The following is a 46076-nucleotide window of genomic DNA, read 5'->3' as shown; positions in this document are numbered from 1 at the left end:
ACATTCCGAACCCGGAAGCTAAGCCTCACAGCGCCGATGGTACTGCAGGGGGGACCCTGTGGGAGAGTAGGACGCCGCCGAACAATCATTCAAGAGAAGCCCCTCATCCTCAGGATGGGGGGCTTCTCTGTTGTATGGTCAGTCCGCACCGTTTTCGTACCGTACAGGGAGGCCCCCTCGTGGAGGTCCAGGAGACGCGCGTTCAGACCGACCGCGTCCTCACCATTCCCAACCTGCTGAGCATGGGCCGGCTGGTGGGCGTTCCGATCTTCCTGTGGCTGATTCTCTGGCCGGTGTTCGGGGGGCCGAACAACGACGGTTGGGCGATCGCCATCCTGATGTTGAGCGGGATCAGCGACTACCTGGACGGGAAGCTGGCCCGGCGGTGGGGGCAGATCAGCCGGCTCGGGCAGATCCTCGATCCGGCCGCGGACCGGCTGTACGTGCTGTCGACGCTGGTAGGGCTGACCTGGCGGGAGATCCTGCCCTGGTGGGTCACGGCGATCCTGCTGGCGCGTGAGGTGTTCCTGGGGGCGCTGTTGCCGGTGTTGAGCAAGCACGGGTACGGGCCGCTCCAGGTGAGCTTCCTGGGGAAGGCGGCGACCTTCAACCTGATGTACGCCTTCCCGCTCCTGCTCCTGGGCAGTGGTGACAGCTGGCTGGCGGACACGGCCGCGGTGGTGAGTTGGGCGTTCATCTGGTGGGGCACGGTGCTCTACTGGTGGGCCGGCATCCTGTACGCCGTTCAGGTGCGGCAGCTGGTCAAGGCGGATCGGGCCGTCGCGGCCTGATCGCGGAGAAGTGCGGTGCTCCGGAGGGGCGTGGGACGAGACGAGTCCCACGCCCCTCCGGTGCGTCGAGGGGGACTCAACGGGTAGAGATGCCTGCGGAACGGTTTGATGGAAGCCCGTGCAGGGGTTTTCCAGAGCCGCGAAGGAGGACGCACCCGAATGAAAGCCGTTGTGATGGCAGGGGGCGAGGGAACTCGCCTTCGCCCGATGACCTCGAGCATGCCCAAACCACTGCTGCCGGTGGCGAACCGCCCGATCATGGAGCACGTGCTGAGGCTGCTCAAGCGACACGGCCTCTCGGACACCGTCGTCACCGTGCAGTTCCTCGCCTCCCTGGTGAAGAACTACTTCGGGGACGGTGAAGAACTGGGTATGCACCTCACCTATGCCAATGAGGAGATCCCGCTCGGTACCGCGGGAAGCGTGAAGAACGCGGAGGACGCCCTCCGGGACGATTCGTTCCTGGTGATCTCCGGTGACGCGCTGACCGACTTCAACCTCACCGATCTGATCGAGTTCCACCGGAGCAAGGGCGCGCTGGTGACGGTCTGCCTGACCCGGGTGCCGAACCCGTTGGAATTCGGGATCACCATCACCGACGAGGAGGGCCGGGTCGAGCGGTTCCTGGAGAAGCCGACCTGGGGGCAGGTCTTCTCGGACACCGTGAACACCGGGATCTACGTCATGGAGCCGGAGGTCTTCGACTACGTGGCGGCCGGCGAGGTGGTGGACTGGTCGAGCGACGTCTTCCCGCAGTTGCTCAAGGAGGGCAAGCCGGTCTACGGCTACGTCGCCGAGGGCTACTGGGAGGACGTGGGCACCCACGAGAGCTACGGCAAGGCCCAGGCGGACGTCCTGGAGGGGAAGGTCGACGTCGAGCTGGACGGCTTCGAGATCTCTCCGGGGGTCTGGATCGCCGAGGGGGCCGAGGTGGACCCGGAGGCGGTGCTGCGCGGGCCGCTGTACATCGGGGACTACGCCAAGGTCGAGGCCGGCGTGGAGCTGCGGGAGCACACCGTCCTGGGCTCCAACGTGGTCGTGAAGCGGGGCGCGTTCCTGCACAAGGCGGTGATCCACGACAACGTCTACATCGGGCCGCAGTCCAACCTGCGCGGGTGCGTGGTGGGCAAGAACACCGACGTGATGCGGGCGGCCCGGATCGAGGACGGGGCGGTGATCGGGGACGAGTGCCTGATCGGCGAGGAGTCGATCATCTCGGGCAACGTCCGGGTCTACCCGTTCAAGACCGTCGAGGCCGGTGCCTTCGTCAACACCTCGGTGATCTGGGAGTCCCGCGGGCAGGAGCACCTCTTCGGGGTGCGCGGCGTCTCCGGGATCCTCAACGTGGAGATCACCCCGGAGCTGGCCGTCCGGCTGGCCGGGGCGTACGCCACCACGCTGAAGAAGGGCGCCACCGTCACCATCGCGCGTGACCACTCGCGCGGGGCCCGGGCACTCAAACGGGCGATGATCTCTGCCCTGCAGACCAGCGCGATCGACGTCCGCGACCTGGAGAACGTGCCGATGCCGGTGGCCCGGCAGCACACCGCCCGCGGTGGTGCCGGCGGGATCTTCCTGCGGACCTCGCCCGGGGTGCCGGACTCGCTGGACATCCTGTTCTTCGACGAGCGCGGGGCCGACCTGTCGCAGGCCGGGCAGCGCAAGCTCGACCGGGTGTACGCGCGCCAGGAGTACCGGCGGGCCTTCCCGGGCGAGATCGGGGACCTGCAGCACCCGGCCAGCGTCTTCGACTCGTACGCGGGGAACCTGCTGCGGGCGGTGGACACCCGTGGGGTCCGGGAGGCCGGGCTGAAGGTGGTGGTGGACGCCGCGCACGGCAGTGCCGGGCTGGTGCTGCCCTCGATCCTGGGGCGGCTCGGGGTGGAGGCGCTCACCGTCAGCGGCGGCCTGGACGAGGCGCGGCCGACGGAGGACGCGGAGGAGCGGCGGGCCGGGCTGGCCAGGCTCGGTGAGCTGGTGGCCTCCTCGCGGGCGGCCTTCGGGGTGCGGTTCGACCCCGTCGGCGAGCGGGTCTCCTTCGTGGACGAGCTGGGCCGGGTGATCGAGGACGACCGGGCGTTGCTGGTGCTGCTCGACCTGGTCGCGGCCGAGCGGCGCAGCGGGCAGGTGGCGCTGCCGGTGACCACCACGCGGATCGCCGAACAGGTGGCGGCGTACCACGGCACCCAGGTGATCTGGACGACCACCTCGCCGGACGACCTGGCCAAGGCGGCCGCGGCGGACTCGACGGTCTTCGGCGGGGACGGGCGCGGCGGCTTCGTGGTGCCGGAGTTCAGCGGCGTGCTGGACGGGGCCGCGGCCTTCGTGCGCCTGGTCGGCCTGGTGGCGCGGACCCAGTTGACGCTGAGTCAGATCGACGCGCGGATCCCGCAGGCGCACATCCAGCGGCGGGACATCGCCACGCCGTGGGCGGCCAAGGGCATGGTGATGCGCTCGGTGGTGGAGGCGGCGGGCAACCGGCGGCTGGACACCACCGACGGCGTGCGGGTGGTCGAGGCGGACGGGCGCTGGACGCTGGTGCTGCCGGACCCGGCCGAGGCCGTCACCCACCTGTGGGCGGAGGGCCCGGACGACGCGGCGACGCAGCAGCTGCTCGACGAGTGGGCGGCCGTGGTGGACGGCGCGGGGAGGTAGCCGGGGCGGAACGACCGGGGCGGGCGGTGCGAACCGCCCGCCCCGGGACGTTCCGGTCACGATCGGGTGACCGATCGGGCAGTTCACGGCGGGGGGTGTGCGTTCACCCGGTCGGCGACATGGGACGATGTCTCGCATGCCAGCATCGCCGAGGCCGAACGACCGGGACGGACGCTACGCGCGCCCGGACGCCTCGATGTCCCTGCTGACCAGCGTGATGGACCACGGGCTGGACGAGGGCTACGCCGAGGCCGCCAAGGCACGCGAGGGCCAGGGCCCGAGCCGGATGCCGACCGCGGTGAAGGGCAAGCTGGTGCTGGCCCTCGGGCTGGCGCTGGCCACCACCGTGGTGACCGTCGGGGCGGTGAACACCCAGCAGGCGGCGCCGACCCTGGCCCGTGAGCGGGACGCCCTGGTGCAGCGGGTGCAGGACGCCACCGGCTCGGCCGACCACATGCAGCAGCAGATCCAGGACCTGCGCGGCAAGGTGGAGAAGGCCCAGGGCCAGGCGCTGCAGAGCGACAGCGGCGCGGCGCTGGCCGACCTGGCGGCCCGGGCGGGCACCGCCGAGGTGGTCGGCCCCGGCTTCAGGCTGGTGCTGGAGGACGCCTCGGGCACGGGTGCCGGCGGCAACGTCTCCGACCCGCGTCAGGCCGAGGGCTTCTCGAACACCGGCCGGCTCCGGGACCGCGACCTCCAACTGGTCGTCAACGGCGTCTGGCGGGCCGGGGCGGAGGCCGTCTCGATCAACGGCCAGCGGCTCACCGAGCTCTCCGCGATCCGGGCCGCCGGCGACGCGGTGCTGGTCGACAACCGTCCGCTGGTGCCGCCGTACACGGTGCTGGCGATCGGTGACGGGGCGAAGTTCGGCCAGGCCTTCCAGGACGGCGAGGCCGGGCGCTACCTGAAGATCATTCAGGACAGCTACGGCATCAAGTCCACGCTCACCGTGCAGAAGAAGCTGACGGTGCCGGGCGCGCTCGGCATCACGCTGCGGTACGCGCAGCCCGACACCTCAGGAGCAGCTACCCCGTGATTGCCGTGCTGGGTCTCGTGATCGGCGTGATCGCCGGTCTGATCGTGCAGCCCGAGGTGCCCGACGCCGTGGTGCCGTACCTGCCGATCGCGGTGGTGGCGGCGCTGGACGCGGTGTTCGGCGGCGTCCGGGCGATGCTGGACGGGATCTTCGACGACAAGGTCTTCGTGGTCTCCTTCCTCTCCAACGTGGTGGTGGCCGCGCTGATCGTGTACCTGGGCGACCAGCTCGGGGTGGGGTCGCAGCTCTCCACCGGTGTGGTGGTCGTGCTCGGCATCCGGATCTTCTCCAACGCCGCCGCGATCCGCCGGCACGTGTTCCGGGCCTGAGAGGGGGAGTCGTGGCAGCGGAGGAGAAGAAGCCGGAGCCGGCCCCGGAGGAGCCGGAGCGGCACGACACGCCCGAGCCGACGCCGGAGCCGGAGGCCGTCCGGGAGCCCGAGCCGACACCGGAGCCCCAGCCCGAGCCCGAGGTCTGGCCCGAGCCGGACGTCGTGCCGGAGCCGGCGGCGGTGGCGGAGCCGGTGGACGAGAACACCCCGCGCCGGCGGCTGCGGACCGCGCTCTGGCCGCCGCGCCTGTCGCGCGGTCAGCTCGTGGTGGCCACGCTGCTGTTGGTGCTGGGCTTCGCGCTGGCGGTGCAGGTGCGCTCGACCAACGACCACAGCCAGCTGCGCGGTGCCCGTCAGGAGGACCTGGTCCGCATCCTCGACGAACTGGACAGCCGTCAGCAGCGTCTCCAGCAGGAGAAGACGCAGCTGGAGCAGTCTCTGGCGCAGTTGGAGAACAGCTCCAACCAGGCCAAGGAGGCCCAGGAGCAGACCAGGAAGAAGGCGACGGAGCTCGGGGTGCTGGCAGGTACGGTCCGCGCGACCGGCCCGGGGATCGTGCTGACGATCGATGATCCCCAGCGGCAGGTGAAGGCCGATATGCTGCTGGACACCCTGCAGGAACTCCGAGCCGCAGGGGCGGAGGCGATTCAGATCAACGACGTGCGAGTGGTGGCCGGCAGCTACTTCACCGACAGCGGTGAGGACCGCGTGCAGGTGGACGGCAAGGTCCTGTCCGCCCCGTACCGGTTCACCGTGGTGGGGAACCCGCAGGACCTCACGCCCGCGCTGAACATCCCCGGTGGGGTGGTGCGCAGCCTGGAGAAGCAGAAGGCGCGCGCCACGATCACCCAGGAGCAGAAGGTCGTCGTCGACGCGCTGGCCGCTCCGACGGTCCCTCAGTACGCCAAGCCGGCGGCGAAGTGACGGCCCGACCGACCTACGGTCCGTCAGTTCCGCACCGCCCCCGGTGCGGGCGCGGGCATCCCGGTCGGGGAGACTGGGGCCGAGCGCCCGTCCGATTCCGGCCGTCACCGCGGCCGGCCGCCTGTCCGAACCGCACACCCTGCCCCGCGGGCGGGTCTGTCACACGCAAGGGGATTCGCCCGTGAGTCTGTTCTCGAAGCTGTTCGGCCGCAACAAGAACCGCGCTGCGGCGGTCGAGCAGCCGACCGCCCGCCACCGGGCGGACGAGTCCTCCGTGCCGGGGATGCGTCCCTCGCCGGAGTCGGCGGAGTACGCCGAGCGTCCGCTGTTCCGGGACGGCGGGCAGAATCCGGCGGGTTACGGCGCGTCGGCCGACCAGTCCGGCACTCCGCGCATAGGTTTCCAGTCTGGACCCTCAACCTCTGGTGGAGGGTTCGCCCCGAACGACCCCTATGCCGGTCAGACCCTGCCGGGTGTGGACCTCCAGGAGGCTGTGAACATGGCTGCCGGTCCGAGTCCGTGTCCCCGGTGCGGGAACCGGAACCCCGCCACGGCGCGGTTCTGCTCCAACTGCGGCAACCAGCTGCGAGGCGGCGCTCCGGAGCACTCGGCCGAGGTCACCTCGACCATCTCGATCCACGGCCTGGAGTCCTACGACCCCAACACCACGACCGGCACCGGCGCCACCCCGGCGCTCAACGCCGACGTGCTGGCCGCGATCGACGCGCTGCCGCCGCACTCGGCGCTGCTGATCGTGCAGCGCGGCCCGAACTCGGGCAGCCGCTTCCTGCTGGACAAGGACGTCACCACCGCGGGCCGTCACCCCGAGGGCGACATCTTCCTGGACGACGTCACGGTCTCGCGGCGGCACGTGGAGTTCCGGCGCCGTCCGGGCGGCTTCAGCGTCGCCGACGTGGGCAGCCTGAACGGCACCTACGTCAACCGGGAGCGGATCGACGAGGTCCAGCTGGGCAACGGCGACGAGGTGCAGATCGGCAAGTACCGCCTGGTCTTCTTCGCCAGCCAGCAGCGGGGGTACTGAGACCGCAAGGCCGTTGTCCGGGGGGACTGGATCCGACGTCGGCAGGAGCCCGTGTGACCACCCCTTCCACCACCGAGTCCTCGCCCGTCCCGGGTTCGCGCCGAGCGGGCGAGGCCAGGCGGCGCGGCGACGAACTGCTCAGCATCGGCGCGGTGCTGGCGTTCCTGCGGGACGACTTCCCCGAGGTCACCATCTCGAAGATCCGCTTCCTGGAGGCGGAGGGGCTGGTGGAGCCCCAGCGGACGCCCTCGGGCTACCGCAAGTTCAGCTCCGCGGACCTGGAGCGGCTGGCGTACGTGCTGCGGATGCAGCGCGACCACTACCTGCCGCTGCGGGTGATCCGCGAGCACCTGGACGCGATCGAGCGCGGCGAGGCGCCGCCGGCCCTGCCCGCGCCCGACAACCGGCCGGGCCCGGTGGAGGAGGCGGACCGCGAACTGGTGGCGGTGTCGGCCGGCGGCGGGGTCCGGCTCGGCCGGGCCGAGCTGCTGGCGGCCGCCGAGGCGGGCGAGGGCGAGCTGGCGGAGTGGGAGTCGTACGGGCTGATCGCTCCGGGGCCGGACGGCGGCTACGACGGCGAGGCGCTGCAGGTCGCCCGCCTGGTGGGCGAGTTGGGCCGGTTCGGGCTGGAGCCCCGGCACCTGCGGGCGATGAAGGCGGCGGCCGACCGCGAGGTGGCCCTGGTGGAGCAGGTGGTGGCGCCGCTGCGCCGGCACCGCAATCCGCAGACCAGGGCGCACGCCGAGGCGACCGCGCGGGAGCTGGCCACGCTCTCGGTGCGGCTGCACGCCGCGATGGTGCAGGCGGGGCTGCGGGCCCGGCCGTAGGGCGCGGGCGCAGTGAACGTTGTCCGCTCCTCCGGGCGCCGCTGACCGGCTGCGCTTTCATATCCGGGACCGGGGCCATAGGGTTGCCAGTGTGAATGAGCTCGACGTCGTGGGTGTCCGGGTGGAGATGCCTTCCAATCAGCCGATCGTGCTGCTTCGGGAGGTCGGGGGAGATCGGTACCTGCCGATCTGGATCGGTCCTGGCGAGGCCACCGCGATCGCGTTCGCCCAGCAGGGGATGACGCCGGTCCGGCCGCTGACCCACGACCTGTTCAAGGACGTGCTGGAGGCGCTCGGGCAGGACCTGACCGAGGTCCGGATCAGCGATCTGCGGGACGGCGTCTTCTACGCCGACCTGGTGTTCTCCGGCGGCGTCGAGGTGAGCGCCCGTCCGTCCGACGCGATAGCGCTGGCGCTGCGCACCGGCACGCCGATCTTCGGCGCGGAGGAGGTGCTCGCCGAGGCGGGCATCGCGATCCCGGACGAGCAGGAGGACGAGGTGGAGAAGTTCCGCGAGTTCCTCGACCAGGTCTCGCCGGAGGACTTCGGCGGCCAGCAGTGACGTCCGTCTGACCGGGGAGCAGTAGCCCCCGCTCCGACCGTTGCGCAAATCGGCTTTTGCCAAAGGGCGTCCGCATACCCACACTAGGGGCACGAAAAACCACTCGGCCGGGTGACAAGGTCCCGGTGCCCCGGCGTGGCGATCGTTGACGGGTCCTGGGCGACTGCCTACCGTCAGTTGTGGCCCCGGCGGCACGTGCCGCCGGAAATGACGGCCCATCACGACGGAGCGGACGGAGGTAGGCATGAGCGGCTCTGGCGACGGAGCGGACGGCACCGGCCAGTGCTCCGTGCACGTCCCGCGCTCCGCGCGCACGGTGCTGGAGCGGTCCCGGGAGGACCTGGAGGCCGGGGCGGAGCTGCCGCGGTTCGCGCGCTTCCCCGCGGTGCAGCCGGGCCAGCCGGCCATCGAGCGGCTCGCGCCGAGCTCGGGGCTGATCGGCTACCGCGGACCGACGGCGTGCGCGGCGGCCGGGATCACCTACCGCCAGCTGGACTACTGGGCCCGCACGGGCCTGCTGGAGCCGAGCGTGCGGACGGCCTACCCGGCGAACTCGCAGCGGCTGTACAGCTTCCGGGACATCCTGCTGCTGAAGATCGTCAAGCGGCTGCTGGACACCGGCGTCTCGCTGCAGAACATCCGGATCGCGGTCGGCCACCTGCAGAGCGTCGACGAGGGCGACCTGGCCGGTCTGACCCTGATGTCCGACGGTGCCACGGTGTACGAGTGCACCTCGCCGCAGCAGGTGGTCGACCTGCTGAAGGGCGGTCAGGGCATGTTCGGCATCGCGGTCGGCGCCGTCCGGCAGGAGCTGGAGGGCACGCTCGGGCGGCTGCACGCCGAGCGGACCGACACCGGTGAGACGGTGGTCGGCTACGACCCGGGCGACGAGCTCGCGCAGCGGCGCAACCGGGCGGGCTGACCCGGCGTCACTCCCCGCGGACGACAAGGGGAGAACGCGGGTGCGACGAGTACGACGGCCTCAAGGGGTCAAGCGGGTACGACGGCTGCGGCGGGCGGTGCGCGGCGGAGTGCTGCACGGCCGGGCCGCGCTGGCCCGGCTGCTGCGGAGCCGGGCGACCCAGCGGCGGTGGTTCCAGGCCCTGGCGGTCGGCACGGCGGTCGCCCTGGCACCGATGAGCTGGCTCTGGCTGGCGGCGGGGGACCGGGTCGGCTCGGTGGCCGGGGCCCCGGCGGCGCCGGTGGGCGTGGTCTTCGGGGCCGGGCTCTTCGAGGGGAAGCCCTCGCCGTACCTGGCGCACCGGCTGGACGCGGCGGTGGAGCTGTACCGGCAGGAGAAGATCCAGGCGGTGCTGGTCACCGGCGACAACAGCCGCACCGAGTACGACGAGTCCACCGCGATGAAGACCTACCTGGTCGAGCACGGCGTGCCGGCCCACAAGGTGGTCGAGGACTACGCGGGCTTCGACACCTGGGACTCCTGCACCCGGGCCAAGCACGTCTTCCTGGTCGACCGCGCGGTGCTGATCAGTCAGACCTTCCACGCACGGCGGGTGCTGGCGCTCTGTCAGGCCGCCGGGATCGACTCCTACGCCGTCGGTGTGGACGAGGACCCCAACTCCACCTGGTACTACGGCGGACTGCGGGAGATCCCCGGCGCGGCCAAGGCGGCCTTCGACGCCGCGTTCGAGCCGGACCCGACCTTCTGGGGCGACAAGGAGCACGGCGTCGGGGTGGCGGTGGCCGCGCCGCGCTGACCTGACGCGTCGGCGCCGTCGGCGGCGGGGTTGTCGGTGGGGTGCGGGATGATCGGCGGGTGCGGTCGGTGCCGAGCATTCTCCATCTCGACATGGACGCCTTCTTCGCCGCGGTGGAGCAGGCGGCCAAGCCGAGCCTGCGCGGGAAGCCGGTCATCGTCGGCGGTCTCGGGGTGCGGGGGGTGGTCTCCACCGCCTCGTACGAGGCCCGGAAGTTCGGGGTGCACTCGGCGATGCCGATGGCCCAGGCCCGCCGGCTCTGCCCCAACGCGGCCTTCCTGAGCGGGCGCTACGACGCCTACCGCCAGGTCAGCGAGGTGGTGATGGGCCTGCTGCGGGAGCTCTCCCCGCTGGTCGAGCCGCTCAGCGTGGACGAGGCCTTCGTGGACCTGGAGGCCGGGCCGTACGGTCCGGCGCTGGCTGCGGTGGATCCGGAGGCGGGGGCGGAGATGGCGGTGGCCATCGCCACCGACCTGCGGGCCGACATCGAGGAGCGCACCGGCCTGACCGGCTCGGTCGGGGTGGCCGGCTCCAAGCTGATGGCCAAGATCGCCTCGGAGCAGGCCAAGCCGGACGGGCTGGTGCTGATCGGCGTCGGCCACGAGCGGGCGGTGCTCTCCACCATGTCGGCGCGGGCGCTGCCCGGGATCGGCCCGGCCACCGAGCAGGTGCTGCGCCGGGCGGGGCTGACCACGGTGGCGGACCTGGCGGAGGCCGGGGAGGGCGAGCTGGTCCAGCTGCTGGGCCGGGCGCACGGGGCCGGGGTGCACCAGATGGCGCTGGGCCTGGACGAGCGCCCGGTGGTGCCGGACCGGGACGCCAAGTCCGTCTCGGTCGAGGACACCTTCGAGGTGGACGTGGCGGACCGGGGCCGGGTGCTGCGCGAGATCGACGAGCTGGCGGCCCGCTGCGTCCGCCGCCTGCACGCGGCCGGGCGCTCGGGGCGGACGGTGGTGCTCAAGGTGCGGCGCTTCGACTTCTCCACCATCACCCGCTCCGAGACGCTGCGGTCCCCGACCGACGACCCGGTGGTGATCGCCGAGACGGCACGGCGGCTGGCCCAGCAGGTGGACATCACCGGCGGGGTCCGGCTGCTCGGGGTCGGCGTGGCGCAGCTGGCCGACTTCACCCAGGAGGACCTGTTCGCGCAGGCCGAGCGGGAGGAACGGGCGGCGGAGGCGGCCGGGGCCGCGGAGGAGGACGTGCCGGAGGTGGTGGCGGCCGCGGCGGTCGTGCGGCAGTGGCGGCCGGGGCAGGACGTGACGCACGCTCAGCTCGGGCCCGGATGGGTGCAGGGGAGCGGGGTGGGGCGGGTGACGGTGCGCTTCGAGACGCCGCAGGGCGAGGTGGGGCGGGTGCGGACCTTCGCGGTGGACGATCCCGAGCTGGAGCCCTCGGGGCCGCTGCCGCTGCGGCCGGGGATGGTGCGGCCGGCGGCGGAGGAGGGCGAGCAGGAGGAGGGCGAGCGGGCGGAGGGCGAGGAGGACGACCGGCGTCGGCCGGGTGAGTGGGGGCGGGAATGACGACGGCCCCCGCACCGTGTCCAGCGGTGCGGGGGCCATTCATCCTGCGGCCGCTCGTCCGGGCGCGATGCCCTCGCGTACCGGCGGCGGCCGGAGCCCACCCGCGCGACCCGTCCCTGAGCGCGCGGGTGGTGACGCCTCGTCAGGCGTCGGTCTTCACCAGCTCGGGCGAGGCGGCGGCCTCGGCCGGAGCGGGGGTCTCCTTGATCCGGCGGATCGCGAACGGGACGACGGCGGCCACCAGGCAGACGGCGGCGGCGACCCAGAACGCGTGCTTGTAGGCGTCCAGGGTGGGCAGCTGGACCGGGATCGGCAGCTTCAGGGTGTCGCCGGTCAGGATCGCGGCCATCACGGCGGTGCCGATGGCGCCACCGACGGTGCGCAGCACCGCGTTCATGCCGTTGGCGATGCCGGACTGCTCGGCCGGGACGGCGCCGTTGATGTAGGCGGGCATCGCCGCGTAGGCGAGGCCGACGCCGAGGCCGAAGACGGCCGAGGCGAAGTAGATGTCGCCCTCGGCGGAGTGACGCAGCGCCAGGTAGACCATGGCGGCGGAGCCGAGCACGCCACCGAGGACCAGCGGCAGGCGGGGGCCGCGGCGGGCGATCAGCAGCGCGCCGACCGGGGCGGCGACCATCGAGCCGACGGCGGAGGGCAGCAGCATGACGCCGGCGTGCAGCACGGTGGCGGTGAAGCCGTAGTGGGCCAGCTTCTCGGGGGTCTGGGCGAAGTTGCTGATCACCATGAACGAGCCGTACATGCCGAAGCCGATCAGCAGGCCGGAGATGTTGGTGAAGGCGACGGCCGGACGGGCCATCATCTTCATGTCCACCAGCGGGTGCTTGACCTTGACCTCGATGATCCCCCAGACCAGGGCGATCACGGCGGCGGCGGCGAACAGGCCCAGGGTGCGGTTGGAGGTCCAGCCCCAGGTGTTGCCCTGGGAGACCGCGATCAGCAGGGCGGAGAGCCAGCCGGCCAGGGTGAGGGCACCGAGCGGGTCGGCGCCGCCGTTCTTGTCGACCACCGGGTCGGTCGGGACGCGGACGGCGACCAGGACGACGGCGAGCAGGCCGAAGCCGAGGCCCATCCAGAAGATGGACTTGTAGTCCCAGTGCTCCAGCAGCAGGCCGGTGGCGACCAGGCCGAGGCCGGAGCCGACGCCCATCGAGGCGGAGATGGCCGCGACGCCGCCGGTGACCTTCTCCTTGGGGAGCTCGTCACGGACGATGCTGATCGCCAGCGGCAGTACGCCACCGCCGGCGCCCTGGAGGACGCGGGCGACCACGAGCCAGGTGAACGAGTGGGTGCCGACCGCGAGCGCGGAGCCGGCCACCAGGCCGGCGAGCGAGACCAGCAGCATCGGCTTGCGGCCGCGGAGGTCGCCGAAGCGGCCGAGCAGCGGGGTCAGGACGGCGGCGGACAGCAGGTTCGCCGTCATGAGCCAGGTGATGCTGGAACCGGAGACGTCCAGTTCGCGGGCCAGCGAGGGCAGGATCGGGACGACGGCGGTCTGCACCACGCTGAATGCCAGCATCGCCAGCACCAGGGCGGGGAGCACGCGCGTGCTGCTCGGCCTCACGGGAAGCTTCCTTCGGTTGAAAGTCAAGGGACTGAAGTAACCATGACGGGAGATACTTCAGTGTGTCAAATATTGTCTGGTGAAGCTTTGGCAAAGTGGGGTGCCCTGCCGGGCGGGCGAGGGGCGGAGGGGAGGGGTGAAGCTCTGGCGAAGTGGCCTGGGGCACGTGGGTGGGTTCCGGAAACGGCGAAGCCGCCCCCGGAGGGGCGGCTTCGTGAGGGGATGTCAGGAGGGGCGCAGGGGTTCCGGGCGGCCGGGGGAGGCCTGAGGGGTCGGGGGTACCGGTTCGGTGGTGTCGTCGTGGATCTCGACCTGTTCGCGGCGGAGTTCGTCGTGGATGACGGCCTCCTCGGTGTAGCGCTCGACGACCAGGCGGACGCGTTCGACGGGGGCGAGGTACTTGCGGACGACCGGGCGCTCCTCCCGGAGGGTCACCTCCTCGACGGCCTCGGCGATCTCCTGCTCGCTGAGGGCGGCCCGCTCGGCCTCGGTGACCGGCACCCGTTCGACCCGGACCCGCTCCTTGACCACCGGGACCTTGCGTTCCACCGCCTCGGAGGTGACGTACTTGCGCAGCTTCGCGGTGCCCAGCACGTGCCACTCGGTGGTGACGTCGAGGCGCTCCTCGCGGCAGGTGATCTCGATCGGGCCGCTCGGGGCGTTGCCGGGGACGGTCGGGGTGGTGGGTGCGGCGGACTCGGCCGGCTTGGCGGTGGTGACCGGGGCGGCCGGCATCTCGGAGGTGGCGGTGAAGGCCATCGGGGCGGCCGTCATGGTCGGGGCGGTGGTGGTCGCGTTCACGCTGCTGCTTTCCTTGGTGGTGCCGATGGTGCCGAAGTCGAGGTCCTTGACGGCGTCCGTGCCGTTGGCGGCCACGGCGGCGGCCGCCACCGGGGCGGCGACGGGCATGCCGGTCTCCAGGCCGTAGTAGCGGTAGAGCTGCAGTTCCTGCGCCGGGGAGAGGTGCTGGCCGACGCCGAAGTCGGGCGAGTCCTTGATCAGTGACTTGTCGTAGGGGACCCGGAGCTCCTCGCCGGAGAACTCACTGGTGGTCAGCGGGACGAACGCGTCCCGGCCGAAGATCCCCGTGCGGACGGCCGCCCACTCGGGTTCGCCGGTCGCGTCGTCGAGGTAGACCTCGTCGACGGTGCCGATCTTGTCACCGTTCCGGTCGACCGCCTTGTGCCCGATCAGGTCTCGCGGGTCGATGTCGGTCTGCACGCTGTCCTCCAGAGGAGAGGTACGAAAGCACCCCTGACACTCCGTCAGGGGGCGGTCGGCAGAGCTGCCCGGCCGCACTTCACACGAAAAGCCATCAATCGGACGTCGGCCATTCGAACGCCGCCGTTGGGGAGGGGATGGGGCCGTTCGAGGGCGGGTCGGGAGCGGCCGGAGTGCGCCGGGGGCGCCCGTGATCTGCGGCGCGACCGCTGGTACCCTGGGCGCGACTGCCGAGCCCGCTCGGGAGAGTCCCCTCCGCCTCGGTGGAGCAGGGCGCCGAAGGAGCAAACCCTCCCCGGAATCTCTCAGGCATCCGTACCGTGCGGGGTAGGTCACTCTGGAAAGCAGGGCAGGACCGACGGCGAGGGAGCCGGCGGGCCCCACCCTCACCGACGGTGCAAGCCGACGGGCGGCCGCGGGCCGCCACGTGCGGGCGAAGCTCTCAGGTACCGATGACAGAGGGGGAGGCCTGACGGGTTCGTGCGTTTCGAGGCCCCCGCTGTCCCACGGCGGCGTTGGCCGACGGCGTGCGTACCCCCGCCGGTCCGTGACCAGGAGGCCTCGACCCCCATGAACGCCAAGCCGACCCTCACCGAGCTCGAACTCGCGAGCCCGTTCGAGAACCGTCACATCGGCCCCGACGCCGCCGCCCAGGAGAAGATGCTGGCGCACGTCGGCTACGGCTCGCTGGACGAGCTGTCCGACGCCGCCGTGCCGGACGCCATCAAGAGCCTCACCGCCCTCGGCCTGCCCGCCGGCCGCAGCGAGGCCCAGGTGCTCGCCGAGCTGCGCGAGCTGGCCGGGCGCAACACCGTCCTGCAGTCGATGATCGGCCTCGGTTACTACGGCACCTTCACCCCGCCGGTGATCCTGCGCAACGTGCTGGAGAACCCGGCCTGGTACACCGCCTACACCCCGTACCAGCCGGAGATCTCGCAGGGCCGCCTGGAGGCCCTGATCAACTTCCAGACCGTGGTCGCCGACCTGACCGGCCTGGACACCTCCGGCTCCTCGCTGCTCGACGAGGGCACCGCGGCCGCCGAGGCGATGTCGCTGGCCCGTCGCGTCACCAAGGTCAAGGGCGGCGTCTTCCTGGTCGACGCCGACACCCTGCCGCAGACCATCGCGGTCATCGAGACCCGCGCCGAGCCGACCGGTGTCGAGGTGGTCGTCGCCGACCTGTCCGCCGGCATCCCGGCCGAGATCGCCGAGCGCGGCGTCTTCGGCGTGCTGCTCCAGTACCCCGGTGCCTCCGGCGAGGTCCGCGACCTCGCCCCGGTGATCGAGCAGGCCCACGGCCTCGGCGCGGTCGTCGCGGTTGCCGCCGACCTGCTGGCCCTCACCCTGCTGAAGTCCCCGGGCTCGCTCGGCGCCGACATCGCCTGCGGCACCTCGCAGCGCCTCGGCGTGCCGATGGGCTTCGGCGGCCCGCACGCCGGCTACCTGGCCGTCAAGGCCGCGTACGCCCGCAACCTGCCCGGCCGCCTGGTCGGCGTCTCGGTGGACGCCGACGGCAACCGGGCCTACCGCCTGGCCCTGCAGACCCGCGAGCAGCACATCCGCCGCGAGAAGGCCACCTCCAACATCTGCACCGCCCAGGTGCTGCTGGCCGTCATGGCCTCCATGTACGCGGTCTACCACGGCCCGGACGGCCTGGCCGAGATCGCCCGCCGCACCCACCGCTTCGCGGCCGCGCTGGCCGAGGGCCTGCGGGCGGGCGGCGTGGAGCTGACCAGCGGTCAGTTCTTCGACACCGTCACGGCGAAGGTCCCGGGCAAGGCCGCCGAGATCGCCGCCGCCGCGCGGGCCAACGGCATCAACCTCTACCAGGCGGACGAGGACACCCTCTCGATCTCCTGCGACGAGACCACCACCCGCGAGCACCTGGCCGGCGTCTGGGCCGCCTTCGGCGTCACCGCCGAGGTCACCGAGACCGCCGACGCGCTGCCCGCCGCGCTGCTGCGCGACGACGAGTACCTCACCCACCCGGTCTTCCACAGCCACCGCTCGGAGACCGCGATGCTGCGCTACCTGCGCCGCCTCTCGGACCGGGACTACGCGCTGGACCGCGGCATGATCCCGCTGGGCTCCTGCACCATGAAGCTCAACGCCACCACCGAGATGGAGCCGGTCACCTGGCCCGAGTTCGGCCAGCTGCACCCCTTCGCGCCGGTCGACCAGGCCGAGGGCTTCCTGACGCTGATCCGCGGCCTGGAGCAGCAGCTGGTGGAGGTCACCGGCTACGACGCCGTGTCGATCCAGCCGAACGCCGGTTCGCAGGGCGAGCTGGCGGGTCTGCTGGCGGTCCGCGCGTACCACCGCGCGAACGGCGACGTCGAGCGCGACGTGTGTCTGATCCCCTCGTCGGCGCACGGCACCAACGCGGCCTCCGCGGTGATGGCCGGGATGCGGGTCGTCGTGGTCAAGACCCTGCCGGACGGTGACGTGGACGTCGCCGACCTGAAGGCGAAGATCGAGCAGCACCGCGACCAGCTCTCGGTGCTGATGGTCACCTACCCGTCGACCCACGGCGTGTACGAGACCGAGATCACCGAGATCTGCGCGGCCGTGCACGAGGCCGGCGGCCAGGTGTACGTCGACGGCGCCAACCTCAACGCGCTGGTCGGCCTGGCCAAGCCGGGCAAGTTCGGCGCGGACGTCTCGCACCTGAACCTGCACAAGACCTTCTGCATCCCGCACGGCGGCGGCGGCCCGGGCGTCGGCCCGGTCGCGGTCCGCTCGCACCTGGCCCCGTACCTGCCGAACCACCCGCTCCAGGCGGAGGCCGGCCCGGCCACCGGCGTCGGCCCGATCTCGGCCGCCCCGTGGGGCTCGGCCGCGATCCTGCCGATCTCCTGGTCGTACGTCCGGCTGATGGGCGGCGAGGGCCTCAAGCGCGCCACCCAGGTCGCGGTGCTGAACGCCAACTACATCGCCAAGCGGCTCGCCCCGCACTTCCCGGTGCTCTACACCGGTCCGGGCGGGCTGGTCGCGCACGAGTGCATCATCGACCTGCGTCCGCTCAGCAAGGAGACGGGCGTGACGGTGGACGACATCGCCAAGCGCCTGATCGACTACGGCTTCCACGCGCCGACCATGTCGTTCCCGGTCGCGGGGACGCTGATGATCGAGCCGACCGAGTCGGAGGACCTGCACGAGATCGACCGCTTCTGCGAGGCGATGATCGCGATCCGCGGCGAGATCGAGAAGGTCGGCTCGGGCGAGTGGCAGGCGGAGGACAACCCGCTGCGGAACGCTCCGCACACCGCGGCGGCGCTGGCCGGTGACTGGGAGCACGCGTACACCCGCCAGGAGGCGGTCTTCCCGGCGGGCGTCAACCCGGCGGACAAGTACTGGCCGCCGGTGAGCCGGATCGACGGTGCTTACGGGGACCGGAACCTGGTCTGCTCCTGCCCGCCGCTGGACGAGTACGGCAGCTGAGGCAGCGCCGCCTCGGCGGCGGCGAGCCCGGGGCGCGAGCCACACGCGGACCTAGGGGCGCGGGGAACTGCGCGAGGGTGGAACGGCAGCACCTGCAACTGGCTGATGGTGGGTCAGTTGCAGGTGGGCCGCCTCCCGAAGCGCGCAGTTCCCCGCGCCCCTGTTCGCTTGCCCTGCCGCCGGTTGGTGGAGAGGACTTGCGCGCCCGCGCGGCGGAGCCGCAGATCGAGAGGGGTCTCGCGCCCCTTGGCGTCTGCCCTGGCGGGCCGTCAGGCGGAGACCAGGGGGCGGCGGGGGGCGATGATGCGGCCGTCGGGGAGGAGTTCGCCGGTGTCCTCGAAGAGGAGGACGCCGTTGCACAGGAGGCTCCAGCCCTGGTCGGGGTGGAAGGCCATCGGGACGGCGGCCTCGCGGTCGGTGGACAGTGCGGACGGACACTCAGGCTGGTGCTGGCACATCGTCGTACCCTCGCTTCAGATTCCCCTGACCGGCCCAGGTGTGAACCGGCGCTCCGACGGGTAGGACTGACGGCCCCCCGCGTCGGTTCCCAGTGTCGTCATCCCGAGGCCTTCCCGCAGCGATTTCGTGACATGCGCCACAAGCGGTGCCCAGGGATCACCCGTTCAGATGGAAAAGGGGCCACTGCCGCCCGACCGGAAGGTCGCGCGGCAGTGGCCCTTTCGGGTGAAGGGGTGTCAGGAACGCCCGGCGGGTGCGAGCGGGCGGGCGAGCAGGGCGAGCAGCTCGCCGGCGGGGTAGACGCGGTGGGCGGTGACGCCGAGCGGGGCCGGGGCGAGGGGGATGAGGAGGTCCACCGAGGGGCCCGGGTCGGGGTGGTGGAGCCAGAGGGCGGTGGCGTAGTGGCCGGGGATGGAGAGCAGTCGGGGGTGGTGCCGGGTGCGGGCGGAGATGGCGATCTGGTGGGCCTGGCGCAGGGCGCGCAGGGTGGAGTCCAGGTAGGGGCCGGCGGTGAAGTGCGAGAAGGCGTGGTGCTGTTCGGCCGTCTCGGTGACTTCGGCGGCGGCCACGGGGCCGCCGACGCCGGCTTCGACCAGGAACCGCCAGCCCGTCCGGCGGGCGCCGGCCAGGGGGGCGCCGGGCTCGTCGAGGACGTGCACCGCGAGCGGGTGGGTCGGGTGCAGCCGCTCGTCCCCCTCGCCGCCTGCGAGCGGGACGAGGGGGCCGAGCGCCGACTCACAGTCGAGCGCGCCGAGGACGGCGCGCAGGGCGCTCGGCGGTGGCTGGGGGGTCTGCAGGGTCATGGTGGGTCGCCTCTCCGTGCTGGAAACGGCGTGCGAGTGCGGCATACCGGCTGGTGGGTCGTGGACCCGGGCCGTGTCCGGTTGGGCATGGTCGCTTGCGGGCGCGGGCCTGCCGCTCGAAGGTCCTTCGGGGGCGGCGGGTGCCGGGCGGGAGCTGTGCGAATCCTGCTCGAACGGATGCACAGGGTGACTTTCTTATCACATTCGGTGCCTGGCGGCAAGTCGGGATTCTTCTGACGTGTCGTCAGGAACCTTGTTCGACAACCGCGTTAGGGCAGGAGGCTAGGGATCTTCGGGGTGGGCATGATGCAGGGACCGTTCGGCTAGGTGGAGGGGCACCCATGGGCGAGAAGGTCGTCGCGACGCGTGCGGAACTGTCCGACCGGCAGTTGTACCGGCGCAAGCTCCAGTCCTGTCTGGACGCCTTGGAGCGGATGCTGCGCGAGGGCCGCTTCGACCGTCCGCGGGCCATGGTGGGGCTGGAGATCGAGCTCAACCTGGCCGATGACCTGGGGCGTCCGGTGATGCGGAACGAGCAGGTGCTCTCCTCGATCGCCTCGGGCGACTTCCAGACCGAGCTGGGCCAGTTCAACATCGAGGTGAACATCGCGCCCCGCCGACTCACCGGCCACGTGCTGGACGAGCTGCGCGAGGAGATCGACACCGGGCTGCGGTACGCGGACCGCAAGGCCGAGGAGGTGGGCGCCCGGATCGTCATGGTCGGGATCCTGCCGACCCTCGACCTGGACCACACCGGGCTGGACGCGATGTCCCACAACGACCGGTACACCCTGCTCAGCGACCAGATACTGGCCGCCCGGGGCGAGGACATCGCGCTGGACATCGAGGGGGTGGAGCGGCTCAGCGTGGAGTCGGTCTCGATGGTGGCCGAGGCCGCCGCCACCTCGCTGCAGCTGCACCTCCAGGTGACCCCGGAGCGCTTCGCCCCGGTGTGGAACGCGGCCCAGGCGATCTCCTCGGTGCAGTTGGCACTCGGGGCCAACTCGCCCTTCCTGTTCGGCCGGGAGCTCTGGCGGGAGACCAGGCCGGTGCTCTTCCAACAGGCCTGCGACACCCGTTCGGCGGAGCTCAAGGCCCAGGGCGTGCGCCCCATCACCTGGTTCGGGGAGCGCTGGGTGAACTCCGCGCTGGAGCTCTTCGAGGAGAACCAGAAGTACTTCCCGGCCCTGCTGCCGATCTGCGACGACGAGGACCCGGTCAAGGTGCTGGCCTCCGGCGGCATCCCCCGGCTGGCCGAGATGCGGCTCCACAACGGCACCATCTACCGCTGGAACCGGCCGGTCTACGACGTCGCCGACGGCGTGCCGCACCTGCGGGTGGAGAACCGCTGCCTGCCGGCCGGGCCGACGGTGGTGGACACCCTGGCCAACGCCGCCTTCTACTACGGGCTGGTCCGGGTGCTGGCCGAGCAGCCCAGGCCGATCTGGTCCAGGCTCGCCTTCGAGCAGGCCGACGAGAACTTCCACACCGCCGCCCGGTACGGCATCGACGCGGTGCTGCACTGGCCGAAGTCCGGGCGCGGAGCCCGGGGCACCGTGCCGGTGGCCGCCACCGAGCTGGTCCTGAACGAGCTGCTCCCGATGGCCCGTCAGGGGCTGGACGACTGGGGCGTGGAGCCGGGGGACCGGGACCGCTACCTCGGCATCATCGAGCAGCGCTGTCTGCGCAGGACCAACGGCGCGGCCTGGCAGGCGGCCACCGTGCACCGGCTGCGCGACCACTACGGGATGGACCGGGGTTCGGCCATCGCGGCCATGACGCGCCGTTACATGGAGCACTCCCGCACCGGCGAGCCCGTCCACACCTGGCCGGTCGGCTGAGCGGGGTGGCGGACCGTCAGGTTGTCTAGACAATCTCGCCTCCGGCCCGTCACGTGATCATTGTTGTCTGTACACCTCGGGCGCTTAGACATGGGCGGGTCCGGGCCGGAACGCGGCCGGGAGCCGAACGAGGAGCACCCCCTGATGAGTCCCGAAGTCTCGCGCCGCACCCTGCTCGGCGGCGCGGCCGCGGCCGCCGTCCTGTCCGCCCTGCCGCTCAGCGTCCGGGAGGCGCTGGCCGCCCCGGCCAAGCCGGGGAAGCTGGCGGACATCCAGCACGTGGTGGTGCTGATGCAGGAGAACCGGGCGTTCGACCACTACTTCGGCACCCTGTCCGGGGTGCGCGGCTTCGGGGACCGGGCGGCGGTGCGCGGGGTCAACGGCCGCTCGGTGCTGCACCAGCCGGACGCCTCCCGGAAGGAGGGGTACCTGCTGCCGTTCGCGATGAACGCCGCGCACACCAACGCGTACCAGCAGGGCGCCCCGGCCTTCGGCTTCGTGGACTCGATGAAGGCGTGGAACGACGGCCTGGCCGACGGCGCCGTCTCCCGCCGCTCCTCCGGCTGGCTCGGCCAGGGCTACTACGAGCCCGCCGACATGCCGTTCTACTCGGCGATCGCCTCGGTCTTCACCACCTGCGACCACTACTTCGCCTCGGTGCAGTGCAACACCAACACCAACCGCGACCACTTCATGACCGGCACCAGCGGCGGCACCGTGCGGGACGTGCCGGTGACGGACAACACCGAGATCCCCGGCGGCTACGAGTGGACCACCTACGCCGAGCGGCTGGAGGCGGCCGGCGTCAGCTGGCGGACGTACCAGGCGCTGGACAACTACGACGACAACGCGCTGGCCTGGTTCGCCCCGTTCGTGAAGGCCAAGCCGGGCGAGCCGCTGTACGAGCGCGGGATGAAGATGGTCGGTGATCCGGCCAAGAAGGGCGACCCGTTCGCGATGGGCGACGCGCTGGTGGAGGCCTTCGCCGCCGACGTCCAGGCCGACCGGCTGCCGCAGGTCTCCTGGCTGGTCGCGCCCGCCGCGCTCTCCGAGCACGCCAACTACGCGCCGCCGAACGGCGAGCACCTGACGGCCCGGCTGCTCTCGGCGCTGGCGGCCAAGCCCGAGGTCTGGGCCAAGACCGTCTTCATCCTCAACTACGACGAGCACGGCGGCTTCTTCGACCACCTGCTGCCCCCGGTGCCGCCGCTGGCCGCCGGACGCGGTGCCTCGACGGTGCCGGTGGACGGCGAGGTGGTGGTGCGGGTCTCCAAGGGCGGCTCGACCTACCACCGGGTGGTCGGCCAGGACGGCCGGTACCGGGTGAAGGCCGCCGACGGCTCGCTGACCTGGGCCGACGCGCTGCCGACCGGGGAGAAGCTGGAGTCCGGCCCCTACCCGATGGGCCTGGGCGTGCGGGTGCCGATGGTGGTGGTCTCGCCCTGGACCCGCGGCGGGGTGGTGGACTCCACCGTCTACGACCACACCTCGGTGCTGCGCTTCCTGGAGCGGCGCTTCGGCGTGGCCGAGCCCAACATCAGCCCCTGGCGCCGGGCCGTCACCGGTGACCTCACCTCCGTCTTCGACTTCTCCGGCGAGGACCCGGTCTGGCCGCAGCTGCCCGACACGGCCGGCAACCGGCAGAAGGTCACCGACACCGGCAAGCTGCCGGCCCCGACCGTGCCCAGCCCGCAGCGGACGCCCCGTCAGCAGGCCGGCACCCGCACCGCCCGGCCGACCCCGTACAACCTCAAGCTGAAGCCGAGGGTGAGGGACGGCCTGCTCACCCTGGACCTGGCCAACCACGGCAAGCAGGGCGCGGTGCTCGCCGCCTACCCCGCGCCCGGCCTGGCGCCCCGCCACTACACGGTGGGCGCCAAGGAGAAGCTCTCCGACAGCTGGCCGGTCGGCCCCGAGGGCTACGACCTGCGGGTGCACGGGCCGAACGGCGCGCTCTGGCACCTGCGCGGCGACGCGGCCGCGCAGTACGAGGTCGAGCTCTTCCCGGAGTCCGGCGCCGAGCGGGTGCTGGAGTTCCACCTGATCAACCGCTCGAAGAGCCCGCAGACCTTCCTGATCGGCGACCTCGCGTACGGCGGCGGCGTGCAGGAGGTCCGGATCACCGGGCAGGACACCAGGCCGGTGCGGGTCAAGGTCGGCCGCGAGGGCTGGTACGACGTGGCGGTGGGCGTGCAGGGCGACCTGACGTTCCGTCGGCGCTACGCCGGGCGGATGCCCGGGCAGGAGCAGGGCGTGACCGACCCGGCGATGGGCCTGGCGGACGCGCTCACCCTGGACGTGGCGCTCGGCGCCGCCTCGGCCACCATCGACGAGGCGATCGTGCTGCCGGGCCGGCCGGCCCGGGTGAAGGCCACCTTCACCGCCGCCTCGACGCTGTCCGGGCTGGAGGCGAAGCCGGTGGTCCCGCCGGGCTGGACCGTCCGCGAGGTCACCGCCGCCCCGGCCGCGCTGGCCGAGGGCGCCACCGCCACCGCCGAGTGGGAGGTGCTGCCGCCGGCCGTGCTGCCGGACGGCGCCGCGCACCGCCTGCTGGTCACCGCCCGGGCCCGCTCGGGCCAGCGCTTCGTGCTGGCCGACGGCGAACTGGCCGCCCGCACCGCCCCGGTGATGACCGGTCACCTGCTGGACCAGGACTTCGAGGAGCTGGCCCCGCTGCTCGCCCCGGTCGGCGCCGTCTCCGGCTGGACGGCGCAGGCGCCCCGGGGCTGGTCGGTGGTGAACGCCCCCGGCATGCCGCAGGGCACCGCCCGGCTGCAGGGCTGGACCTTCCACACCAAGCGGGCCTGGTCCAACCCGGCCGGGCAGGACCGGGGCAACTTCACCCGGGGCCTCGGCGTGCTGGCCGTCGCCGACCCGGACGACTGGGACGACACCGGCGCGCCGTCCGGCAAGGGGAAGTTCGACTCCACCCTGGTCTCCCCGGCGGTGGCGATCCCGGCGGGCGTCGGCACGCTGTACCTGGGCTTCGACTCGCACTACCGGCAGGAGGCCCCGCAGAAGGCCGCCGTGACGGCGGTCTTCGACACCGGGCAGGAGGTCCGCCTGGTGCACTACAGCTCGGACGCGACCGGGAACGACAACGCGGGCAAGGACGTCCAGAACAGCTTCGTGGCCCGGCAGTTCGCCGTCCCGGCGGGCGCGGCCTCGGTGACCCTGAAGTTCCGGATGTACGACGCGGGCAACAACTGGTTCTGGGCGGTGGACCACGTCCGCCTGGACCGGGCGCCGATCAAGGGCTGATCGAGGGCTGACCCGCTCTCAGGAGCGTGTGCGAGGATGATCGACCCGGCCGCCCGGCCGGGTCGGTCGTTCCTCGTGGGAGTCATGGTGACTGCGGTGTCCACCCCGCCCGAGGCCGCCGGGACCTCCCGGCGCCTGCTCGGGATCGAGCTGCTGGTGGTGCTCGGGCTCTCCTTCGGGATGAGCGGGCTCGGTGCCCTGATCAGCTTCGTGGGCTCCCTCACCGAGCCGGCCGAGCTGGGCAAGCAGGTCGCCACCCTGAACGGCTCGCGCGCCCCCGGCCGCCCCTGGCTGGACCTGGCCTGGCAGCTCTACTACATCGGGCGCGGCCTGATGCCGGTGGTGCTGGTCGGCTACCTGCTGGTGCGCGAGGGCGTCTCGCTGCGGGTGCTCGGCTTCGACCTGCGGGAGAAGCTGCGGGACTTCGGCCGCGGCACGGCGGTGGCCGCCGCGATCGGCGGCTCCGGGCTGCTGCTCTACCTGGCCTCCCAGGCCGCCGGGTTCAACCTCACGGTGGCCCCGTCCGGGCTGCCCGAGGTGTGGTGGCGGGTGCCGGTGCTGATCGCCTCCGCCTGGGAGAACTCGATCGCCGAGGAGGTGATCGTGCTGGGCTTCCTGCTGCGCCGGCTGGGGCAGCTGGGGTGGAGCTGGCCGGCGATCGTGGTCACCAGCTCGCTGCTGCGCGGCTCGTACCACCTGTACCAGGGCGTCGGCGGGCTGGTCGGCAACATCGTGATGGGCGTGGTCTTCTGCCTGCTGTACCGGCGGTGGGGCCGGGTGATGCCGCTGGTGGTCGCGCACGCGCTGATCGACACGGTGGCCTTCGTCGGGTACGCGCTGCTGGCCGGGCACGTGAGCTGGCTGCCGACCGGCTGACGCCCCGTCAGGCACAGGACAGCCCGAGCCGCTGGGCGACCGGCGGGCGGCGCAGCAGGCGGTCCACGTGGTGGCGCTCCAGGCCCTGGCCCGGGTCGATCCGCAGCAGCAGCCTGTCCCGCCGCAGGACGGACCGGCGGGTCAGCGAGCCGGGGATCACGTCGTCGACCCAGGCGAACGGGCGGCCGGCGGCGTAGCGCAGCAGCGGGGCCCACTTGTGGGCCGCTATCAGGTCGAGCACCGGCACCTTGGGGTCGTCGGGCTGCGCCACGTACCCGGAGAAGTGCACCACCGGGAGCTGGGGGAGGCCGAGCACCGGGGCGATGTGCTCGTTGGCGTGGTCCTCCCAGGTGGTGGCCCAGCAGAGCTCGTAGGTGCCCGCGAGCTCGCGCAGCCAGTCGCCGTGGCGGGCCGAGAGCAGCACGGCGTAGCCGAACAGCGTGTGGGTGTCGAAGTCCGCGTCCGGGTGCGGGCAGACGGGGTTGAGGACGCCGTCGACGTCCAGGAACAGCAGTGGCTTCGGCAAGTCGGCTCCCCCAGGTGACTCCTGTCACATGGTCGGACGAACGAGGCCCGGGGACGGTTGCGCTCCGTCAGGCGGAAGTGACGGCCGGTCGTTCCGGTTCGGTGGGGGTGGGGGAGGCAACGGGGGTGACGGCCTTGCGGCGCAGGGTGCGGACCTGGGACTCGGCGAGCACGGCCACGGCGAGGACGGTCATCGCGAGGGCGCAGAGCCAGAGGGCGTTGCGCATGCCGAGCAGGGAGGCGGCCGGGCCGGCCAGCGCGGTGCCGACCGGGGCCAGGGCGATCGAGCCGAAGTAGTCGTAGGCGGAGACCCGGGAGAACAGCTCGGAGGGGATCTCCTGCTGGAGCGCGATCATCCAGTTGACGCCGAAGACGGTGACGCCGAGGCCGCTGGTGAACATCGCGGCGCAGAGCAGCCACAGCGGCGCCTCCAGCACCAGGGCGTAGGCGGGGGCCGCGAACAGGAAGACGCCGTGGTTGCCGGCGAGCAGGATGCGGGCGGGCTGCCAACGGACCATCAGGAAGCCGGAGAGGAACAGCCCGGCCGAGAAGGCGGCGAGCGCCAGGCCCCAGGCGTCCGCCCCGCCGAGGCGCTCCTTGGCGATGACGGGCCCGTAGACGGACTCGACCGCGCCGAGGCAGGCACCGACCAGGGAGAACTGCAGCACCACCACCCAGAGCCAGCGCCGGGAGGCGAACTCGCGCCAGCCCTCGCGCAGGGCCTGCACCATGCCGCCCTGCTCCGCCGGGGTGGTCGGGGCGTCGAGGTCCAGGAGCAGGCGCAGGGCGGCGGCGAGGGTGAAGCCGGCCGCGTCCACGGCCAGCACCCAGCCGGGGCCGATCGCGGTGACCAGGACGCCGCCCAGGGCCGCGCCGGCGATCTGACTGCCGTTCAGGGCCATCCGGAAGACGGCGAAGGCGCGGGAGGCGTGCTCCTCGGCCACCGACTCCATGATCATGCCCTCGGAGGCGGGGGCGTAGAAGGCCTGGCCCGCGCCGCCGGCGGCGGAGAGGGCGATCAGCTGCCAGAGCTGGGCGGTGCCGGTGAGGACGAGCACGGCGAGCAGGGCCTGGGAGGCGGCGTTGAAGAGGTTGGCGCCGACCATCACGTGGTGGCGGGGGAGGCGGTCGGCGAGGGCTCCGCCGATCAGCAGGAAGACCACCATCGAGGCGAGGTGGGCGCCCGTCACCAGGCCGACGGCCGTGGCTCCGCCGCCGAGGTCGAGGACGGCGAAGGCGGTGGCGATCGGGGCTCCGGCGTTGCCGAGGCCGGCGATCACGGTGGCGGCGGTCTGGACGCGGTAGTTGCGGCTCGCCCAGGAGAAACGACGGGTCTTCACCGGGAGACTATGGCTGCTGCCCAGCGGGGTGTCACCTGGTTATCGGCTACGCCGCCGGGGGCGCGAGGCTCTGCTGATATGCGGCTCCGCCGCGTGGGCGCGAGTCCGGAGGGAGGCCCGGGCGAGTGGTGAGGCCGGGGGCGCGGGGAACTGCGCGCTGGGGAACGGCAACACGTGCAACTGGCTGACGTGCCCCGATCCTGCGGTGGGCCGCCTTCCGATTCGCGCCCGCGCGGCGGAGCCGCATATCAGCAGAGCCTCGCGCCCCCTGGGGCCTTCGGCCCCGAGGCGCAGCCCTCAGCCGAGGTGGGCCCAGAGGAAGGTGAGGGTGCGTTGCCAGGCGACGGTGGCTTGGAGGTCGTCCTGGTGGTCCGTCATGAAGCCGTGGGTGGTGGGGTAGAAGTGCAGCTCGGGGCGGACGTCGGTGGCTTCGCCGAGGCGGATGGCGGCTTCGTCGACGGCGGCGGGCGGGACGGTGGGGTCGGACTCGGCGAAGTGGCCGAGGACGTGGGCGGTGAGGCCGAGGTAGGAGAAGTCGGGGTCGGCGGGGAGGCCGTAGCAGGGGACCACGGCGGCGACGCGGTCGCCGAGGGCGGTGGCCAGTTCGAGGGCGTGGCCCCCGCCGGGGCCGAGGCCGACGATGCCGACGGCGTCGCCGACCAGGCGGTCGTCGGAGAGGGTCCGGAGCGCGTCGGGGTCGGCCGGGCCGGTGAGGACGGCGAAGCCCTCGGCGAGGAGGCGGTCGACCAGCTCGGTGGGGTCGGCGCCGGGCTCGGGGAGCAGCAGCACTCCGGGGCCGAGCCCGGCGGCGGGCAGGGTGACGTCCACTCAGCCCATCTCCTCCAGTGCCTTGCCCTTGGTCTCCTTGATGCAGAACGCCACGAAGGGGATCGAGAGCAGGGCGAAGGCCGCGTAGATGACGTACGTGGCGGAGAGGTTCCAGTCCGAGAGGTTCGGGAAGGTGACGGTGATCGCCCAGTTGGCGATCCACTGGGCGGAGGCGGCCACCGAGAGGGCCAGGGCCCGGATCCGGTTGGGGAACATCTCGCCGAGCAGCACCCAGACCACCACGCCCCAGGAGAAGGCGAAGCAGAGCACGAAGACGTGGGCGGCGACCAGGGCCACGGTGGCGTGGGTGTCGTCGAGGGTGGCGGTGTCGCCGGTGCCGTGCCGGTAGGAGAAGGCCCAGGCGGCGGTGGCGAGGGCGGCGGCCATGCCGACGGAGCCGGCCAGGGCGAGCGGCTTGCGGCCGATCCGGTCGACCAGGGCGATGGCGATGACGGTGCCGACCACGTTGACGATCGAGGTGGAGAGCGAGATCAGCAGGGAGTTGGACTCGTCGATGCCCACCGACTGCCAGAGGAAGGAGGAGTAGTAGAAGATCACGTTGATGCCGACGAACTGCTGGAAGACCGAGGCGCCGATGCCGATCCAGACGATCGGCAGCAGGCCGAAGCGGCCGCCGAGGAGGTCCTTCAGGCGCGGCTTGTGCGAGGTGTCGAGGACGGAGCGGATCTCGGCGATCCGGGCGTCCAGGTCGACGTCCGGGCCCTCGACCTCGAGCAGCACCTTGCGGGCCTGGTCCTCCCGGCGGTCGGCGATCAGGAAGCGCGGGGACTCCGGGATGGCGAGGGCCATCAGGCCGTAGACGATGGCCGGGATCGCCTCCACGCCGAGCATCCACTGCCAGGCCTGGACGCCGCCGAGGTGGCCGGTGGACTCGCCGCCGGCGGCCTCGTTGAGCGCCCAGTTGGCGAGCTGGGAGACGGTGATGCCGAGCACGATGGCCAGCTGCTGGAAGGAGGCGAGGCGGCCCCGGTAGGCGGTGGGGGCGACCTCGGCGATGTAGGTGGGGGCGATGACCGAGGCGATGCCGATGGCGATGCCGCCGATCACCCGCCAGAAGCCGAGCATCTCGATGTTGGGCGGGAACATCGAGCCGACGCCGCTGATCGCGAAGAGCACCGCGGCCAGCAGCATGGTGCGGATGCGGCCCAGGTGGTCGGCGAGCCGGCCGGCGATGACGGCGCCCGCCGCCGAGCCGAGCAGGGCGATGGCGACCACGAAGGCGGTCTCGCCGTTGCCGACCTCGAAGTGCTTCTGGATGCCCGTCACCGCGCCGTTGATGACGGCGCTGTCGTAGCCGAAGAGGAAGCCGCCCATCGCGGCGGCCGCCGAGATGAAGACCACGTGGCCGAGGTGGGCGTCGCCGCTCGGCTTGGTCGCAGGGGTGGTGGACAGGGCGCGCTCCCGGGGCCGGACGGACAGGAATCGTCATCCATTCCATCAGCCGGTGCGTCATATCGCATGGTACGAGGTGCATCTGATGGAATGTCGCATTTCTCCGCCACCCGTCCGGCCCCCGGCGCCTACCCCCGTTCGCGCGGCTCAGACGGGGCAGCCCCCGCTGCGCCGGGCGTTGCGGCGCAGCAGCTGCTCCCGGGCGCCCGCGTCCCGGCCGGTCAGGTGGGGTGCCACCGCGGCCTGCTCGGCGTCCGGCTTCTTGTCGTCGTACTTGAACTTGGCGTCCACCCGGTCGACGGCCAGCCGCAGGCCGCGCAGGCCGGAGAGCTGCCCGCTGTACGGGGCCTGACCGGGCGTCACCGCCCCGCCGGGCCAGTCCGGCTCGAAGTGCGCGAGCTGGCGGTTGAGGATCTCCGCCTTGCCCGCCGCGTCGTCCACCGGCTCGGCGGTGCAGGAGAAGTGCACCGAGGCGTAGTAGCTGGTCGGCACGTGCGGGGCGGCCCGCCACTGCCCGGCGGCGTAGGCGTAATCGTCGGTGACGGCCAGGGTGACCTTCGGGTCGGCGGCGATCGCGGACCAGAAGGGGTTGGGCTTGGCCAGGTGGAGCAGGATGGTGTCGCCGTCCAGCAGGAAGTGCGTCGGCACCAGCACGGGGCCGCGGCCGTCGGGCCCGTTGGCGGCCAGCAGGCCGAAGTCGCGGCCGGCGGCCAGCCATGCGCGCCACTCCTGCTCCTCGCCGCGGTCCCAGGAACGGATCAGCACGGTGGCCTCCTCAGGCGGTGAGCGCCCGGAGGTTCTCCGGGAGCGGGACGGTGGTGGAGGGGTGCGGCTCGGGGGTGCCGTACACGGGGGCGACGGGTACCACGCCGGCCCAGTACGGCAGGTCGAGGTCGGCCTCGTCGTCGCCCGCGCCGGCGGCCCGGGTCTTGGCCGAGACCTCGTCCAGGACCAGCCGGATCACCGCGGTCTTCGCCAGCTCCTTGGGGTTGGCCCGGCGGGTCTCGCCGGAGCGGCCGGGGACGGCGTGGTCCACCAGTGCGTCCAGTGCGACGGCCAGCTCCTCGGGGTCGGTGACCTGGTGGGCGGTGCCGTGGGCCACCACGGAGCGGTAGTTGACGGAGTGGTTGAAGGCGGACTTGGTGAGCACCAGGCCGTCCACGTGCGTGACGGTGACGCAGACCGGCATGCCCTGCTCGTCGGAGGCGCCGCGCATCGGGCGGCTGCCGGTGGAGCCGTGGACGTACAGGCGGTCGCCGACCCGGGCGAAGATGGTGGGCAGGACGACGGGCGCGCCGTCCACCACGAAGCCGAGGTGGCAGACCCAGGCGGCGTCCAGGATCGCGTGGATCGCGTCCTGCTCCCAGGTGGCGCGGTCGCGGTAGCGGGTCGGGGTGGTGCGGGCGTTCCGGGTGTAACTGGGCGCGTCCGACATGACAACCTCTATGTACTAGTGCATAATCTGCTTTGTGCTAGGAGACTATACGATCAAGGGACGGCGTGCCAGTGAGATCGCGGCCGACGTCGAACGGGCCGTCAACGATGGGCAGTTGCAGCCCGGTTCGGCCCTCCCGGCGCTCCGCGACCTGGCCGTGGAGCTCGGCGTCAACCCCAACACGGTGGCCGCCGCCTACCGTCTGCTGCGGGACCGGGGTGTGATCGAGACCGCCGGGCGCAAGGGCAGCCGGGTGCTGCCCCGCCCCGTCACCACCCCGCGCGACCAGATCCCCGTCCCGGTGCCCCCCGGCGCCCGTGACCTGGCGGCGGGGAACCCCGACCCCGCCCTGCTGCCCCCGCTGGCCCCCGCCCTCGCGGTGGCCGCGGCTGCCGCCGACGCCGCCCCCACCCTCTACGGGCACCCGGTGGCCGACCCGGCGCTGCTCGCCCTGGCCCGGGCCGGCTTCCTGGCCGACGGGGTGCCGGACGGCGAGTTGGCGGTCTGCTCCGGCGCCCTGGACGCGATCGGACGGATCCTCAACTCCCGCCTGCGGCCCGGGGATTCGGTGGCCATCGAGGATCCGGGCTGGGGCAGCCTGATCGACCAGCTGCCGGCCCTCGGGCTGCGCCCGGCCCCCGTGCGGCTGGACGACGAGGGACCGCTGCCGGACTCGCTGGCCGCCGCGCTGGCGGCGGGGGCCCGCGCCGTGGTGGTCACCGTCCGGGCGCAGAACCCGACCGGCGCCGCGCTGACCCCTGGGCGGGCCGCCGCGCTGCGCGAGGTGCTGGCCCGACACCCCGAGGTGCTGGTGATCGCCGACGACCACGGGCACGGCATCGTCACCCAGGCCCACCAGTCGCTGGCCGGGGTCACCGAGGCCTGGGCTGTGGTCCGCTCGGCGGCCAAGGCCTACGGGCCCGACCTGCGGCTGGCGACGGTGATGGGCGACGCGGGGACGGTGGGCCGGGTGCTGGGCCGTCAGCGGCTGGACTCGGGCTGGGTCTCCCTGCTGCTCCAGCGCACCGTGGCCGAGCTCTGGCGCTCCGGCGCGGCCGCCGGGGTGGCCGAGGTCTACCAGGCCCGCCGTGACGCCCTGCTGGCCGCGCTGGCCGCGCACGGCATCGCCGCGCACGGGGCGAGCGGGCTGAACGTCTGGGTGCCGGTGGCCGAGGAGGCCGGGGCGATCGCCGCGATGGCCCAGCGCGGCTGGGTGGCCGCGCCGGGCGCCCGGTACCGGATCCAGTCCCCGCCGGCCATCCGGTTCACCGTCGCGGCGCTGCCCGAGGCGGAGGCCCCGGCGCTGGCGGCGGACCTGGCGGCGGTGCTGCTGCCGGGGCGGGCGGGGTCGCGGCTGGTGTGAGGGGGCGACGGGAGAGACGCAGGTGACGGACCGTGTGCGGTCGGTCTGTCACCTGCGGGAGCGGTTCGTAGGTCGTCCAAGAAACTCCTGTCGGATACCTAGCGGTAACAACGGTGGGCATGTCACATTCATCGCGCCACCGGCCGGCGGTACACCCTCACAAGCGCCTCCCCACCCCACCTTTCGGGAGGCCGTTCGCAGGAGTTTCGCCGTGCTCGAAAACTGTCGAAGCATCAGAACCGCCGTGCGTCTCTTGGCCGCAGCCACTCTCACCCTCCCGCTGCTGGCCCTCACCACCCCCGCGCAGGCGGCCACCGGCCCCACCGCCTCCGTCTCGATGGGGGACAGCTACATCTCCGGCGAGGCCGGACGCTGGAAGGGCAACAGCGTCACCACCTCGGGGAGCCGTGCGGGCACCGACCGGGCCTGGACCGGCAGCGCCTACGACCCCGCCCGGGCCTACGGGAGCAGCTACGCCAACGGCTGCGACCGCTCCGACTCCGCCGAGGTGCGCAGCGCCTCCGGCATCGCGCAGGCCCAGATCAACCTGGCCTGCTCGGGCGCCACCACCCAGAACGTCTTCCGGGCGAGCAACGGCGGCCAGGCGTACAAGGGCGAGGCCCCGCAGGCCGACCAGCTCGCGGCGGTGGCGGCGGCCAACGACGTCAAGCTCATCACGCTCTCCGTCGGGGGCAACGACCTCGGCTTCGCCGACGTGATCGAGACCTGCGTCAAGGACTACCTGATCTGGTACTCGTACTGCCACGACGACCAGCAGGACGCGGTGGACTCCCGGATGCCGGCCGCGATGGCGGGCGTCGGCAAGTCGATCGACGAGATCCGCGCGGTGATGGCGGGCGCCGGGTACGCCTCGTCCTCGTACCGGATCGTGCTCCAGTCCTACCCCTCGCCGATCCCGCGCGGCGCCGACATGCGCTACTCCGAGAGCGGCTGGAGCCGCGCCGACACCGGCGGCTGCCCGTTCTGGAACGGGGACGCCGACTGGGCGCGCTCCTCGCTGGTGCCGCAGATCTCCGACGAGCTGGCCAAGGTGGCCAAGGCGAAGGGCGTGCAGTTCCTGGATCTGCGGGACATGCTGGCCGGCCGCGAGGTCTGCTCCAAGGCGACCAGGCAGGCGAGCTCGACCTCCGCGCCGAGCGCCACCACCAGTGAGTGGGCGCGGTTCGTGGACGCCGGCCTGTCGGCCTCCCAGGGCGACACCCGGGAGTCCATGCACCCGAACTACTACGGCCAGCTGGCGCTCGGCCGCTGCCTGACCCTGCTCTGGGCGAAGAGCGGTGACCAGTCCTGCCGCAACACCGCCGGGCAGGACGCCAACGGGATGTACCTGACGGCCCGTTGAGACGCGACGGAGCCCCCGCGCGTGCGGCGCGGGGGCTCCGTCGGGGCCTTCGGGGACCGGGCCGCGGTCAGCCCTTGGCCAGCAGGGCCTGGGCGTGCTCGCGGACCTGGTCCTTCGTCAGGTACGCGTCGGTGTACTCGAAGTCGCGCAGCCGGGCGGGCTGGCGGGCCAGGAAGCCGGTGCGGACGAAGTCGTCGCCGGCGGTCGCGTTGAGCAGCCAGTTGGCGCCGACCCGGAACTTGGCGGCGTTGGTCCGCATCGCCATCATGTGGTAGCCGCGGGCCACCAACTGGGCCGGGACGCCCCGGAGTTCGACGCCCACCGGCTTGGAGACGGCGTCCTTGCCGCCGAGGTCGACCACCAGGCCGAGGTCCTTGTGGTAGTACGGCTCCAGCGGCTGGTTGCGGAGCGCGGCGACCAGGTTGTCGGCCACCTTCTTGCCCTGCCGGGCCGAGTGCTGGGCGGTGGGCGGGCAGACCGCGCCGTCGCCCTTGGCCAGGTCCGGCACGGCCGCCGCGTCGCCGAGCGCGAAGACGTTCTCGAACTGCGGCACCCGCATCTCGGCGGTGACGGCCACCCGGCCGCGCACCGTCTCGGCGTCCAGGGTGCCGATCAGCGGGCTGGCCGCCACGCCGGCCGTCCAGATCAGGGTGCGGCAGGGCAGCACCCGGCCGTCGGTGAACTTGACCGTCTCGGCGCCCACCTCGGCCACCGAGACGCCGAGCGAGACGTCTACGCCGCGGTCCCGGAGCACCTCCATCGCACTGGTGCCGAGCTTGTCGCCGAGCTCGGGCATCAGCTTCGGGGCGATGTCGATCAGGTGCCACTTGATCAGCCGCGGGTCCAGCCGGGGGTAGCGCTTGCTGGCCGCCGTGGTCAGCCGCTGCAGGCAGGCGGCGGTCTCGGTGCCCGCGTAGCCGCCGCCGACCACCACGAACTGCAGCCGGGACTCGCGCTCGTGCTGGTCCAGGGTGGCCGAGGCCAGGTCCAGCTGGGCGATCACGTGGTCGCGCACGTACGTCGCCTCGGCCAGGGTCTTCATGCCGCGCGCGTAGTCGGTCAGACCGGGGATGTCGAAGGTCCGCGTCACGCTGCCGGGGGCCAGCACCAGGTAGTCGTACTGCTCCGCCACCACCTCGTCGGTGATCTTGCGGACCACGCAGACCCGGGAGCGCGGGTCCACCCCGATCGCCCCGCCGGGCAGGATGTGGGTGCGGCGCAGCGTGCGCCGCAGCGAGATCGCCACCGACTGCGGGGTGAGCACGCCGGCCGCCACGTGCGGCAGCAGCGGCAGGTAGAGCTGGTAGTTGAACGGGGTGACCAGGGTCAGCTCCGCCTCGGAGGGGGCGAGCTTGCGCTCCAGCCGGCGGGCGCACTCCAGACCGGCGAAACCGCCGCCGACGATCAGGATTCGAGGTCGTGCCATCGTCCGGTCCTTATCTGTGGAGTGGGCCGATCGGTCCGAGGGGCCGTGCCGGGACAACTGCTCGCCACCCTCGCACGGGGGCTGACGGGTTGCCACCGGGTGAGGCACTAGGGTGATCGCGTGCTTCAAGAGGTGACGGCGGTCCGGTACGTGACGCCCCTGCGCGAGGGCGGGTCGATGCCCGGTCTGGTCGAGGGCGACGACCGGCGGCTCTACGTGCTCAAGTGGTCCGGTGCGGCGCAGGGGCGCAAGGCCCTGGTGGCCGAGGTGCTCGCGGGGGAGCTGGGGCGCGGCCTAGGGCTCCCGGTGCCCGAGCTGGTGCGGCTCGACCTGGACCCGGTGCTGGCGCGCAGCGAGCCCGAGGTGCAGATCCAGGACCAGATGCGGGCCAGCGGCGGGGTCAACCTCGGGATGGCCTTCGTCAGCGGCGCGCTCAACTTCGACCCGCTCTGCTTCGAGGTGGACCCGGAGCTGGCCGGGCGGGTGCTCTGGTTCGACGCCCTGATCGGCAACGTGGACCGCTCCTGGCGCAACCCCAACCTGCTGGTGGCCACCGGCGGCCTGCGGCTGATCGACCACGGGGCGAGCCTGATCTTCCACCACCACTGGGCCGGCGCCGCCTCCTGGGTGGCCCGCCCGTACGACGCCTCGGACCACGCGCTGCGCGCCTTCGCCCCACAACTGGCCGAGGCCGACGAGGAGTTGGCACCGCTGGCGAAGGAGGCGGTGGAGCGCGCGGTGGCGCTGATCCCCGAGGAGTGGCTCACCGACGAGCCCGGCTTCGACTCCCCGGCCGAGGTGCGCGCCGCGTACCTGGCCCAGCTGACCGCCCGGCTGGCCGGTCCGCGCGACTGGCTCCCGGAGGTGGCCCCCCGATGACGGAGCAGCTGCACGACTACGAGTACGCGGTGATCCGGGCGGTGCCCCGGGTGGAGCGCGGCGAGTTCGTCAACATCGGCGTGCTGCTGTACTGCCGCCACAGCTCCCACCTGGCCGCCCGCACCCACCTGGACCAGGGCCGGCTGCTGGCGCTGGACCCGGTGGCCGACGTGGCCGGGGTCCGGCGCGCGCTCTACGGCTTCGAGGCGGTCTGCGAGGGCGGCGCGGCCGCCGGCCCGGCCGCCCAGGACAGCCCCGGGCAGCGGTTCCGCTGGCTGACCGCGCCGCGCAGCGCGGTGGTGCAGCCCGGCCCCGTGCACACCGGCCTGACCGCGGACCCGGAGGCGGAGCTGCGCAGGCTGTTCGAGCAGCTGGTGCTCTGAGCCGGGGAGAGGTGCTTCACCTGCTCGAAACTGGAGTATGTCAAGCGACTGTGCGTACCCTTGCGGCATGGGCACCACCACCCCTCCCTCCACCGCGGACCTGATGGAGGCGGTCGCCGCCGTCGGCACCGCCTACTTCCAGGACTTCGCGGCCTCCGCCGCCCGGCACGGGCTCAGCTCGTCCCAGGCCAAGGCGCTCAAGTCGCTGCGCGAGCCCGTCCCGATGCGGGCGCTGGCCGGGCGGCTCGGCTGTGACGCCTCCAACGTCACTGGCATCGTCGACCGACTGGAGGGCCTCGGGCTGGCCCACCGGGAGGCCTCGGCCGGGGACCGCCGGGTCAAGATCGTCACCATCACGGACAAGGGCCTGGAGGTGCTGGAGCAGGTCCAGCGCGACATGGCCAAGGCGCACCGGGCCTTCGCCTCGCTCAGCCCCGAGCAGCGGACCGCCCTGGACGGGCTCTGCCGCCAGGTGCTCCCGCTGCTCACCGGCTGACGGTCCGTCGGCTCCCCTCGGCTGACCCCGGCCGCCCCTCCGTGCGCCCCCGGCAGTCGCCGGGAACCGGCCCGTAACCGGTGGTCCCGGTGCTACCAATGGCCCCGGGGCCGGACGGGGGAGCGGGCGGCCCCGGGCCCGCCCGGGGTGGGCGGACCGCACCGACCTTGGGGGGTCCTCGCGATGCTGCTCTACAACCTGGCCGGCCCGGGCGCCGTGGCGCCGACCTACACCACCAGCCACCCGCTGGTCGCGCAGGAGTTCGTCCTGGACCCGGCGGCGTACGTCGGCTACTCCTTCCGCAACGGCGCGGGCGCGCCCAACCTGGTGGCGGCCCCGGCCGGCACCCGGCTGGCGGTCTCGCAGAACGGCCGGTTCGCGATCGAGGCCGCCGACCTGACCCGGCGTCAGCCGAAGTTCTTCTTCGCCGACCCGGCGCAGCTGCCGCAGTGGAACAAGGCGCTGGCCCGGGCCGGCTCCGAGTTCCAGCTCTTCGCCGAGCCGACCCGGACGGTGGTCTTCACGCTGCCCGGCGCCGCGGCCACCACCACGCTGGTCCGGGTGCGGCAGGCGAACCTGAGCGCCCGCACCAGCGCCGGCGGCGTCACCATGACCGAGAACTGCGACGTGGCGGTGCAGAACGTCATCGGCTCGGTGCTCCAGCCCAGGCCGGTGCTGGGCCGCAAGCCCTTCCTGGGCAGCAACGCGACCGAGCGGACGGTCTTCGGCGACTACCACCTGGCCAACCACCTGGTGCGGGCCGCGCCGCTGGCCGACCTGCCCGCCGCCGCCCCCGCCCGGGACGCGGCCCGGGACCTGATCGCCCGTCACTACGGCGAGGACCTGCACACCCTGGCCAACGGCGGGGTGCTGCACGCACCGAACATCGCGGCCGACCTCCAGGCCATCGGCCTCAACCAGCACGCGAGCCCGACCGCCGTCGGCCAGGGGCTGTACAGCGTCTCGCTGGGCACCGCGCACCCGCACCTGCCGAGCGGGGAGGAGGTCTTCGACTACGCGCACAACCGCCAGCTCGACCACCTGGTGCTCCTGAACCGCCGGGTCTGGGGCTTCCACTGGGGCGGGGTGGTGGCGATCGACGGCACCGACTACCTGACCCTGGAGAACTACGCGCGCAGCGCGGAGAACTCGGCCGGCAACGCCGCCCACCTGGGCTACTTCCAGGCCTACGGCGCGCTCGCCGGCCAGGACTGGCACACCCGGTGGACGACGCCGAGCGCGCACGGCAAGCAGTTCGCCAACGCGCTGACCATGGTGGTCGAGCCGGAGGGCGTACGCGGTCTGGCCAACTGGGTGCCGGCCGAGAAGTCGAACAGCGCGGCGGTCGGCACCGCCGCGACCAACACCGCCCTGACCACCGCGCTGCTCAACGGCCTCAACTACGCCAACGTGCACATCTACGCGGCCGAGCTGGTGGCCGAGTACGCCGACCCCAACCGCCGGATCGGCTGGATCCAGGAGCTGAACGCGCGGATCGCCGCCCCGCCGGCCTGGTTGGACGACGAGACCAGGGCGCTGCTCCAGCACGTGCGCAACGAGATGGTGAAGGTCAAGTCCGGCCTCTGACCGGCCGGGTGGGCCGCCGTCAGTCGACGGTGAGCACGATCTTGCCCCGGAGGTGGCCCCGCGCGGCGCGCTCGTGCGCGGCGGCCGCCTCCCGGAGCGGGAAGACGGAGTCGACCGCGGGGGTGAGCTCCCCGGCGTCGATCCGGCGGGCGAGCTCGGCCAGGCCGGCGCCGTCGGAGCGGACCTGGAGGAACGGGGCCAGCGTGATGCCCAGGTCGGCGGCGCGCTCCGGGCGCTGGTCGGCCAGGTAGACGGAGCAGAGCGCACCACCGGGGCGCAGCGCGTCCAGCAGCAGGTGCGCCTGCGGGCCGCCGACGGTGTCGAGGACGAAGTCCGCACCGCGGACCGCGGCCGCGACCGGGCCGGCCAGGCGGTCCACGAAGAGGTCCACGCCCAGCCCCTCCAGGTACTCCCGGTGCCGCCCGGAGGCCACCGCGACCACCCGCTCGGCCCCGGCCGCCCGGGCCAGCTGCACGGCGAGGTGGCCCACCCCGCCGGCCGCGCCGTTCACCAGCACGGTGCCCCGGACGTGCTCGGCCAGGTGTTCGAAGAGGAACTGGTGCACCGTCAGCCCGGCCAGCGGAACGCCCGCCGCGGTGAGGTGGTCGAGGGTGGCGGGCTTGCGGGCCAGGTGGTCGGCGGGGGCGGTGGCGTACTCGGCGTAGGCGGCGCCCCGGCCGGGGAAGTTCACCAGCCCGAACACCTCGTCGCCGATGTCCCAGCGCGTCACCCCGGGGCCGAGCGCGGCCACCGTGCCGGAGAGGTCCGAGCCCGGGACCACCGGGAGCGGCCAGTGCGGCCGCATCGGCTCGGGGACCTTGCGGAAGCCCTCGCGGACGTGCATGTCGGCCGGGTTGTAGCCCGCGGCGCGGACCCGGACCAGGACCTCGCCGGGGCCGGGCACCGGCCGGGGGAGCTCGGTCCAGGCGAGCTGTTCGGGGCCGCCGAACTCGGTGATGCGGATCGCGTGCATGGTGGGCACGGCCATGTCCCCTCCCTGGGAATGACGGAGCGGCAGGGCTCGGTAAGATGCGGAGCACTGCTCCGGAAATTGAAACGGAGCAGTGCTCCGGATGTCAAAGGGTGGACCGCTCATGCCTGCTGAGCCCTCGTCGGGTCAGTCGCCGCGCGCACCGCGCGCCGACGCCGTGCGCAACCGCGAACGGCTGCTGGAGGTGGCCGCCGAGGTGGTCGCCGAGCAGGGCACCCAGGCCTCGCTGCGGGACGTCGCCCGCCGGGCCGAGGTCGGGCTGGGCACCCTGTACCGGCACTTCCCCACCCGGGAGGCGCTGCTGGAGGCGCTGCTGCACCGGCGCTTCCGCGCGCTGGCCGAGCGGGCCGACGGGCTGGCCGGGGGAGGGCCGGCGCCGGAGCTGGCGCTGCGGGAGTGGCTGTACGAGTTCACCCGGGAGGCGGGTGCGTACCAGGGGCTGCCGGCCACCCTGGTGGCCACGCTGGGGGACGTCGGATCGCCGCTGCACGCGGACTGCCTGGCCATGCGGGAGGCGGCCGGGCGGCTGCTGGAGCGGGCGCAGCGGGCCGGGGCCGTGCGGAGCGACGTGACGCCGCTGGACCTGTACGCGCTGAGCAACGCGCTGGGGTGGGTGAGCGGGCAGTCGGAGCAGCTGGCCCGGCGGCGGGACCACCTGTTCGAGCTGCTCTTCGCGGGGCTGGGTGCCGCCCCCAGCACGGAGCTACGCGCGTAGTCAAGTCCCTTGCCCGAGCCGCTGCCAACGGCTCCCACCTCGACTGTTAGGCTTGCGAAGCGTGAGCGCGAAGCCCCAGATCCCCAATGTCCTGGCCTCCCGGTACGCCTCGGCGACCCTGGCCCAGCTCTGGTCCCCCGAGCACAAGGTGGTCCTCGAGCGCCACCTGTGGCTCGCCGTCCTGAAGGCCCAGCAGGACCTCGGCATCGAGGTGCCCGAGACCGCCGTCGCCGACTACGAGCGCGTCATCGACCAGGTCGACCTCGGCTCCATCGCCGCCCGTGAGCGGATCACCCGCCACGACGTGAAGGCCCGCATCGAGGAGTTCAGCGAGCTCGCCGGGCACGAGCAGATCCACAAGGGCATGACGTCCCGGGACCTGACCGAGAACGTCGAGCAGCTCCAGATCCGCCAGTCCCTGGAGCACGTCCGGGACCGCACGGTGGCCGTCCTGGTCCGCCTCGGCGCCCTCTCCGCCCAGTACGGCGAGCTGGTCATGGCCGGCCGTTCGCACAACGTCGCCGCCCAGGCCACCACCCTCGGCAAGCGGTTCGCCTCGATCGCCGACGAGCTGCTGGTCGCCTTCGCGCGGCTGGAGGAGCTGATCGCCCGTTACCCGCTGCGCGGGATCAAGGGCCCGGTCGGCACCGCCCAGGACATGCTCGACCTGCTCGGCGGCGACGCCGAGAAGCTGGCCGAGCTGGAGCAGCGGGTCGCCACCCACCTCGGCTTCGAGAACGTCTTCACCAGCGTCGGCCAGGTCTACCCGCGCTCGCTGGACTTCGAGGTGGTCACCGCCCTGGTGCAGCTCGCCGCCGGCCCCTCCAGCCTGGCCAAGACCATCCGCCTGATGGCCGGCCACGAGCTGGTCACCGAGGGCTTCAAGGCCGGCCAGGTCGGCTCCTCCGCGATGCCGCACAAGATGAACACCCGCTCCTGCGAGCGCGTCAACGGCCTCGCGGTGATCCTGCGCGGCTACGCCTCGATGACCGCCGAGCTCGGCGGCGACCAGTGGAACGAGGGCGACGTCTCCTGCTCGGTCGTGCGCCGGGTCGCGCTGCCGGACGCGTTCTTCGCCTTCGACGGGCTGCTGGAGACCTTCCTGACGGTGCTCGACGAGTTCGGCGCGTTCCCGGCCGTGATCGAGGCCGAGCTGGACCGGTACCTGCCGTTCCTGGCCACCACCAAGGTCCTGATGGGCGCGGTGCGGGCGGGCGTCGGCCGGGAGACCGCGCACGAGGTCATCAAGGAGCACGCGGTCGCCTCGGCGCTGGCCATGCGGGAGGGGGCGCGGGAGAACGCGCTGCTCGACAAGCTGGCCGCGGACGAGCGGATCCCGCTCGACCGGGCGGGTCTGGACGCGCTGCTCGCCGACCGGCTCTCCTTCACGGGGGCGGCGGGGGCGCAGGTCGCCGAGCTGGTGCGCCGCATCGAGGCCGTCGCCACGGCGTACCCGGCGGCCGCCAAGTACGCGCCGGGGGACATCCTGTAGCCAATCGGTGATCCCGGGGGCGCGGGGAACTGCGCGCTCCGGGAGGCGGCTCACCTGCAACTGAGGCTCCGTCAGTCAGTTGCAGGTGCTGCCGTTCCCCGGCGCGCCCCGCGGCGGAGCCGCAGATCAGCAGAGCCTCGCGCCCCCGGGGGGCCTTCGGCCGCACTCGGCGCCGGATCAACCGTGGGGTTGACGACGGGGCCGTGAGGGGCGGTTAACCTCCGTGCGGTGCGGTGGCGGACGGTGGGCGGGCGGCGGGGGCTGGAGGTGTCGGCGGCCGTGGCGTTCGCGGTCGGCGGGTGTGTGGTGGGGAGCGGGTACCGGCCGCCGGGCTCGCGGGAGTTCGACGCGTGGGCGTACCTGCTGACCGTCGGGTCCGCCGCGCCGTTGGCGGTCTGCGGCCGCTACCCGTTCGCGGCGGTGGTGCTCTCGAACCTCGGGTACTCGGCGTACCTGACCATCGGCTACCAGCCGTCGGTGAACTGGTGGTGCGGCCTGCTCGCCCTGCTGGTGGTCTGCGAGCTGCGGCCCTGGCGCACGGCCGTCCCGGCGCTGGCGCTCACCATGGCGGTGATGGTGCAGAGCGGGATCGCGGGCGGCCTGGCGCCCGGGGTGGTGGTGGCGCAGGCGCTGCTGGCGCCGCCGGCGGGGGCGTTGATCGGATTCTCGATGCGCCGGGCGGCCGAGCGGCAGGCGGAGCTGCTGCGGGCGGCCCGTTCGGCGCGGGAGCAGGAGGACCGGGCGCGGCGGGCGGTGGTGGACGAGCGGATCAGGATCGCCGGTGAGCTGCACGACCTGATCGCCCATCACATGGCGGTGATCTCGGTGCAGGCGGGGCTGGCCGGGTACGTGTTCAGCTCCGATCCGGCCGCGGCGCGGCAGGCGGTGGACACCATCCGGGGGGTCAGCCACGAGGTGCTGGCGGAGCTGCGGACGCTGACCGGTGCGCTGAGGGAGGGGCAGGACGGCCCGGCCGGGAGCGCGTCGGGGCCGCCGTTGGACGCGCTGCCCGGGCTGGCCGAGATCGCCGCGCTGGTGGAGCGCTCGGTGCGGGCCGGGGCGCGGGTGGACTACCGGCAGGAGGGGCGGACGGGCCCGCTGTCGCCCGGGGTCGAGCTGTGTGCGTACCGGACGGTGCAGGAGGCGCTGGCGAACGTGGACGAGCACGCCGGGGGAGCGACCACCGAGGTGGTGGTGGCGCAGAGCCCGGGGTGGCTGCGGGTGACGGTGCGCAACGCCGGGGACGGGGAGCGCGGTGCGTCCGGCCCGGTGGAGGAGGCGGGCCACGGGTTGATCGGACTGCGCGAACGGGCCAGGATCAGTGGCGGCGAACTGTCGGCGGGGGAGACCGGGGACGGGGGCTTCGAGGTGCGCCTCGTGCTGCCGGTGCGGCCGGACCCGTCGGCGGAGGGCGCGACGGGACAGGGGAGTTGACGTCGGGTGGGCGGAGGTGGGGCCGTGACGAGCGTCCTGGTGGTGGACGACCAGTACCTGGTCCGGGCGGGGGTGGCGGCGCTGCTGCGGGCGGCCCCCGGCTTCGGGCCGGTCTGGGAGGCCGGCGACGGGGAGGGGGCGCTGGCCGCCGCCGCGCTGCACCGGCCGGAGGTGGTGCTGATGGACATCCGGATGCCGGGCATGAACGGCATCACCGCCACCGAGCGGCTGCTGGCCGGGGTCGCGGGGGAGGCTCCGGCGGAGCGTCCGTGCGTGATCATGCTGACCACCTTCGACCTGGACGAGTACGTCTACGCCGCGCTGCGCGCCGGGGCGAGCGGCTTCCTGCTCAAGGACACCCCGCCGGAGCGGCTGCTGGCCGCCATCGCCACCATCGCCGCCGGGGACGTGCTGTTCGCCTCGGGGGTGACCAGGCGGCTGGTGGAGGCGTTCGCGCCGCGTGCCGAACCGGCGGGGGCGCGGCCGGAGCTGGAGCAGCTGACGGGCCGTGAGCGGGAGGTGCTCACCTGGGTGGCCCGCGGCCTGTCCAACGAGGAGATCGCCGCCCGCCTGGTGGTGAGCGAAGCCACCGTCAAGACCCACCTGCACCGGGTGATGACCAAGCTCGGCCTGCGCAGCCGGGCCCAGGCGGTGATCGCCGCCTACGAGGCGCGGCTGGTGGTGCCGGGAGCGTTGGCCGGCTGATCGGGGGGCCGGGTGACCGGCTGTCCGGGGGGACCGGTCGTGCACGGAACTCAACCCGCCGGTGTACGGCACCGACGGGGGATCAACTCGTCGGTGGATGCGGCTCGGTGGCGTCCGGGGGACGATCGGAGCGGCTCACGGGGAGCTGAGGACCGCCCCCGTCCGGATGCACGGGGGTTATCCGGACGGGGGCCGGTCGAGCGGTGGGGTGGTGCCGTCGCAGTACCACTCGCAGGTGGGTTCGGCGATCTCGTGCTCGGGCTCCAGCGCGGCGCGCGGGACGGTGAGGGCGGAGAGGACGGCGCCCAGCAGGAGCAGGCCGGCGCAGGCGTACATCGCGGTGCCGAAGGCCGTGTCCACCCGGGCCGGGTCGAGGTAGGCGTCGCCGGTGAGCCCGGCGAGCGGGGGCAGGGCGGCCACCGCCAGCAGTCCGGCCGCGCGGGCGGCCGCGTTGTTCACACCGCTGGCGATGCCGGCGCGGCGGACCTCGACGGCGGCCAGCACGGTGGCGGTGAGCGGGGCGACCAGGAGCGTCATGCCCGAGCCGAGCACGGTGACGGCGGGCAGCACGTCCGTCCAGTACGAGGCGCCCGGGCCGACCCGGAGCAGCAGCAGGACCCCGACCGCGCAGAGCAGCGGACCGATGACCAGCGGCAGCCGCGGCCCGACCCGGTGGCCGAAGCGCCCGGCCCGGCCGGAGAACGCCAGCATCAGCAGGGTGATCGGCAGCAGGGCCAGTCCGGCGGTCAGCGGGGTGAAGCCGGAGACGGTCTGCAGCTGCACCATCAGCAGCAGGAAGACGCCGCTGAACGCGCCGTAGACGCAGAGCGTGACCAGGTTGACGGCGGAGAACAGCCGGGAGGAGAAGAGCGTCAGCGGCATCATCGGCTCGGCGCTGCGCCGTTCGACCAGTACGAAGGCCACCCCCAGCAGCACGCCGGCCGCGCCGAGCAGCAGGGAGGGGCCGCGGCCCGCCTCGGTGAGCGCGTAGGTGATCCCGGCCAGCGAGAGCGCGGCGAGCACCGCGCCGGGCACGTCGAAGCGGCCGGTGGCGGACTCGTCCCTGGTCTCCGGGACGTGACGGGCCGTCACCGCGATCACCACGGCGGCCAGCGGCAGGTTGAGCAGGAAGACCCAGCGCCAGCCGGGCCCGTCCACCAGCCAGCCGCCGAGGAACGGCCCGGCCGCCGCGCCGACCCCGCCCAGGCCGGACCAGACGCCGACCGCGCCGGAGCGGTCGTCGGGGTGGAAGGAGGCCTGCAGCATGGCCAGCGAACCCGGCGTCAGCAGGGCGCCGCCGATGCCCTGGAGGGCACGGGCGGCGATCAGCAGGCCGACGTTCGGGGCGAAGGCGCAGAGCGCGGAGGCGGCGGTGAACCAGACCACGCCGATCAGGAAGACCCGGCGGCGGCCGTAGCGGTCACCGAGGGAGCCGCCGAGCAGGATCAGGCCCGCCAGGGTGAGCAGGTAGGCGTTGACGGTCCACTGGAGCGCGGCCATCGAGGCGCCGAGGTCGGCGCCGATCCGGGGCAGGGCGACGTTCACCACCGTGCCGTCGAGCATCGCCATGCCGGAGCCGAGCGCGGTGGCGGCCAGCACCCAACGGCCCCGCGCGGTACCGAGGCGCAGGCCGTCGGACGGGTCCGGGGCGGCGGGCTGGTTGGTCTCCACGGGCCGATCCTCCTCCCGGGCCGAGGGTCCCGCCAGCGTGGGCGCGGACTCCCGGGGGTCGGGGCGGGTGGTCCTGCCAGTCGGCGGTGGCAGGCTCCCACCCCTGCCGCTGACCGTGCTCCGACAAGGAAGCTGGGGCCCTCCCGACCCCCCACTTCGGAGGCTGATGATGAAGCGTCAACTGGCCCGTTGGTCGTCCCTCGCGGCCGGTGCCCTGATGGCGACCGGTGTCATGGTGCTGCCCGCCCAGGCCGGGGAGGTGACGCCGAGCGTGGTCGGCGGCACCAAGGCCGCGCAGGGCGAGTTCCCGTTCATGGTCCGGCTGTCGATGGGCTGCGGCGGTGCGATGATCACCCGGCAGGTCGTGCTGACCGCCGCGCACTGCGTCGGCGCCAGCGGCAACACCACCAGCATCACCGCCACCGTCGGCGTGGTGGACCTGCAGAGCGCGAGCGCCGTGAAGATCAAGTCCACCAAGGTGTACCGGGCCCCCGGCTACACCGGTGCGGAGAACGGCAAGGACTGGGCCCTGATCAAGCTCGCCTCGGCGGTGCCTGCCTCCGTCACGACCCTGCCGATCGCCTCCACCACCGCCTACGACAGCGGCACCTTCACGGTGGCCGGCTGGGGCGCGGCGAGCGAGGGCGGGGCGCAGCAGCGCTACCTGCTCAAGGCCAACGTGCCGTTCGTCAGCGACGCCAGCTGCGCCTCGGCCTACCCCGGCCTGGTCACGGCGGCCTCGCTCTGCGCGGGCAACCTGGCCAGCGGCGGGGTGGACACCTGTCAGGGGGACTCGGGCGGCCCGATGTTCCGCCGGGACTCGGCCAACAACTGGATCCAGGTCGGCATCACCAGCTGGGGCGAGGGCTGCGCGCGGCCCGGCAAGCCGGGCGTCTACACCCAGGTGAGCACCTACGCCTCGGCCATCACGGCCGCCGCCGCCTCGCTCTGACGGCTGATCGGCAGGGCCCCTTCGCCCGGGTGGGCGGAGGGGCCTTCGGCGTCCCCGGGCACGCGCCGGGACGTGCCCCGCAGGGGCGCGAGGAACTGCGCGAATCGGAAGGCGGCGTACCTGCAACTGAGGCTCCGTCAGCCAGTTGCAGGTGCTGCCGTTCCCCCGCGCGCAGTTCCTCGCGC

At 73.0% G+C, this 46076-nt stretch carries 39 protein-coding genes, 1 rRNA gene and 1 riboswitch; of the genes, 27 read left to right on the top strand and 13 right to left on the bottom strand.

The window, feature by feature from the left end; all coding sequences use genetic code 11:
- The 12 genes from rrf to ACWEPF_RS30910 all read left to right on the top strand — a co-directional run.
- Nucleotides 1-83 (top strand): 5S ribosomal RNA (gene rrf, locus ACWEPF_RS30965); the annotation flags it as partial.
- 96 nt (nt 84-179) lie between these two features.
- Nucleotides 180-791: a CDP-alcohol phosphatidyltransferase family protein gene (locus ACWEPF_RS30960; protein WP_380148359.1), complete on the top strand. Its 612-nt coding sequence runs from the start codon at nt 180-182 to the stop codon at nt 789-791.
- 159 nt (nt 792-950) lie between these two features.
- Nucleotides 951-3446 (top strand): sugar phosphate nucleotidyltransferase, encoded by a 2496-nt coding sequence (locus ACWEPF_RS30955; protein ID WP_380148361.1) that lies wholly within the window; start codon nt 951-953, stop codon nt 3444-3446.
- Nucleotides 3447-3582: 136 nt separating this feature from the next.
- Nucleotides 3583-4482: a DUF881 domain-containing protein gene (locus ACWEPF_RS30950; protein WP_380148363.1), complete on the top strand. Its 900-nt coding sequence runs from the start codon at nt 3583-3585 to the stop codon at nt 4480-4482.
- On the top strand, nt 4479-4811 hold the full coding sequence (locus ACWEPF_RS30945; protein WP_380148365.1) for a small basic family protein: 333 nt from the start codon (nt 4479-4481) through the stop codon (nt 4809-4811). Before ACWEPF_RS30950 ends, ACWEPF_RS30945 begins: the two co-directional genes overlap by 4 nt.
- A gap of 11 nt (nt 4812-4822) precedes the next feature.
- On the top strand, nt 4823-5737 hold the full coding sequence (locus ACWEPF_RS30940; RefSeq protein ID WP_452175166.1) for a DUF881 domain-containing protein: 915 nt from the start codon (nt 4823-4825) through the stop codon (nt 5735-5737).
- 181 nt (nt 5738-5918) lie between these two features.
- Nucleotides 5919-6779: an FHA domain-containing protein gene (locus ACWEPF_RS30935; protein WP_452175165.1), complete on the top strand. Its 861-nt coding sequence runs from the start codon at nt 5919-5921 to the stop codon at nt 6777-6779.
- Between the two features lie 134 nt (nt 6780-6913).
- Entirely contained in the window at nt 6914-7606 is a 693-nt protein-coding gene (gene ftsR, locus ACWEPF_RS30930; protein WP_380148673.1) for a transcriptional regulator FtsR, read from the top strand.
- Nucleotides 7607-7697: 91 nt separating this feature from the next.
- Nucleotides 7698-8168, top strand: coding sequence for a bifunctional nuclease family protein (locus ACWEPF_RS30925; protein WP_380148371.1), 471 nt, complete (start codon nt 7698-7700; stop codon nt 8166-8168).
- Nucleotides 8169-8412: 244 nt separating this feature from the next.
- Entirely contained in the window at nt 8413-9090 is a 678-nt protein-coding gene (locus tag ACWEPF_RS30920; protein ID WP_452175164.1) for a MerR family transcriptional regulator, read from the top strand.
- Nucleotides 9091-9130: 40 nt separating this feature from the next.
- The gene (locus ACWEPF_RS30915; RefSeq protein WP_452175163.1) at nt 9131-9886 is read left to right on the top strand and encodes a SanA/YdcF family protein; all 756 of its coding nucleotides are present in this window, start codon (nt 9131-9133) and stop codon (nt 9884-9886) included.
- A gap of 59 nt (nt 9887-9945) precedes the next feature.
- On the top strand, nt 9946-11409 hold the full coding sequence (locus tag ACWEPF_RS30910) for a DNA polymerase IV (RefSeq protein WP_452175162.1): 1464 nt from the start codon (nt 9946-9948) through the stop codon (nt 11407-11409).
- A 142-nt stretch (nt 11410-11551) separates the two neighbouring features.
- Here ACWEPF_RS30910 and ACWEPF_RS30905 read toward each other — a convergent pair whose 3' ends face one another.
- Nucleotides 11552-12991: an MFS transporter gene (locus tag ACWEPF_RS30905; protein WP_452175161.1), complete on the bottom strand. Its 1440-nt coding sequence runs from the start codon at nt 12989-12991 to the stop codon at nt 11552-11554.
- Between the two features lie 225 nt (nt 12992-13216).
- Entirely contained in the window at nt 13217-14212 is a 996-nt protein-coding gene (locus ACWEPF_RS30900; RefSeq protein ID WP_452175160.1) for a PRC and DUF2382 domain-containing protein, read from the bottom strand.
- A gap of 231 nt (nt 14213-14443) precedes the next feature.
- Nucleotides 14444-14543, top strand: a riboswitch (glycine riboswitch).
- Nucleotides 14544-14782: 239 nt separating this feature from the next.
- On the opposite strand from ACWEPF_RS30900, the gene gcvP reads away from it, so the two are divergent.
- Complete coding sequence (gene gcvP / locus ACWEPF_RS30895; RefSeq protein WP_452175159.1) at nt 14783-17653, top strand: aminomethyl-transferring glycine dehydrogenase; 2871 nt, start codon at nt 14783-14785, stop codon at nt 17651-17653.
- A gap of 269 nt (nt 17654-17922) precedes the next feature.
- Here gcvP and ACWEPF_RS30890 read toward each other — a convergent pair whose 3' ends face one another.
- Together ACWEPF_RS30890 and ACWEPF_RS30885 are read right to left on the bottom strand one after the other, a co-directional pair.
- A complete protein-coding gene (locus ACWEPF_RS30890) occupies nt 17923-18111 on the bottom strand; it encodes a DUF5999 family protein (RefSeq protein ID WP_396291186.1) in 189 nt (62 codons plus the stop codon).
- Nucleotides 18112-18348: 237 nt separating this feature from the next.
- Nucleotides 18349-18915 carry a hypothetical protein gene (locus tag ACWEPF_RS30885; protein WP_345280582.1) on the bottom strand — a complete coding sequence of 189 codons (567 nt, stop codon included), beginning with the start codon at nt 18913-18915 and terminating at the stop codon, nt 18349-18351.
- A gap of 341 nt (nt 18916-19256) precedes the next feature.
- On the opposite strand from ACWEPF_RS30885, the gene ACWEPF_RS30880 reads away from it, so the two are divergent.
- From ACWEPF_RS30880 to ACWEPF_RS30870, 3 genes are all read left to right on the top strand, one after another.
- On the top strand, nt 19257-20756 hold the full coding sequence (locus tag ACWEPF_RS30880; protein WP_452175158.1) for a glutamate--cysteine ligase: 1500 nt from the start codon (nt 19257-19259) through the stop codon (nt 20754-20756).
- 144 nt (nt 20757-20900) lie between these two features.
- A complete protein-coding gene (locus ACWEPF_RS30875; protein ID WP_452175157.1) occupies nt 20901-24017 on the top strand; it encodes a phosphocholine-specific phospholipase C in 3117 nt (1038 codons plus the stop codon).
- Nucleotides 24018-24101: 84 nt separating this feature from the next.
- Nucleotides 24102-24893: a CPBP family intramembrane glutamic endopeptidase gene (locus tag ACWEPF_RS30870; RefSeq protein WP_345280588.1), complete on the top strand. Its 792-nt coding sequence runs from the start codon at nt 24102-24104 to the stop codon at nt 24891-24893.
- Nucleotides 24894-24900: 7 nt separating this feature from the next.
- Here the strand turns inward: ACWEPF_RS30870 and ACWEPF_RS30865 are convergent, their stop codons facing one another.
- The 6 genes from ACWEPF_RS30865 to ACWEPF_RS30840 form a co-directional block, all read right to left on the bottom strand.
- Complete coding sequence (locus ACWEPF_RS30865; protein ID WP_452175156.1) at nt 24901-25419, bottom strand: HAD domain-containing protein; 519 nt, start codon at nt 25417-25419, stop codon at nt 24901-24903.
- Between the two features lie 67 nt (nt 25420-25486).
- Nucleotides 25487-26758 (bottom strand): MFS transporter, encoded by a 1272-nt coding sequence (locus ACWEPF_RS30860; RefSeq protein ID WP_452175155.1) that lies wholly within the window; start codon nt 26756-26758, stop codon nt 25487-25489.
- A 297-nt stretch (nt 26759-27055) separates the two neighbouring features.
- Complete coding sequence (locus ACWEPF_RS30855; RefSeq protein ID WP_452175154.1) at nt 27056-27586, bottom strand: dienelactone hydrolase family protein; 531 nt, start codon at nt 27584-27586, stop codon at nt 27056-27058.
- Entirely contained in the window at nt 27587-28948 is a 1362-nt protein-coding gene (locus ACWEPF_RS30850; protein WP_452175153.1) for a sugar porter family MFS transporter, read from the bottom strand. It lies immediately after the preceding gene.
- Nucleotides 28949-29146: 198 nt separating this feature from the next.
- Nucleotides 29147-29764, bottom strand: coding sequence for an FMN-binding negative transcriptional regulator (locus tag ACWEPF_RS30845; protein ID WP_452175152.1), 618 nt, complete (start codon nt 29762-29764; stop codon nt 29147-29149).
- A 10-nt stretch (nt 29765-29774) separates the two neighbouring features.
- The gene (locus ACWEPF_RS30840; RefSeq protein WP_452175151.1) at nt 29775-30434 is read right to left on the bottom strand and encodes a pyridoxamine 5'-phosphate oxidase family protein; all 660 of its coding nucleotides are present in this window, start codon (nt 30432-30434) and stop codon (nt 29775-29777) included.
- A gap of 34 nt (nt 30435-30468) precedes the next feature.
- Between ACWEPF_RS30840 and ACWEPF_RS30835 the strand changes: the two genes are divergently transcribed.
- Entirely contained in the window at nt 30469-31797 is a 1329-nt protein-coding gene (locus ACWEPF_RS30835) for an aminotransferase class I/II-fold pyridoxal phosphate-dependent enzyme (protein WP_452175150.1), read from the top strand.
- A 244-nt stretch (nt 31798-32041) separates the two neighbouring features.
- The gene (locus tag ACWEPF_RS30830; protein WP_452175149.1) at nt 32042-33160 is read left to right on the top strand and encodes a GDSL-type esterase/lipase family protein; all 1119 of its coding nucleotides are present in this window, start codon (nt 32042-32044) and stop codon (nt 33158-33160) included.
- Nucleotides 33161-33227: 67 nt separating this feature from the next.
- Here ACWEPF_RS30830 and ACWEPF_RS30825 read toward each other — a convergent pair whose 3' ends face one another.
- The gene (locus ACWEPF_RS30825; RefSeq protein WP_345280601.1) at nt 33228-34586 is read right to left on the bottom strand and encodes an NAD(P)/FAD-dependent oxidoreductase; all 1359 of its coding nucleotides are present in this window, start codon (nt 34584-34586) and stop codon (nt 33228-33230) included.
- A 120-nt stretch (nt 34587-34706) separates the two neighbouring features.
- On the opposite strand from ACWEPF_RS30825, the gene ACWEPF_RS30820 reads away from it, so the two are divergent.
- From ACWEPF_RS30820 to ACWEPF_RS30805, 4 genes are all read left to right on the top strand, one after another.
- Nucleotides 34707-35465, top strand: a complete 759-nt coding sequence (locus tag ACWEPF_RS30820; protein ID WP_449795134.1) for a HipA family kinase — start codon at nt 34707-34709, stop codon at nt 35463-35465.
- Nucleotides 35462-35848, top strand: coding sequence for a DUF3037 domain-containing protein (locus tag ACWEPF_RS30815; RefSeq protein WP_345280603.1), 387 nt, complete (start codon nt 35462-35464; stop codon nt 35846-35848). The genes ACWEPF_RS30820 and ACWEPF_RS30815 overlap by 4 nt, the downstream gene beginning before the upstream one ends.
- A 67-nt stretch (nt 35849-35915) precedes the next feature.
- Nucleotides 35916-36344, top strand: coding sequence for a MarR family winged helix-turn-helix transcriptional regulator (locus tag ACWEPF_RS30810; RefSeq protein WP_345280604.1), 429 nt, complete (start codon nt 35916-35918; stop codon nt 36342-36344).
- 183 nt (nt 36345-36527) lie between these two features.
- Entirely contained in the window at nt 36528-37931 is a 1404-nt protein-coding gene (locus tag ACWEPF_RS30805) for a hypothetical protein (RefSeq protein WP_452175148.1), read from the top strand.
- A 19-nt stretch (nt 37932-37950) separates the two neighbouring features.
- Here the strand turns inward: ACWEPF_RS30805 and ACWEPF_RS30800 are convergent, their stop codons facing one another.
- Nucleotides 37951-38919: an NADP-dependent oxidoreductase gene (locus ACWEPF_RS30800; RefSeq protein WP_452175147.1), complete on the bottom strand. Its 969-nt coding sequence runs from the start codon at nt 38917-38919 to the stop codon at nt 37951-37953.
- A gap of 106 nt (nt 38920-39025) precedes the next feature.
- On the opposite strand from ACWEPF_RS30800, the gene ACWEPF_RS30795 reads away from it, so the two are divergent.
- From ACWEPF_RS30795 to ACWEPF_RS30780, 4 genes are all read left to right on the top strand, one after another.
- Entirely contained in the window at nt 39026-39637 is a 612-nt protein-coding gene (locus tag ACWEPF_RS30795) for an SbtR family transcriptional regulator (RefSeq protein ID WP_452175146.1), read from the top strand.
- Nucleotides 39638-39689: 52 nt separating this feature from the next.
- Complete coding sequence (gene purB, locus ACWEPF_RS30790) at nt 39690-41129, top strand: adenylosuccinate lyase (RefSeq protein ID WP_452175145.1); 1440 nt, start codon at nt 39690-39692, stop codon at nt 41127-41129.
- Between the two features lie 228 nt (nt 41130-41357).
- Entirely contained in the window at nt 41358-42563 is a 1206-nt protein-coding gene (locus tag ACWEPF_RS30785; protein WP_452175144.1) for a sensor histidine kinase, read from the top strand.
- 24 nt (nt 42564-42587) lie between these two features.
- On the top strand, nt 42588-43268 hold the full coding sequence (locus ACWEPF_RS30780; RefSeq protein WP_345280616.1) for a response regulator transcription factor: 681 nt from the start codon (nt 42588-42590) through the stop codon (nt 43266-43268).
- A gap of 177 nt (nt 43269-43445) precedes the next feature.
- Here the strand turns inward: ACWEPF_RS30780 and ACWEPF_RS30775 are convergent, their stop codons facing one another.
- Nucleotides 43446-44939, bottom strand: coding sequence for an MFS transporter (locus ACWEPF_RS30775; protein WP_452175143.1), 1494 nt, complete (start codon nt 44937-44939; stop codon nt 43446-43448).
- 169 nt (nt 44940-45108) lie between these two features.
- On the opposite strand from ACWEPF_RS30775, the gene ACWEPF_RS30770 reads away from it, so the two are divergent.
- On the top strand, nt 45109-45891 hold the full coding sequence (locus ACWEPF_RS30770; RefSeq protein WP_380148675.1) for a S1 family peptidase: 783 nt from the start codon (nt 45109-45111) through the stop codon (nt 45889-45891).
- The last annotated feature ends 185 nt before the right edge of the window (nt 45892-46076 follow it).

Source organism: Kitasatospora sp. NPDC004289 (assembly GCF_053602875.1).
The sequence above is the reverse complement of the archived record's forward strand: the minus strand, read 5'-3'. Positions and strand labels throughout refer to the sequence as shown.

Coding starts and splice junctions, on each gene's coding strand:
- ACWEPF_RS30890 (WP_396291186.1), bottom strand. CDS start 18,111: ATGTGCCAGCACCAGCCTGAGTGTCCGTCCGCACTGTCCACCGACCGC.
- ACWEPF_RS30870 (WP_345280588.1), top strand. CDS start 24,102: ATGGTGACTGCGGTGTCCACCCCGCCCGAGGCCGCCGGGACCTCCCGG.
- ACWEPF_RS30800 (WP_452175147.1), bottom strand. CDS start 38,919: ATGGCCGTGCCCACCATGCACGCGATCCGCATCACCGAGTTCGGCGGC.
- ACWEPF_RS30955 (WP_380148361.1), top strand. CDS start 951: ATGAAAGCCGTTGTGATGGCAGGGGGCGAGGGAACTCGCCTTCGCCCG.
- ACWEPF_RS30920 (WP_452175164.1), top strand. CDS start 8,413: ATGAGCGGCTCTGGCGACGGAGCGGACGGCACCGGCCAGTGCTCCGTG.
- ACWEPF_RS30805 (WP_452175148.1), top strand. CDS start 36,528: ATGCTGCTCTACAACCTGGCCGGCCCGGGCGCCGTGGCGCCGACCTAC.
- ACWEPF_RS30880 (WP_452175158.1), top strand. CDS start 19,257: ATGGGCGAGAAGGTCGTCGCGACGCGTGCGGAACTGTCCGACCGGCAG.
- ACWEPF_RS30885 (WP_345280582.1), bottom strand. CDS start 18,915: ATGACCCTGCAGACCCCCCAGCCACCGCCGAGCGCCCTGCGCGCCGTC.
- ACWEPF_RS30810 (WP_345280604.1), top strand. CDS start 35,916: ATGGGCACCACCACCCCTCCCTCCACCGCGGACCTGATGGAGGCGGTC.
- ACWEPF_RS30950 (WP_380148363.1), top strand. CDS start 3,583: ATGCCAGCATCGCCGAGGCCGAACGACCGGGACGGACGCTACGCGCGC.
- ACWEPF_RS30840 (WP_452175151.1), bottom strand. CDS start 30,434: ATGTCGGACGCGCCCAGTTACACCCGGAACGCCCGCACCACCCCGACC.
- gcvP (WP_452175159.1), top strand. CDS start 14,783: ATGAACGCCAAGCCGACCCTCACCGAGCTCGAACTCGCGAGCCCGTTC.
- ACWEPF_RS30770 (WP_380148675.1), top strand. CDS start 45,109: ATGAAGCGTCAACTGGCCCGTTGGTCGTCCCTCGCGGCCGGTGCCCTG.
- ACWEPF_RS30825 (WP_345280601.1), bottom strand. CDS start 34,586: ATGGCACGACCTCGAATCCTGATCGTCGGCGGCGGTTTCGCCGGTCTG.
- ACWEPF_RS30795 (WP_452175146.1), top strand. CDS start 39,026: ATGCCTGCTGAGCCCTCGTCGGGTCAGTCGCCGCGCGCACCGCGCGCC.
- ACWEPF_RS30815 (WP_345280603.1), top strand. CDS start 35,462: ATGACGGAGCAGCTGCACGACTACGAGTACGCGGTGATCCGGGCGGTG.
- ACWEPF_RS30875 (WP_452175157.1), top strand. CDS start 20,901: ATGAGTCCCGAAGTCTCGCGCCGCACCCTGCTCGGCGGCGCGGCCGCG.